Below are 49528 nucleotides of genomic sequence, written 5' to 3'. Positions count from 1 at the left end.
GAACTCGCGGCTGAATGTCCGTCTTCTCTCCATAAACCACCTCCGGTTTCATCTTCCACCTTAACAAGGTGTCTTTGAAACCGGCAGCAGCCCACGCCGTCGCATCAAGCCCGATGAGATGCCGCGTTGCTGGCGCAACGCAAAGAGACGGCCATCGACTCTCGCTCATGGCGGCCGATGTGCTGGAACTCACCGGGGCGGCGGGTCCGACACTCTCGACACTGGTTGTGAATGGGGGCGCGACAGACACGGTCGACGCCATGGGCTTTGGCTCACCAGCGGGTGCGGGTGTGGCGGTGTCCGTCGACATGAACGGCGACGGTTCGCTCAGCGCGGCCGAGCAGTTCACCACCGACGCCAGCGGCCAGATCACCGGCGACCTGGGTTCAGGCATGCAGACGTACCTCGTTTACAGCCACGCCTCCTTCGGCGTCCTGCTGGTCGACGCGGACATCCAGCACGCGATCGTCTGACCTTCGTTCAATGAAAGTCCCGGCTCACCGTCGACAAGCCATTGAGCAGCGGTGTGAGGTCCACCAGATGGCCGGCGATGAGGTTCCTGGCTTCGCCATCGCGCTGCCAGGTGCCGTACACGGCGAGCAGGCGCGAGCTGGTGAGCACGGCGCGCTGGCGTTCGCGGATGCGTTTCCACACGATGACCTGCACCACGCCTGTTTCGTCTTCCAGGCTCACGAACACCACGCCCGATGAGGTGCCGGGCTGCTGGCGCAGGGTGACGATGCCGCAGTGGCGCACGAGGCGGCCATCAGGCACGTCCTTGAGTTGTTCGGCGGTCATGAGCCTGCGCTTGCTGAGCTCTTCGCGCAGCAGGGCCAGCGGGTGGCGGCGCAGGGTGAGGCCGGTGCTGGCGTAGTCCCACACGATGGCTTCGCCTTCGGGTGCGGCGGGCAAGGCGAGCGGGGCTTCTTCCACCGGCGCGCCTTTGAGCAGGGCGGGTGCGGTGCGCAGCGCGGCGGCGTCCCACACCTGCTGGCGTCGGTGGCCACTCAGGCCCATGAGGGCGTCGGCGGCGGCGAGGGCTTTCATCTGGGGCTGGTCCAGCCCGGCGCGGCGGGCCAGGTCTTGCGCGCTGCGCAGCGCTTGTTGTTCGCGCGCGGCCACGATGCGTTGGGCGCTGTCCTTGCGGATGCCGTTGACGAGGTGCAGGCCGAGGCGCACGGCGCCATCGGGTTCGAGCGTGGTGTCGTGGTGGCTGTGCAGCACGTCGATGGGGCGCACGACAACGTGGTGGCGTTTCGCGTCCTGCACGAGCTGGCTGGGCGTGTAGAAGCCCATGGGCTGGCTGTTGAGCAGCGCGGTGAGGAATTCGGCCGGGTAGTGGCATTTGATCCAGCTGCTGACGTAGACCAGCAGCGCGAAGCTGGCGGCATGGCTTTCGGGGAAGCCGTAGCTGGAGAAGCCTTTGATCTGTTCGAAGATGCTCTGGGCGAATTCGAGTTCGTAGCCGCGATCGGTCATGCCTCTCACCAACCGCTCTTCGTACTTCTGCACGTTGCCATGCCGTTTCCAGGCGGCCATGGCGCGGCGCAGCTGGTCCGACTCATCGGGTGTGAAGCCGGCGGCCAGCACGGCGATCTGCATGCACTGTTCCTGGAAGATGGGCACGCCCATGGTGCGGCCGAGGGCTTGCCTCAGGGCCTTGCCATCTTCCGGGCCGGGAAAGGTCACCGGCACCTTGCCCTGCCGGCGGTTGAGGTAGGGGTGCACAGCGCCGCCCTGGATGGGGCCGGGCCGCACCAGCGCCACTTCGATCACGAGGTCGTAGTAGTTGCGCGGTCGCAGGCGCGGCAACATGCTCATCTGCGCGCGGCTTTCGATCTGGAACACACCCACGGTGTCGGCGGCGCAGATCATGTCGTAGGTAGCCTGGTCGTTCTGGGTCGCACTTTCCATGGTGAAGATGCGACCTTCTTTCTGGCTGATGAGCGCCATGGCCTTGCGCAAGGCGGTGAGCATGCCCAGCGCCAGCACGTCCACCTTGAGCAGGCCCAGCGCGTCGAGATCGTCCTTGTCCCATTCGATGACGGTGCGATCTTCCATGGTGGCGTTCTCGATGGGCACCAGACGCGAGAGCGGCAGCTGCGTGAGCACGAAACCGCCGGTGTGCTGCGAGAGGTGGCGCGGAAAGCCCATGAGCGCGGACGTGTATTCCAGCAGCTGCTGCACTTTCAGCTGCGAAGGATCGAGCCCCGCCTCTACCAGACGTTCGGTTGCGATGCCGTGGCCATCCCACCAGCGCGACTGTTTGGCCAGCACGCTGAGCGAACCTTCCTCGAAGCCCAGCGCCTTGCCCACGTCGCGCAGGGCGCTGCGCGGGCGGTAGCTGATGACGGTGGCGGTGAGTGCGGCGCGTTCGCGGCCGTATTTTTCGTAGAGGTACTGGATGACCTCTTCGCGCCGTTCGTGCTCGAAGTCGACGTCGATGTCGGGCGGTTCGTCACGTTCGCGCGAGATGAAACGTTCGAACAGCAGGCCGGTGAGGTCCGGGTTCACCGCCGTGATGCCCAGGCAGTAGCAGACCACGCTGTTGGCGGCCGAACCGCGGCCCTGGCACAGGATGTTCTGCGAGCGGGCGAAGGCGACGATGTCGTACACCGTCAGGAAGTAGTGTTCGTATCGCTTGAAGGCGATGAGTTCGAGTTCGTGCTCGATCTGCTTCGCGTTCTTGCCGCTGATGCCGTCTGGCCATTTCTGGCGGGCACCCTCTTCCGTGAGCCGGCGCAGGTAGCTCTGCGGCGTTTCGCCCTCGGGGATCACCTCGCCCGGGTACTGGTAGCGCAACTCGTCGAGCGAGAACTGGCAGCGCGCGGCCACCACCAGCGTTTCCGCGAGCAGTTCGGCGGGGTAGAGACTGGCCAGCGTGGACCGCAGGCGCAGGCGCTGCTCGGCATTGGGCGCCAGCGCGAAACCGCATCCGGTGAGCGGCTTGCCGATGCGGATGGCGGTGAGCACGTCGTGCAGGGGTTTGCGTGATCGCACATGCATCTGCACGTCGCCCACGGCCACCAGGGGCACGGCGGTGAGTTCGCTGCTCTGGCGCAGGCGGTGCAGGCGCATCTCGTCATCGAACTGGCACAGCTGTTCCACGCCCAGCCAGCAACGGCCACGAAAGTGCCACAGCAGCCAGCGGGCCACGGCATCGGCCTGCGCTTGTTCGATGGCCCGCTCGGGCACCGCGATCACCACGCAGTCGGCCAGGGCCTCGGCGTCGATGCCGTTCAGGTCGAGGCGGTAGGTGCCTTTCGTGGAGGAGGCGCGGCGCAGGCGCGTGATGAACTCGCAGAGGTTGCCGTAGCCGTTGAGGTTGCAGGCCAGCACCACCAGGGTGAAAGGCGAATCGCAGCGCACGCGGAACTGGCTGCCGATGAGCAGGGGAAACCGGTGTTTCTTCGCGGCCACGTGCGCGCGCACCACGCCGGCCAGCGAGCATTCGTCCACCAGGGCCAGGGCGCGGTAGCCCAGCTCCACCGCGCGCTCCACCAGTTCTTCCGGGTGGCTGGCACCTTGCAGGAAGCTGAAGTTGGAGAGGCACCGCAACTCGGCGTAGTCGGGCAGCGTGGCTGGCGTGCTGGGCGTGTTCATGCGGCACCTTCAGGCAAAGTGCCCGTGCAGATACCAGGCGGGCGCACCGTCCAGCCGGGTCTGGAACACCCACACCACGCCGGCTTCGGCAGACAGGGCCACCCAGTAATCGCGCACCACGTTGCGGTCTTCGTCGCCCGCGCGGTCCCACCAGCCGCCTTCCACGCGCTGCGGGCCGAGCAGCAACATCAACCGGCCGTGGTAGACGGGGTGGTCGCCCTGCACCAGCAGGCGCAGCGGCGCGGGCAGCAGAAAGCCGGGCTGGGGCAGATCGGTGCCGGGCGCGCCCTTGCGCGGCAGCGGCAGCGCGGCCGGCTGCCAGCGGCACATCCATTCGGGGCGATGGTCCTCGCACAGCACGGGGCGCAGCACGCGCTGCGGCCCCAGGCGCGCGGCCAGGCGCTCCAGCACCAGACCGAGTTGTTCGCCCTGGCGCACGGTGTCGGGCAGCAGCGAGGCGCTCACGTCGTGCAGCGGCCGCACCTCGGTGGCCACCAGCCGCAGGTCGCCCACGGGGGCTTTCAATTCCACCCGCGCCAGGTGTTCGCCCAGCAGGCGGCAGAGGTGTTCGATGTCGCGCGTGGGTTCGGCCGTGCGGATGGTGATCTCACCGCCCTCGCCTGCCGCGCGCGAGCGCATCGCGTCGTGCGCCCAGTGCAGTGTGAACGCGGTGACGCCCGCGCGCCGCGCCGCCAGCCAGCCGCTGAGCACGCGCAGCAGGCGCCGAGCGCCGAACAGCAAGGCCGGCGCCTGCTCCACGCGCGCCATGAGTTCGAGGCGTTCCTCGAAATGCTCGGGCAGCGCCACCCAGTCGTGCGCTTCGGGCACGAGGCCGTAGACTTGGTCCAGTGCATTCAGCAGGTGCTGATCGAAGCGGCGCGCCAGGCCATCGCGGGGCAGCGCGCGCACATCGCCCAGCGTGCGGCAGCCGATGTGTTCGAGCGTGAGGCGGTGCGGGTGCACGGCGCTCAGCGTGTCCATGGGCAAGGTGTCGAGCAGCGCCTCCAGCGGGTGGCGCAAGCCGTTCTCGATGCCGGCGCGCACCAGCGCGAGCGCGGCCAGGCCGTTGGGCGCCCAGGCCAGCCGCGCCACACCCAGTTCCCGGCCTTCGTTCCACACGCGGTCGCGCAGCGCACGCCGGCCACCGAACAGGCGCACGCTGGCCTCCACCTCCATCAGCACGGCTTCGTCGGCCAGCGCCACCCGGGGCGTGAACTGCAGCGCCCAGGTGGCCAGCGCGCGCTGCGCGGCGTCAGTGCACGCGGCTGTGCCGCTGCACGGGCTGGGCAGAAGGGCTGTCCACAACATGGATCGTCTCTTCGTGAGGCATCCACCGGCCGGGCTGGCGCAACCGGGGCGGGAGGATGGCGGCCAGGCTGCCCGGCACCGAGGCCAGGCGCAGGGTGTCGTCCAGCGGTGGGCCCTTGCGTTTGGCAATGCGCACGTGCAGCTCCCAGTCCACACCCACCGTGGCCTGCACGCGCAGGGGTGCGGCCGACGACTCGCGCAGCGCCCGGCTGGGCCGGCACACGAACACCGGCGCGTCGAACCCCGCCGCGAGCACCTGCAACCGGCGGATCTGTTCGGCGCGTGCGCGCGGCAGCCAGGCCACGAGCGCGCCACAGGCCTGGGCCTTGATCAGTTGCTCGGCCGACCACAGGCGCTCGGCCGGGGTGTCGGCCCGCACCCAGACCAGCCGGCGCTCGTCGATGCCCTCGAAACGCAGGCCCGGCAGGTGCGGCGGCAACGGCGGGCCGACCACCACCACCGGCTGCCCGGCCGCGCAGATGGATCGCAACGCCGGCCCTAGCAGGCGCCATTCCAGCGAGCCACTGAGCGGCGAAAGGATTTCCGTCAATCCATGGCCGGGCCAGCCACCGCCGGGGAGTTGCGCGTCCAGCGCGTCGAAACCGGTGGGCCAGACAGCCGAGACCGGCGCGCCGATCTGGTCACCCCGCCAGAGCGCGGCAACCACGGCCGCAGGCATGGCCACCGCAGGGGGTGTGGTCGAGCGGAGGGATGAAAGGGACGGAGACGGGTCGTCCTCCGGCCAGGAAAAGGCGGGCTGCATGGTGCGCTCAATATACTGTATTTAAATACAGTATTAAAGTGCAAATCCAGCCCTACAGCCTTTACTCATAAATGTTGTGGGGGTCTACTATTTTGTAGAATGCGGCCATGATTTCGACTCAGACTTCCCGCCACGCCCCTGCACATTCAGGTGGCCTGGGTGCGTCTGTCTCACTGTTGTCCCCTGCCGAGTACGCACGCCTGCATGGCATCAGCGCGGAACGGGTGCGGCAGCTGTGCCGCACCGGCCGCATTCCCCGTGCCACCCTGCGAACCCTGGGACCCATGACGATGTGGCTCATTCCTTCGGATGTGGCCGATCCCAGACTGCCCAGAGGAAGGCCCTGCAAACCGCGGGTGACCGAGCCCAGTGCGCCCTCGCAGCCGCAGGCAAAGCCTCGAATCTCGCTTTATCAGCCAGATCCGGAAACGCAGCGCCTGGCCAAGGCCCGCCTGCACCTGGGGAGGCAGGAAGCGCAAACGATCATCAAGGCCATGAAAAAGAAGGGCGTGAAGATCGCACTTTTTGGTTCGATGAAGACAGGCAGGACCACGCCCTTTTCCGACATCGACCTGCTGATCACGGACCCGGGGCCGATGGGGGCTTTGCGTGCCATTTCCGAAACGCTGGCCGAACGCCTCACGATTCCTGTGGATGTGGTCGCCGCAGAAACCATCGGGACCGACGCCTTCGCTCGCATCAAGGAAAGCCTGAATGCATAGGAAAGAGTTCGAGGCCGAGATGGCCAAGCTCGAGAAAGAACTCGAGGCATTCGGGCATTGGGAGGCGCAGAACCCAGCCGCCGGTGAATGGGAGTACGGCAAGCTGGCAGGGTCGACGGTCAACAGCGTCTACACAGGCATGGAGACGATTCTGGAGGCCGTTCTCAAGCAGACCGACCCGCCCATGGAGCAGGACTCGGGTTACCACGCGCGGTTGATCAAGATCGCTGCAATCGCCACCGAAACACGCGACCCCTTGATCAGCGAGGCGCTGCGCGGGCTGCTGGATGACTTGCGCGGTTTTCGCCACGTAGGCCGCAAGCGCTATGGCAGCGAGATCGATACGCAACGCGCCAGGCTTGTGCTGCACAACGCCGCAAAGGCCGCGCCGGTCTTTCGCAAGGAAATGTCCGTGATCATCGCGGCGCTCGAGGAAGCGCTGACCATCGAACAAGCGGAACAACTGGAACGCCGCAAGGCGGAGAACCACACGAAGAAGCGCTCGGGCTGACCCGAGCGGCACCCTCAGCGGCTCACACCGCCTGGCCAAGCCGCCCCACGCCCTCCTCGATCTTCTCCAGCCCCACGGTCGCGAAGCTCAGGCGCAGGGTGGCGTGGTCGGGGTTGCGGGCGTAGAACGGCGCGCCGGGCACGAAGGCCACGCCCTTTTCAATGGCGCGTTTGGCGAGTTCACCGCCGTCGGCCACCTTGCCGCCCGCACCGGTGAGGCGGGCCCAGACGAACAGGCCGCCCTGGGGCTGCACGAATTCGATCGCATCGCCCAGTTCGCGCCGCAGGGCGTTGCCCATGGTGGTGGCGCGCTCGGCGTAGACCTTGCGCACCTTGTCCAGCGTGGCGGGCATGCGGCCGGCCTTGAGGTATTGCGCGGCGGTGGCCTGGGCAAAGGTGCTGGTGTGTGCGTCGCTGAACTGCTTGCACATGGTCGCCTTGGCCAGCAGATCGGCCGGACCCACCATCCAGCCCACGCGCAGGCCGGGGCTGAGCACCTTGCTCAGGCTGCCGCAATGCACCAGGCGCTCGCGGCTGCCGGGCACGGTGGCGCTGAGCGCGAGCAGGCTGGGCGGCGGGGGGGCGCCGAAGTAGAGGTCGCCATACGGGTCGTCTTCCACGATCAGCGTGTCGTGTTTCACCGCCATCTCCAGCACCTTCTTGCGGCGCTCCAGGCTGAGCATGGCGCCGCTGGGGTTGCCGAAGGTGGGAATGAGGTAGACGAACTTGGGCTTGTGTTCGGCGATGAGCTTTTCCAGTTCGTCGGTCTTCACGCCGTCGCCGTCCACCGGTGCGCTGATGAGTTCGGCGCCGTAGAGGCGGAAGCACTGGATGGTGGCGAGGAAGGTCGGGCCTTCGACGATGACCTTGTCGCCGGGCGAGACCAGCGTCTTGCCCAGCAGGTCCAGCCCCTGCTGGCTGCCGGTGGTGACGATCAGGTCGTTCGCGGCCACGTCTTTCGCGCCCTTGCTGGTCATGAAGGCGGCGAGCTGCTCGCGCAGCGGCTGGTAACCCTCGGTGGCGCCGTACTGCAGGGCGCCGCCGGCCTCTTCGGTGAGCGCCGCGTTCACCGCCTCGCGGATGCCATCCACATCGAACATCGCGCTGTCGGGAAAGCCGCCGGCGAAGCTGATGATGCCGGGCTTGCCCAGCAGCTTGAAGAGCTCGCGGATGGCGGAGGTTTCGACGTTGTTGAGGCGGTCGGCGAAAGGAATGGCAAAGGTCATGGCGGCGGTTTCCGTGAAGTCGTGAACAACGACCGCCATTCTCGCGCACCGGCGTGGGGCGCCTCCGGGCTCAGGCCAGGGCCGTGCCCGCCGGGGCGTGCAAGCGGGCGCCGCGCAGCCGCTTCGCCAGCCCGCGCCAGCCTGGCTCGGGGGTGCGCCGGGTGCAGGCGGAGGCATGCGGCTCCAGCCGCAGCACGGCGGGTTGCAGGGCGTAGGCGATCACGCGATGCTGTGGCTGGGTGACGAAGCTGTCGCCCTCGTTGAGGACCACGTCGCGCTCGTCGTGGTCGAGCGTGAGCCAGACGCTGCCTTCGCGGCACACGAGGCGCAGCGCGCCAGAGGGGATGGACTGCAGCGCCTTGTGGGGCATGTTCAGGTCCACGGTCAAGGTGTCGGTTTTCATGAAACACTCCTTCGCATCAGGGATGTGCATGAATGTAGGGAGCCAACCTATACTGCGCAAACGCTCATTTCGAATGCTTCGCATGCCATTCAGGAATGTGAAGGAAGAATGTGAAAGCCACCCCTGACACCCTCCCCCGCTCGCAGATGCTCCGGCTGGACCTGCTGCCCTGCTTCGACGCGGCGGCGCGCACGCTGAGCTTCACCCTGGCCGCGCAGGAACTGCACCTCACCCAGTCGGCCGTGAGCCGGCAGATCCAGCTGCTGGAAGAAAGCCTGGGGGTGCCGCTGTTCGAACGGCGCCACCGTGCCCTGGCGCTGACCGAGGCCGGCGAGGTCATGCAGCGTGCCACACGCGATGCGCTGGAGCGGCTGCGCGACGCCTCGGCGCGTGTGCGCCCCGGCCCGCGCCTGCGGCAGGTGGCCATGACGTGCACGCAGGGCTTCGCCTCGCTCTGGCTCATCCCGCGGCTGGCCCGTTTCACGGCGAACCACCCGGAGGTCGACGTGCGCATCTCCGCCTCCATGGCCATCATGGATCTGGAACGGCACCGGCTCGACATGGCGGTGCGCTTCGTGCCCTCCAGCATCGGACCGGGCAAGGCACTGTTCGAGGAAACCCTGCAGCCGCTGTGCGCCCCATCGCTGCTGCGCCAGAAGACCGCGCCGCTGCGCCAGCCGGCCGACCTCGCCCGCCACACTTTGCTGACGGTGGAGAAGCACGCGGGCACGGCCCTCACCTCCGACTGGGACCCCTGGTTCCAGGTGATGGGCCTGCAGGACATGCGCATGAAAAACACCGTGCAGTTCACCCAGTACGCCGACGCGGTGGCGGCTGCGGTGGCCGGCCAGGGGGTGGTGATCGGCCGGCTGCCGCTGCTGCAGTCGCTGGTGGACGCGAAGCAGCTGGTGGCGCCGTTCCGCAGCGGTGGCGCAGCCACGCGCCGGGGCTACTACGTGGAGATGGCGGCCCACGCGCACGACAACGCCGACGCGCTGGACTTCGCGAACTGGCTGCGCGCCGAGGCCGAACGGGGCTGAGCCCCGCGCGTGGCGCGTGGGACAATCCGCGCCCATGACGCCACCCCAGATCGAAGCCTTTTTCGCCACGCTCCAGGCCGCCAACCCCAGCCCGCAGACCGAGCTCGAATACACCAGCGTGTTCGAGCTGCTCACCGCCGTGCTGCTCTCGGCACAGGCCACGGACGTGGGCGTCAACAAGGCCACGCGCAAGCTGTTCCCGGTGGCGAACACGCCACAGGCCATCCTCGACCTGGGCCAGGAAGGGCTGGAGAGCTACATCAAGACCATCGGCCTGTACCGCAGCAAGGCGAAGCACCTGATGCAGACCTGCCGCATGCTGGTGGAGCAGCACGGCGGCCAGGTGCCCGGCACGCGCGAGGCGCTCGAGGCCTTGCCCGGTGTGGGCCGCAAGACGGCGAACGTCGTGCTCAACGTGGCGTTCGGCGAACCCACCATGGCGGTGGACACGCACATCTTCCGCGTCGGCAACCGCACCGGCCTGGCACCGGGCAAGACGCCGCTGGCGGTGGAGCTGCAACTCATGAAGCGAGTGCCACCCGCCTACGCGGTGGACTCGCACCACTGGCTCATCCTGCACGGGCGCTATGTCTGCCAGGCGCGCAAGCCGCTGTGTCCGCGTTGCGCCGTCATCGCGTACTGCGACTACAAGGACAAGACGACCGCCCCCTGAGCGATGCCGCCCAGGCGTGAGAAAGCCTGCGTTCATCCCCTCACCCGATCCGCACCTGTTTGGTGCGCCTACGATGGCATTTTTCCATCCGGGGGAGACGATCAGAATGACAAAGACACTTTTCGCGCGCGCCGCGCTGGCCCTGCTGCTGTGTGCCGGGCCGACCCACGCAAGGGACCTCATCCTCGCCATCAGCGAAGGCACCTCGGGCGGCACCGACCACGCCCGGGTGATCGCCAAATACCAGGGCCTGGCCGACGTGCTGGGCAAGAGCCTCAGCCAGAAAGTGAACGTGGTGTTCATCCGCGAGTTTTCCGCGCTGGAGGACGGCATGAAGGAACGGCGCTTCGCGCTGGCGATGGCCCGCCCGAGCGACTTTCCCGCGCGCGGCATGCGCGACTACGGCTACCGCTACGTGGCCTCGGCGAAGCCCGACGGCCAGTGCCTGATCGTGGTGCCGAAGGAGGCGCCCTACAAGACACTCGCCGACATCAAGGGCAAGCGCCTCGTGCTGCCCGAACCGGCGGCCTACATGGCGAAGTTCTGCGCGGCGGCCCTGCGCGACGAAGGGGTCGACATCGGCAAGGAAAACGTGCAGCGCGTGCGCGAACAGGGCGCCGTGCCGTTCTACCTGAGCAACAAGTTCGCCGACGTGGGCGGCGTGGCGTCGTACTCCGGCGTGGCGAAATCGCTCGAAAAGAGCGGCCACCGCGTGCTGCACACCAGCGTGTCGCAGCCCTACTTCCCGCTGATCGCGGACCGCGAATTCACGCCGACCCAGATCGAGGCGATGCAGAAAGCGCTGCGTGCCCTGCCCGACTCGGAAGCCGGACAGGATGTGCTCAAGAGCGTGGGCGTGCAGGGATTCGACACCGGTACCGAAAAGCGCCTGCGCGACCTGCTGGCCTGGCTTGGCCTGTAGGCGGGCTCAGACTTCGACGGTGATCCACCCGCCCTGCTCGGGCGCGTCCTTCGGCCATTCGCTGGCTTCGCGGATGTGCACGCCACCGCTGTTCAGGATGTACGTCACGGCGCGGATCACGCCCGCGTGGGTGATCCACAGCACATCGGTGCTGGTGGCCGGCCGCAGGTCGGCCAGCGCGGCGGCCACGCGGTAGAGCAGCATCTGCGTGCTTTCGGTGCCACCGAACCGGTGGTGGGCGAAATCGGCCATCCACTCGTTGAAAGCCGAATGGGGCACGCTGTCCCAGCGCTGCAATTCCCAGGTGCCGAAGTCCATCTCGTTGAGGCGGGTGTCGATGCGCGCGGCACCCAGGTCGGAACGCTCGGCCTGGATCGCCCCCGCGAGCTGCTGCGCGCGCAGCAGGCCCGACATCCACACCGGCGTACCCGGTGGCAGCAGCGGCGCGATGTTCAGCGCGGCCTCGCGCGTGAGTTCGCCATGGGCGGGCACATCGCTCGAGCCATAGCACAGACCGGGGCCCAGCATCACGGGCGCATGGCGAAGCAACCAGAGTTTCATGAGAGCACGGGCAACGACAAGGCAATGCCCAGGTAGAACAGCACCTCGCTCACCTGCTGCGTGGCGCCGAGGCCATCGCCGGTGAAGCCTTGCAGGCGGCGGCGCAGCAGCCGCCACACCCACGCCAGACCGAGCAGCGCGCCCAGCACGGCCTGTGCCCACGGCGCGCCGGGCAGCCACCACCACGCGAGCACCATGGCCAGCAACCACCAGAGCAATCCCGCGAACAGGCTCCGATCAGACAACCGATCGGCCAGCGGCTTGCTTTTGGATTGCGCGGTATCGCCCACGTGCGGCAGTGTACGGATGACGAACAGGGGCATCGTGCGCGAGGTGACGTGCGCAGCGAACAGGGCGACGACCGCAAGCCGCCCGCCCCCCTGCGCCAGCAGGACGAGCAGACCGATCTTCGCCAGCAGCACCAGCACCAGCGCGATGGCGCCGTAGCTGCCGATGCGCGAGTCCTTCATGATCTCCAGCGCTCGCTCGCGCTGCGCGCTGCCGCCCAGGCCGTCGGCGAGGTCGGCCAGGCCATCTTCATGAAAGGCGCCGGTGAGCATCACGCTGAACACGGTGCTGAGCACCACCGCCACCCACAGGCCCGCGAGCCCGGGTGGCAGCAACGCGAGCAAGGCCCAGAGCACGAGTGCCGAGAGCCCGCCCACCACCCAGCCCACACCCGGGAAGTGCGCCGCACTTGCGCGCAGCATGGTCGGGCTGTAACCCACCCACCCGGCCAGCCGCCCCGTCACAGGAATGCGGGTGAAGAACTGGAGGGCGAGCAGAAAGTGGCGGAAAAAAATGCTCATGTCATCGGTGCGCCGTGGGGTTCTGCTCCAGCTCCTCGCTGCGCGACACGCCGGCCGATTCGAAGCTCGCCATCTCGCGAAGCAGCGCGCACGCACTCACCAGCAGCGGCCAGGCCAGCGCGGCACCCGAGCCTTCGCCCAGGCGCAGGCCGAGATCCAGCAAAGGTTCGACCTTGAGGTGCGCGAGCATGAGCGCGTGGCCGCGTTCGCCCGAGCAATGTGCGAACACGCAGCGCTGCAGCACGTTCGGTTCGAGGTGTGCAGCCACCAGCACCGCAGCGCTCGCGATGAAGCCATCCACCACGATCACCCGGCGTTCCTCGGCGGCCTGCAGCACCGCACCGGTGAGCGTGGCGATCTCGAAACCACCGAACGCAGCGAGGGCATCGAGCGGCGCCTGCGCATCGCCGTGGCGCGCCAGCACCTCGCGCAGGATGCCGATCTTGCGCTGCACCGCCGCCGCGTCCAGCCCGGTGCCGGCGCCGGTGACGTCGGCCACATCGAGCCCCGCCAGGCGCGCGAGCAGCAGGGAAGCGGCCGAGGTGTTGCCGATGCCCATCTCGCCCAGCAGCAGCGCATTGCCCGGCAGGCCGCGCAGCACCTCGCGGCCGTTGGCGATGGCCTGCGCGCATTGCGCTGCGCTCATGGCGGGGCCGCTCGATGCATCGGCCGTGCCAGGCGCCACCTTGCGCACGAACAGACCGGGGCGGGGGGCGAAGTCGTGGCGCACGCCGCAGTCCACCACGTTGAGTCCGATGCCATGCTGGCGCGCCAGCACGCTCACGGCCGCGCCACCGGCGAGGAAGTTCTCCACCATCTGCCAGGTCACGTCGCTCGGGTAGGCCGAGACGCCGCGCGCCGCCAGGCCGTGGTCGGCCGCGCACACCAGCATCTGCGGTGCGCGCAGCGTGGGCTGTGGCGTGCCGAGGATGAGGCCGATGCGCTGCGCCAGCGCTTCGAGCCGGCCCAGCGAGCCCAGCGGCTTGGTCTTGTTGTCCAGCGCGCGCTGCAGCGCCTGCGCAAGTTCGGGTTGGCTGATGTCGGCGATGGTGTTCATGTTCAGGGTGCGATGAGTTGGTCGAGCAGGCCGGGTTCGACATGCTGGGCAAGAAAGTCCGCCAGGCCGTCGAACACGGTATCGAGGGTGGGGGCCGTCGCGCCGAACAGCGCGTGCAGCACGCGGGGGTCTTCGAACAGGCCGTGCAGGTAGACGCCGAGTACGTTGCCCTGCGCGTTGCACCAGCCCAGCCCATCGGGCAGCGCCCCCTGCGCCACGTCGCCAGCGGCGGCCATGGCGGCGTGTGGCAGTGTCTGCCCGTGGTGGATCTCGTAGCCGGTGGCTTCCACGCGCGAGAGCGCGGCCCAGGCGCCAGCCAGGTCGCCAAAACGCGACTGCGTGCGGCGCACGGTTTTCTGCGGGTCGAACTGCGTCACCAGCGGCAGCAGGCCGAGGCCGGGGGCGTTGCCGTCGATGCCGTGCGTGTCGATCAGCGCCTCGCCCAGCATCTGCAGGCCGCCGCACACGCCGAGCACCGGGGCGCCACGCGCGGCGTGCGCGGCGATGGCGCGGTCCAGCCCTTGTGACCGCAGCCAGGCGAGGTCGGCGGCGGTGGCCTTGCTGCCGGGCAGCACGATCCAGTCGGCACCGGCGCAGTCGGCCGGCGTGCGCGCCCACAGCAGGCGCACGCCGGGCACGTTCTTCAGCGGCTGGAACTCGTCGAGGTTGCTGATGCGCGGGTAGGCGATCACGGCGATGGTGGTGTGCACGGAGCCGGAGGCACGGGTCCTGTCGTCGAACACACCGTCCTCCTCCGGCAGGCCGTGCTGCCACCACATGGGCAGCACCGCCACCGTGGGCACGCCGGTGAGTTCCCGCAGTTGTTGCGGCGCGGGGACGAGCAGGCTGGCATCGCCGCGGAACTTGTTGAGCACGAAGCCATGGATGAGCGCGCGCTCTTCGGGTGGCAGCAAGGCCCAGGTGCCGTACAGGTGGGCGAAAGCGCCGCCGCGGTCGATGTCGGTCACGAGCAGGCAGCGCGCCTGCGCGTGCAGGGCCACGCGCATGTTGACGATGTCGCTGGCGTGCAGGTTGATCTCGGCGGGCGAGCCCGCGCCCTCGATCACCACCACGTCGTTCTCTTCGCGCAATGCGTCCAGCGCGGCCGCCACCTGCGGCCACACGCGCAGACTGCGCCCGCGCCACGGCATGCGCGACAGTGCCTCGTCCACCTGCCCCATCAGCACCACCTGGCTGCGCGTGTCCGCCTCGGGCTTGAGCAGCAGCGGGTTCATGCGGACATCGGGTTCGGCGCGTGCGGCCAGGGCCTGGAAATACTGGGCGGAACCGATCTCTCCGCCGGCCCAATGACTTTCCGCCGGGCCACCCCCAGGAAAATCAGCCGCCTCGGGCGGCTGCGACCCGCGTGAGCGGTGGAGCGAGGGGGCGACCACCCGGGCGTTGTTGCTCATGTTCTGCGCCTTGAACGGCGCCACCTTCAGGCCCATGCGGGCGTAGTGGCGGCACAGCGCGGTGGTGAGCCAGCTCTTGCCCGCACCGCTGGTGGTGCCGAGCACCATGACGCAGCGAGCGCTCATGTCGCGCGCTCCCGCTGATCCAGAAGCGCCTCATGCAATGCGGCCTGCGCCTGGGGCGATTGAGCGCTCACGCGCCATTGGCCAGGCAGGCCGAACGAGGTGGCATCGCGCAGTTTGATGCCACGCGCGCGCAGGGCCACGGCATCCAGCGCGTGTGGCGGCGTGGCGCAGAAGAAGGGTGCGTCACCGGGCGGCACGGCCCAGCCAAGATCGGTGAGGAGGCTGCGCTGCGCGGCAGTCCACCCCCGCAGCGTGTCCAGGCTGTGTGCCAGCCAGTCCTGCGACGCGGGCTGCACCCAGGCAGCGAGCAGGGCCACGGCATGCGCACCCAGCGGCCAGGAAGGCGCGAGCTCGTCGAGCGCGCGCGCCATGGGCACCGCGCCCACCGGGGCGATGGCGTAGCTGCCACGCACGCCGGTGAGGCCGAGCGCCTTGTTGGGTGACCAGAGTTGCCAGACCCGGCCGAGTGCAGCGGCATCCAGGCTGCTGCGTCCCCCGAGCCGCAAAGGCTCGTAGGCCCGGTCGAGCACCACGCGGGGGGCCGTGGCCGCCACCACCATGGCCATGGGTTCGGCGCGACCGAGCGGGCTGGCGGGCTCGCACAGCCAGGCCAGGTCGGACAACGCCGGGTAGGCCGTGCGCTCCAGGCGCCACGCCTCGGCCGCGCGCGTGTAGTCGCCATAGGCGCGCGCCGGCAACCAGACGCGCTGCCCGCCTTCGCGCGCCACCCAGGCGGTGATGCGGCCGATGAATTCGCTCGCGCTGCCGGCGATGACGATGCGTTCCGCGTCCACCGCGTGGAAGGCGGCCAGCGCTGCGCGCAAGGCGGTGTACGACGGGTCGGGGTAGTGCCGGGCGTCGGCGTGCTGCACGGCGGCCAGCGCCGTGGGGCACGGCCCACAGGCATTGGCGTTGGTGGAAAAGTCCCACCGGGGAATGCCGTGGGCATCGGGCCCACCGTGCAGGGTCGTCGTCATGCCGGCATTCTCCAGGCCAGTGCGGCCCAGGCGAGCGCGCCCACTGTCAAACCCTGCACCACCCGGCCAGCCAGGCGCAGCGCTCGCGCCGTGTCGGCCGGCTGTGCGAGACGGCCGTCACCGTGCAGGGTGTACACGCCCGGCTTGCACAGCCGCACGTCGAGCACCAGCGCCATGGCGGCCATGGGCCAGCCGCTGTTGGGCGACGGGGTGCGCCGCGCCTGCGCCTGCAGCGTGCGCCAGTGCCCCACCCCGCCCTGCACCGTGAGCAGGGCCGCGGTGATGCGCGCCGGCAGCCAGGACAGCACGTCGTCCGCCCGCGCCGCCCATTTGCCGGCCCAGGTCCAGTCGCGGCCATTGCGCTCGCCCCGGTAGCCCCACATCGCGTCGGCGGTGTTGGCGAAGCGGTACAGCGCAGCCCCGGGCAGGCCGGCAACGGCAAACCAGAACAGCGGCGCCACCACGGAGTCGTTGAGGTTTTCCGCCAGCGATTCGATGGCGCTCTCGCGCACCTGCGAGGCGTCGAGCGCGCTCACGTCGCGGCTCACCAGCCAGGCCAGCCGGGCGCGGCCCGCCGCGAGCGATTCGCCCAGCGCGTGTTCCACCGCGCTTACCTCGTCGCGCAGCATGCGCCACGAGAGCATGGGTTTGAGTAGCAGGCCCGTGACCAGCAGCTGCAGCCACATCGGCCAGTTGCCCATGAGCCTGAGCGCCGCAAGGGCGACCGCCACCACGAGCAGCGCCCCGGCGATCCAGACCAGCGCCCCCAGCACGAATGGACGGGCCATACCCGCGACGGGCGCACCCCAGGCCGGCGCGATGCGAGGGCCCAGCGCGCCGAGGTAACGCCCCATCCCCACCACCGGGTGCCACCGCGCGGGCGGCTCACCCCAACAGCGATCCACCAGCAGAGCGACCAGAATGGCCGCAGGTGCCAGCAAAGGATGGAGGTCCATCGGGACGTTCATGCAGGCATCGCCGTCGTGGCTGCGGCGGCGATCCGCAGAGCGCGCAGCAGCGCGTCAATGTCCGCTGGCCGGTGCGCAGCCGAAAGTGCGATGCGCAGCCGTGCGGTACCGGCGGGCACGGTAGGTGGGCGGATCGCCGGCACCCACACCCCCTGCTCGCGCAGCACGGCCATCACAGCAAGCGCGGCATCGTTGTCACCGATCACCAGGGGTTGGATCGCGGTGGCCGAGGGCATCAGCGCCCAGCCGGCGGCATCAAGCGCGGGATCGCTGCCGGGTGCGAGCCCTTCGCGCAGCTGCGCGATGTGCGCCTGCAACTGTTGCCGGCGGCATTCGCCATCGGGCCCGAGCACGCAGCGCAGGCCCGCCCGCACCGCCTCGGCCAGCAGCGCGGGCGCTGCCGTGGCGTAGGTGTAGCTGCGGGTCTTCTGCAGCAGCCACTCCACCAGACTGTCCGGGCCGGCGACGAAGGCACCGGCCACGCCCAGGGCCTTGCCCAGTGTCGCCATGTAGATCACGCGCCGCGAGGCCTGGGCACCGGTCAGGCCGGCAGCGGCCAGGGTGCCACGCCCCTGCGGCCCCAGCACGCCGAAACCGTGCGCGTCGTCCAACAGCAGCAAGGCGTCGTGACGTTCGCACAGCGCGTGCAGCGCCGCGACGTCGGCGACGTCACCATCCATGCTGAACACCGCGTCACTGATCACGAGCTTGCGCCTCGCCTGGCTGGCCGCCAGCAGCGCCTCCAGGCGCGCCAGGTCGGCGTGGGGGTAGCGGTGCACCGTGGCACGCGACAGGCGCGCGCCGTCGATCAGGCAGGCGTGGTTCAGTGCGTCCGAGAACAGCGCATCGCCCTCGCCCACCAAGGCCGGCACGATGCTCGCGTTGGTGGCGTAGCCTGCATAGAAATAGAGCGCGCGCGGCAGGCCCACGGCCTGGGCAAGTTCGCGCTCGAGTGCCGCATTGGCCGCGCTGTGGCCGCTGACCATGGGTGAGGCGCCGGACCCCACGCCGTAGCGGTCCACGGCGGCGTGCACGGCCTCGCGCAGCAGCGGGTCCTGCGACAGGCCGAGGTAGTCGTTGCTGCAGAAGGCAAGCAGCGACGCACCATCGACGCACAGCCGCGCGCCCTGCTCTGGCACCACCTCACGCCGGCGGCGGCGCAGCGACTGCGTGTCCAGCGTCGCCAGCTTCTCATCGAATTCGTCCAACCAGCTCATCATGTCTCTTTCATTGCCAAGCCGTGGGCAGGTCCACCGTGATTTCGTCCGCCTTCGGCGCGGTGGTCTGCCACGCTATCCGGCCCAGCAGTGGCGCCGACAGCCAGCGGCACAACGTGTGGATGTTCTCTTCGCGGCAGGGCATGTCGGGATCAATGGCGTTGGCCACCCAGCCCGCCAGAGGCAGGCCATCGGCGCGGATCGCATCGGCCGTGAGCAGCGCGTGGTTGAGGCAGCCCAGGCGCAGACCGACCACCAGCACCACAGGCGCACCGATGGCGCACGCAAGATCGGCCAGGGTTTCATCGCAGTTGACCGGCACGCGCCAGCCGCCTGCACCTTCGACCACCACCACGTCGGCGTGGCCACGCAGCGCGCGGTGCGCGGCCAGCAGGTCGGCCACGGTCACGGTGCGGCCCACGCGCGCAGCCGCCAGGTGGGGTGCCATGGCGTCGGGCAGGGCCACCGGGTTGTCGAGCGCGGCAGGCACGCGCACCGTGGAAGCCGTGCGCAAGGCAAGCACGTCCTCGCTGAGCGCTTGCCCCTGATGATCGACCAGCCCCGCCGCCACCGGCTTCATTCCGACCACACGCCGGTGGTGCCGCGCGAGCGTGTGCAGCAGGGCCGCGCTGACCAGCGTCTTGCCCACACCGGTGTCGGTGCCAGTGACGAAGCATCCGTCAAACGCCATCGCGCACCTCCACCCCGCCTACGAGCCCCGCACCGGCGTCCTCTTCCGCCAACGTGGCCTCCAACGCGGCCCGCGCCCCTTGCGCCAGCCACGCGCCCTCCTCCTCGTCGATCACGTAGGGCGGCATGGCATACAACGTGTGGCCGATGGGCCGCAGCACCAGCCCCTGTTCCAGCGCGTGGCGTGCGTAACGGCGACCAAAGTCGAGCAGGCTGCTGGCCACATCCCACGCGAACACCATGCCTTGCTGTCGCGCATGGCGCACGCGAGGGTGCGCCGAGAGCGGAGCGAACTGCGCAGCCAGCCGTGCGGCCGTGGCCTCGTTGCGCCGCAGCGCGTCGGTCTGCTCGAACAGGTCCAGCGTGGCCAGTGCGGCGCGGCAGGCCAGCGGGTTGCCGGTGTAGCTGTGCGAGTGCAGGAAACCTCGTGCGACCTCGTCGTCGTAGAACGCGGCGTAGACCTCATCGGTGGCAAGGACCACCGAGAGTGGCAGCGTGCCGCCGGTCAGGCCTTTGGAGAGACACAGGAAGTCGGCCCGTATGCCGGCCTGCTGGTGCGCGAACAGCGTGCCGGTGCGTCCAAAGCCCACGGCGATCTCGTCCAGCACCAGGTGCACTTCGTAACGGTCGCACAGCTCGCGCGCGCGCCGCAGGTAGTGGGGATCGTGCATCGCCATGCCGGCGGCGCACTGGATCAGGGGTTCGACGATCAGCGCCGCCGTCCGTTCATGGTGCTCCTCCAGCCAACCGGCCAGTGCGCGGGCGGCGCGCTCGGCGACGTCGGCGCCGGGTTCGCCCGGCAGCGCGGCACGCACATCGGGACTCGGCACGGTGGCGGCCAATCGCACCAGTGGCGCGTAGGCCTCGCGGAAGAGCGTGATGTCGGTCACGGCCAGTGCGCCCACGGTCTCGCCGTGGTACCCGCCCGCCAGCCCGACGAAGCGGTTTTTGTGGGGCCGCCCTGCGTTGCGCCAGTGGTGCGCGCTCATCTTGAGGGCGATCTCGGTGGCGCTGGCACCGTCGCTGCCGTAGAAGGCATGGCCCAGCCCAGTGGCCGCGGCCAGGCGCTCGGACAGTTCCACCACCGGGGTGTGGGTGAAGCCAGCCAGCATGACGTGGTCCAACCGGTTCAGCTGATCCGTGAGGGCTTCTCGGATGGCCGGGTGGTTGTGCCCGAACAGATTGACCCACCACGAGCTGATCGCATCGAGGTAGCGTCGGCCTTCGTGGTCATACAGCCAGACACCGTCAGCCCGCGCCACCGGCACCAGCGGCAAGGCCGCGCCGCCCGGTGCATGCAGCTTCATCTGCGTGCAGGGGTGCCACACCGCCGCGAGGCTGCGCTGGCGCCAGGTCTCATTGAGCGAGGACATGCGTGACCCTGCTTCAGTCGGCCGACACGTGGCGTGGCCTCAAACCCAGCTTGGCCAGCAGACACATGTCGGCCGCCACGTCGGGGTTGCCAGTGGTGAGCAACTTCTCGCCGTAGAAGATCGAATTGGCGCCGGCCAGGAAGCACAGGGCCTGCACCGCCTCGCTCATCTGCTGCCGCCCGGCCGACAGGCGCACCCGCGCGCGCGGCATGGTGATCCGAGCCACCGCGATGGTGCGCACGAATTCGAGCGGATCGAGGTCGGGCTGATCGGCCAGCGGCGTGCCCTGCACTTTCACCAGGTGGTTGATGGGCACCGACTCCGGGTAGTCGGGCTCGAGGTTGGCCAGCTCGGCCACCAGCGCGGCGCGCTGCAGACGCGTCTCGCCCATGCCCACGATGCCGCCGCAGCACACCTTCACGCCCGCGTTGCGCACACGCGCGAGCGTATCCAGGCGGTCCTGGTAGTCGCGCGTGGTGATGATTTCGCCGTAGAAGTCGGGCGCGCTGTCGAGGTTGTGGTTGTAGTAGTCCAGGCCCGCATCTCGCAGGATCTCGGCATGTCCGTCGGACAGCATGCCCAGCGTGGCGCAGGCCTCCAGGCCCTCGGCCTTGACGGCGCGCACGAGCTCGGCCACGGCATCGACGTCGCGGTCTTTCGGCGCGCGCCAGGCAGCGCCCATGCAGAAGCGCGTGGCGCCGGCCTGCCGTGCGCGCTGCGCCGCCTCGCGCACGGCGTCCACGCCCATGAGTTTGCCGGCGGTGAGGCCGGTGTCGAAATGCACCGACTGCGGGCAATAGCCGCAGTCCTCCGGGCAGCCGCCGGTCTTCACCGACAGCAGCGTCGCGAGCTCGATCTCGGTGGGATCGAAATGTTGGCGATGCACCGTCTGGGCGCGGTGCAGCAACTCGGGGAACGGCAGGTCGAACAGCCCCAGCACATCGTCGACGCGCCAGGCGTGCGTGCCGGCCTCGGCTGCGGGCTGGGGCGTGGGGCTCGCATGGAAATGCAGGGGCTGCACAGCGAGGGAAGTCTGCGGCAGAGCGATATCGGGCGTGGTGGTCATGTCGTAGTTCTTTCGACTTATGGAGGCGGTATTCTGCCTGTGCTTGCGGACGGGCAGGCCGCCCCCTTCTCCCCGGTCAGGCCATCTGCGACAGCTTGCCGGCTTCGCCGAAAGTGGCGCGCAACGCGGGCTGCAGCCAGCGCTGGAACGCCAGGCCGGTGGCCATGCCCATCAAGGCCCAGAACGAGACCGAGACCCAGCGCGTGGCCCAGACGAACTGCGTGCCCAGGTCGCGCAACGTGGTCTGTGCCTCACCCTGGAACCCGGCCAGGGGGTCGCCGGTGATGTGCGGCGCCCCCACCACGTAGGGCAGCGCCAGCAGCGCGGCGGCGATCAGCCAGCGGAAATGGCTGCGCATGCCGGCGGCCACGGCACAGGCGCCGGCGGCGCTCGCGGCCGCGAGCGTCCACCAGCCCTGGCGCGAACCGAGGCGCGCGGCGTCCATGCCCGGGATTTCGGCGTGCAGGCCGATCGACGGCCAGAGGTAGAAGGACAGCCAGCCAGCGGCGGCGATCACCAGCGCCAGCGGCAGCGCGCGCAACGAGGTGCCGCGCCAGGTGGCCACGCCCATCACCGCGAACACCAGCAGCGCCATGCTGAAGGCGTGCAACACGTTGGCGACGAGGGTCCAGCCGGTGCGCTCGAAGCCATCGGCGGGTGCCCATTCCTCGGCCTCTTCGTCCATGGCGTGGCCTTCGTGGCCCGCGTGCGCAGGTTGCGCAGCGGGGGCCTCCACCTTCTGGTCTTCGAACTGCTCGGCCGCCAGGATGATCGGCACGGCCTGCAGCTGTTGTACACCGGTCTGCACCAGACCCACGAACAGGGCCACCACGAGGCTGACCCAGATCAATCGTTGAAAAATCATGTTCAAACTCCAAAAAACAGACGAACCAAAGCGACCTCTTCCAGAGGTGCCGCGGAACCGGTTTTGCCAGGCTGCAGGCACCGCCCCCTCGAGGGGGTCGCGCGAAGCGCGGCGGGGGTGGTTCTCAATGGCATGGCTTGACGGTCACGTGGCGCACGTCGTGCGCCGCGTTGTGAGCGACCGGGCTCTCTGCAAAGGCCACGCCGTACAAAACGACGAGTCCCAGCGCGGCGCCGGCCGCGAGTTGCAGCAGCAGGCTGCGCGCAGCGGATGCGGTGCCCAAAGGCGTGGTGGTGCTGGTTCCATTCATGTGGTGCTCCATTTCAAGAAAAGTCGGGGCAAGAGAACAAGGAAGCCACGGTGCCGCGCCCTCTGGCGCCGTGGCGGGAACAGGAAAGGCATGTCATGCGTCCGGCACCTCCAGCGCGGGTGGCAGGCGCGCGAGGATGCCGCTGCGCAGGCGGGCGGGTCGCTCGTTGCGCAGGAGGTTGCCGTCGCTCGCGGTGGCGTGCTGGCCCGCGCAGGCCAGCACGTGCTCGGCCGTCTCGGCATCGGGCACAAGATCGCCGAACAGGTAGGTGTATTTGCCGGGCGCCTGGAAGGCCACGGAGCAGGCGCGCGAGCAGCTGCTGAGGCAGGCCATGCCACGCACCCGCACGGCGTTGTTGATGGGGCCGTGTTGCCGCGCGGCCTGCACGGCCTCGAACAACGCGGCGCCGGCGGCGGGCAGATCGCGCGAGGCACCCGGCGGACGGCAGGTGGTGCAGACGATCACCTCGGTGACCGGCAATGGCGGAACAGGTGCGGACATGTCGTTCGTTCAGAGGTGCTCAGACGGGCAGCCGGTGCTCGGCGTGCCAGCGTTCGGCCCAGGCCGCGCAGCGGCCCACGGGCTTGAGGGGGTCGTCGAAATCCACGACGACGATGTGCCCCGCTGCCGCCGGTGCCATGGGCTGTTCGAGCGTGCGGCCATCGGTGAGCAGCCACAGGCAGTTCTCACCACGCGCGTGCCGGGCCTTGCGCAGCAGGCGCTCGGCCTCGCGCAGGCAGGCCACCAGCGGCGTGCCACCGCCGCCACCCACCGGTCGCACGCGCGCGCTGCCGGCCACCCGGGCCGGGCCTGGCGGCAACAGGAGTTGCACGCCCTGGCCACCGAAGCACAGCAGCGCCACGTGGTCGCCCGCGCGCGCGGCCTGTTCGATCAGGCGCGCGGCGTAGCCCTTGGCCCAGGCCAGCCGGCCGCCGCGCTGCATGGAGCCCGAGGTATCGAGCGCGATCAGGTGCAGGCCGGGTGGGCGGGCGTTCACGGGCTGGTGGCGCAGGTGCGCCGCCGCCAGCCGCTGTGACCCCTTGGCCTGCAGCGTGCGCAACCAGTGGATGCCGGTGCCCTTCGCTTCGGCAGGACGCGCCGCGTGCCGGGCCAGGGTGGGCCGCTCGAGGGCTTGGGGTGCCTGCCACCGCCGGCCGCCGGGCGCCTGCGGCGCGTGCGGGCCGGGGTGGCTCATGCTTTTTTTGGGGGCCAGCCCCCCGTGGATGGGACACGCACCATGGCTTCGGGTTGTGGCGGCAGCGCGCCCCAGTCGCCCTCGGGTGCGGCTTCCTGCGAAACGGCGTCGCCCTGCCCGGCAGCGGGCGAAGGGTGCGGCCGAGAGGCGCCGCCAGCCGGTGGCGGTGCCACGTGCGGCGAACGGCGGTGTGCCAGCGCGAGTTCGGCCACGGCGTTCACGTCGTCCACGCACACGGTGTCGCGCTGTTCGAGCGCGGCCAGTGCGCGCGCGGCGCGCAGCATCACGAGGTCGGCCCGGATGCCGTCCACGCCGGCGGCCAGCGCCAGGTTGGCCGCGTGCTGCACCACCGCGTCGGGCCATGCCAGCGCGGCCAGTGCCTCGCGCGCGGCGGCCACGCGGGCCGCGAGTTCCGCCTGCGCAGCGGTGTGCGTGGCCAGCAGCGCCTGCGGGTCGGCGTCGAACGCCAGGCGGGCGCGCACGATGGCCTGGCGCTGCGCGGCGTCGGCCGGGTTGTCGAGCGCCACCGAGAGGCCGAAGCGGTCCAGCAGCTGCGGGCGCAATTCGCCCTCTTCCGGGTTCATGGTGCCCACCAGCACGAAGCGCGCGGCGTGCTGGCGCGACACGCCGTCGCGCTCCACCGTGTTCACACCGCTGGCGGCCACGTCGAGCAGCGCGTCCACCAGCGCGTCGGGCAACAGATTCACTTCATCCACATACAGCACGCCACCGTGGGCGCGCGCGACCAGCCCCGGCGACAGACGCACCGAGCCATCGCGCAACACGTCCTCCAGGCTGAGGGTGCCGACCAGTTGCTCCAGGCCCGCGGCCAGCGGCAGCGTGACGAACGGCGCCTGCGGCAGCAAGGTCGCCAGCGCCCGCGCCGCCGTGGACTTGGCGGTGCCGCGCGGGCCGCTGATAAGGACGCCGCCCATGCCCGGGTCGATGGCGGCGAGCAGCAGCGCGCGCTGCAATCTCTCGTGGCCGACCAGCGCGGAGAAGGGGAAGCTGGCCGGCGAGGCGGTCTGCAGTTCGGGCGTGATGTTCATGGGGGCAATCCTTGGTCTTCGAGCGTGTGCTCCAGCGCCAGCAGGTGGTGTTCGATGCGTTCGCGGTGGTCGCCGGGCTCGGCCCACAGGCCACGCCGCATGGCTTCGAGCAGGCGTTCGCCGATGCTGCGCAGCGCCTGGGGGTTGTGCTGTTGCAGGAAGTCGCGCGTGGCGCCGTCGTGCAGGTAGGCGTCGGCCACGAGCGCGTACTGGTGGTCGCCTACCACGCCGGTGGTGGCGTCGAAGGCGAACAGGTAGTCCACCGTGGCGGCGATCTCGAAGGCGCCCTTGTAGCCATGGCGCTTGACGCCGTCGATCCACTTGGGGTTGACGGCGCGCGCACGCACCACGCGCGCCACCTCTTCGCCCAGCGGCCGCACGCGCGGCGCGCCGGGCGTGCTGAAGTCGCCGTGGTACAGCGCGGCGCTCTCGCCGGTGAGGTGCTGCACGGCGGAGGCCATGCCGCCCTGGAACTGGTAGTAGTCGTCGGAGTCGAGGATGTCGTGCTCGCGGTTGTCCTGGTTGTGCAGCACCGCGTCCACGCGCGCCAGGCGCTGTTCGAAGGCCGCGCGCGCCGCCTCGCCGTGCTGGCCCTGCGCGTAGGCGAACGCGCCAGCACGCAGGTAGGCCTGTGCGAGCTCCGCGCGGTCGTTCCAGCGCCCGCTGGCGATCAGCTCCTGCAGGCCGGCCCCATAGCCACCCGGGCGCGGGCCGAACACGCGCCAGGTCGCCTGACGCTGCGCGTCGTCGAGCCGGGCGCCGGCGGCCACCGCCTCGGCGGCTTCGCGCCGCACGCGCACACGGATCGGGTTCACGTCGTCCGGCTCGTCGGCTTCGGGTATGGCGGCCACGGCGCGCACCGCCGTGTCGAACAGGTCGATCACGTTCGGGAACGCATCGCGGAAGAAACCGGAGACGCGCAAGGTCACGTCCACGCGCGGCCGGTTGCGGATGGCCATGGGCAGCACCTCGATGTCCACCACGCGGTTGCTGCCGGGCGCCCACTTCGGCCGCACGCCCAGCAGCGCGAAGGCCTGGCCGATGTCTTCTCCTCCGGTGCGCATGGTCGCCGTGCCCCACACCGAGAGGCCGACCGCGCCGGGAAAGCTGCCGTGGTCCTGCACGTGGCGCTCGACCACGCGTTCGGCCGCGAGCGCGCCCATGGCGTAGGCGGTGGGCGTGGGCACGGCGCGCGTGTCCACCGAATAGAAATTGCGGCCGGTGGGCAGCACGTCGGGCCGGCCGCGCGAGGGCGCGCCGCTGGGGCCGGCGGGCACGAAGCGGCCCGAGAGGCCGCGCATGAGCTGGCCGATCTCGTTGGGGCCGCAAGCGTCGAGCCGGGGCGCCAGGGTCTGGCGCATGCGCTCGATGACCGGCGCCGTGTGCGGCGACGCCTCGGCGTCCATCGCCATGGCGTGCTCGCCCAGGTGCCGCTCGACCAGCGCGCTCGCCAGCAACTCCAGCCGCTCGCGCGTGTGCCCGGCGTGGCGCCAGGGCTCGTCGCTCAGGGCCTGCAATACAGCCGGGCGTGGCCCGGTCCAGGTCTCGGCCCATTCCGGGCTGAGCGGGTCGAAGTTCTGCAGGCCGAGGTCTTGTGCCAGCGCCACCAGCAGGCTGCCCTGCCCCGCCACCTGGCCGCCGGGAAAACGCGCCAGCGCCACCAGCGTGTCGGTGCGCTGACGGCCCTGGGGCGACTCGCCGAGGATGTGCAGCCCATCGCGGATCTGCGATTCCTTGATCTCGCACAGGTAGGCGTCGAGCCGCGCCAGCAGCTGCTCGCGCTGCGCCTCGTCGGCCGGTGGCTGGAAGCCCAGTTCCTGGTGCAGCCGGTGTTTGAGCACCTGCGCCAGGATGCCTTCGCGCAACCGCTTCGCGCGGCGCGGGTCGAGCGAGAGCGCCTCGTAGTACTCGTCCATCTGGCGCTCGAGCTCCTGCAGCGGGCCGTAGGTTTCGGCGCGCGTGAGGGCGGGCATGAGGTGGTCGATGATCACCGCCTGCGTGCGGCGCTTGGCCTGACTGCCCTCGCCCGGGTCGTTCACGATGAAGGGGTACAGGTGCGGGAGGGGCCCGAGGATGGCGTCGGGCCAGCAGGCCGCACCGAGCGCCACGCTCTTGCCCGGCAGCCATTCGAGGTTGCCGTGTTTGCCCACGTGCACCACCGCATCCACCGCGAAGCGGCGCCGCAACCAGAAATAGAAAGCCAGATAGGCGTGCGTGGGAACGAGGTCGGCATCGTGGTACGTGGCCACCAGATCGAGGTCGCGCCCGCGCGCCGGCTGGATACCCACGAACACCTGGCCCAGGCGCAGGCCCGGCACCATGAAGCGGCCGCTGCGCAGCATCGGGTCCTGTTCCGGTGCGCCCCACAAGGTGTTCACCGCGTCCTGGTTCTCCTGTGGCAAGGCGTGGAAGTCGGCCAGGTAGTCGGCCATGGCCAGGCTCTGTCCGACCGGCCGGTGGTCGTTCGCGTCGGTGTCGTTGGTGACGCCCAGCACCAGCCGCGCCATCAGCGCGTCGCCGTCTGCGGGCAGTTCGCCAGTGGAGTACCCCGCTTCGCGCAAGCTGCGCAGGATCGTCACGGTGGACGCGGGCGTGTCCAGCCCGACGCCGTTGGCCAGGCGTGCGTCGTCGTTCGGGTAGTTGGCCAGGATCAGCGCGAGGCGCTTGTCCGCGTTCGGCTTGTCGCGCAGCGTGCACCAGCGGCGCGCGAGTTCGGCCACGAAGCGGATGCGCTCGGGTTTTGGCTGGTAGCGCACCACGTCCACCTCGGTGCGTTCGCAGCGCCAGGCCAGCCCTTTGAAGCTGATGGCGCGCGTGCCGATGCGGCCGTCCACCTCCGGCAGCACCACCTGCATGGCGAGGTCGCGGGGGGCCAGGCCGTGCGGGTCGGCCTGCCATTGTTCCTGCGAGCAACCGGCGGTGATGAGCTGCAGCACCGGCGCATCACCGGCCAGCGTGACCTCGTCCGCACCGTCGCCGTCGAGCGAGGCCACGGCAAAGCTGGTGGCGTTGAGCACCACGGCCACGCCGCGCCCGGCGGCCATGCCTTGCAGCGTGGCGAGGCTGCCGGGGTTCTTGAGCGAATCGATGGCCACGGCGATGGCGTTGAGGCCCTCGTCGGCCAGCGCGGCCAGCATGGCGTCGAACACGGCCGTGTTGCCCGATTGCAGGTGTGCCCGGTAGAACACCAGCAGGGCCACGGGTGCACCGGCACGCCAGGGCGCCACGGCCTGCGGCGTGTACAGCATCACTGGCGGCAACGGGACCGGCAACGGTGGCCTTGGACCGAGACCGAATGCCGCGTGGCCGATGAGGGAGAAGAAGGCCTGTGCGTTGTCGCGTCCGCCTTCGCGCAGGCAGCGCCAGAGCTGGTCGCAATCCTCGGGCGATGCGGTGCTGCGCATCAGCAACTGCGGGTCCTGCGCGTTGTCGCCAGAGAACAGCGCCAGCCACTGACCGTGTTTCGCCGCCAGCGCCACCGCCTGCTCCACCACGTAGGCCCAGTCGCTCGGTGCGCCCAGGTGGTCGATCACCACCACACGGGCATGGCGCAGCACGTCGTCCACGTACATGTCGGTGGAGGCGGGCTGGCGCAGCCACATGAGGTTCACCAGCCGCACGGTGGGAAAGCCATCGCCCAGGCTGTTGGCGGCATCGGCCAGCAACGAGAGTGTGGTGTCCGCTGCGCTGAGCACCACGATGTCACCCGGGGTCTGCTCCACGCGCACGATGCCCTGCCCGCCGTCCTCGACGTGGCCGCCCGGGCGCGTGGACAGCAGGTGCATGTCAGGCCGCGCTGGCGCCGGCGCTCAGGGTCGACTGCAGTTCGCTCTGCAACGCGTCGCGGTCGAGGTGATCGCCGATGAACACCAGGCGCGTGGCCCGCACTTCGTCTGCGCGCCACGCGCGGTCGAAGTGGCTGTCGAAGCGCTGGCCCACGCCCTGCACCACCAGGCGCATGGCGGCGCCGGGCAGGGCCACGAAGCCTTTCACGCGGTAGATCTCATGGCGCTGCACGAGCGCGACGAGCGCGTCCAGCAGGCGCTGGCGGTCCGGCGTGTCCAGCGTGAGCGAGACCGAATCGAACTCGTCGTGGTCGTGGTCCTCCTCCTCGTCGTGGTGCGTCTTGCGCTGGTCGATCACGTCTTCCACCGCGCGCTCCAGGCCGAGCAGCACGCCCAGGTCCAGCCGGCCGTGCTGCGCGTGCACCAGTTTCACGCCGGCCGGCGTCTCGGCGCGGATCGTGGTCTCCACGCCCACCAGAGCGGCCGCGTCCAGGCCGTCGGTCTTGTTCACCACCACCAGGTCGGCGGTGGCGAGCTGGTCTTCGAACAGTTCGGCCAGCGGCGAGTCGTGGTCCAGGTTCTCGTCGGCTCGGCGCTGGGCGTCCACCGCCGCCGGGTCTTCGGCGAACAGGCCCGCGGCCACGGCGGGTGCGTCCACCACGGTCACCACGGCATCGACCGTGAAGGCGTTGCGCAGCGCTGGCCACTGAAAGGCCTGCACCAGCGGCTTGGGCAGGGCCAGGCCCGAGGTCTCGATGACGAGGTGGTCGATCTGGTCGCGCCGCGCGGCAAGCTGCTCCATCACGGGCGCGAACTCTTCCTGCACGGTGCAGCACAGGCAACCGTTGGCGAGCTCGAACAGCTGGCCGTTCTCTTCACCGTTCTCGTCGCAACCGATGCCGCAGCCTTTCAGCAGTTCGCCGTCGATACCCAGTTCGCCGAACTCGTTGACGATGACAGCGATGCGGCGGCCCTGCGCGTTCGTGAGCAGGTGGCGCAGCAGCGTGGTCTTGCCGGCGCCGAGGAAGCCGGTGACGATGGTGGCGGGAATCTTTCGGGTCTGCATGGGGTCTCCGGTTCAGGGGCGTGTGGGCAGGGCGAGCAGGCAGTCGGCCAGCATGTGGGCGGCCTCGCCGAGGCGGGGGCCGGGGCGCGAGAGCAGGTCAATGCGCTCGGCGTCGAGCTGGCAGACCTGCTGCCGGCGCAGCGCGGGCAAGGCGGCCCAGCCCGGGCGGTCGGCCATCGCCGACAAGGTGGCGGCGGGGCCGATGATCAGATCGGGCGAGCGGCGCACCACCATCTCGGGGTTGACGCGCGGGAACAGGCCCGCATCGCCACTGACGATGTTGACCAGGCCCAGCCGCGCCACGGTTTCACCGATGAAGCTTTTCGCGCTCGCCGCCGTGGGGCCGACGCCGACCTCCACGTACACCGTACGGCCGCGCAGCGCCGCCGGCACGCGGCGTGCGGCGGCGTCCAGCTCTTGTTCGATGCGCTGCACCAGTTCCTGGGCGCGCGCGGTCTCGCCGAGCGACTGGCCCAGCGCGAGCAGCATGCGCTTGAGGTCGGCATGGGTGCGCGCGTCGAAGGTCTGCACCGGCACGCCGAGTTCGCTCAGGCGCTCGCCGGCGCGGCTTCGCGGCCCGAGCAACACCATGTCTGGGCGCAGCGCGACGATGTGTTCGATCTGCGCGTCCTGCAGGCCACCGACTTTCGGCAGCTTCGCCACCGGTCCCGGCCCGCTCGAATAGCGGTCCACACCGACCAGCTGCGCGCAGTGGCCGAGCGCGCACACGGCTTCGGTGAGCGAGGGTGAGAGGGTGACGATGCGGTGCTGCGCGAGTGCGGGGGTAACGCCGAAACCGCCGAGCAGCCCGAACGCCAAAGGCCCCAGCAAGGGATACCGCAGAACCGGCTTGGCCGGGCGGCAGGTATCGCCCCCTTGAGGGGGGACGCGCGGAGCGCGGCGGGGGTGTTTCAGATCCATCAGTCTTCAATGCCTCTTTGCGCGGGCACGCCAGCTTTGAAGTGGTGCTTGATCAGCGTCATCTCCGTCACCGTGTCGGCCAGCTCGATCAGTTCCGCCGGCGCGCCGCGCCCGGTGAGCACCACGTGCACCTGCGGCGGCCGCTCGCGCAGGCAGGTGAGCACCGCGTCCAGCGGCACCCAGCCGTAGCGCAGCGGGTACATGATTTCATCCAGCACCACCATGAAGTGCCCGCCGGCGCGGATGGTGGCCTCGGCCTTCGCCCAGCCGTCGCGCGCGAGTTCGGCGGAGTGGTCCAGATCGCGGCTCTTCCAGCTGAAGCCGTCCCCCAGCCCTTCGATGGGAATGCCGAGCTGCTCGAACAGGCGGTGTTCGCCGAACCGCGCCGACGGCACCTTCATGAACTGGTAGACCTTCACGGTCTTGCCACGGCCGTGGGCACGCAGCGCAAGACCGAACGCAGCGGTGCTCTTGCCCTTGCCGGTGCCGGTGTGCACCAGCACCAGGCCGCGCCGTTCGCCCTGGGGTTTGGGGGTGTCCCGCAACACGGGTGGAGTTTCGATCTGCATATCAGTTTTTCACCGCACCGGCATGCGGCCCACAACGAGAGAAGGAGAGACAACCTCCATCAGAGGCATCAAGGGTCCGGCTCCGCCGGCCCGAGATGCCGTCCCCCGCCCAGCGCCGAAGGCGCGCCAGAGAGGAGGGAAGCCGCAAAGCGGCGCAGGGGGGGTGTGTCATGTTCAGCGGGGCAGCGCGACCCACTGGTCGCCGAGGGGGTGGATCGCGATGCGATGGTCAAAGACCTGTTCGAGGGCGCGGTGGGTCGCGTGGTCGTCGCAGGTGCCCTGGTGGCGCACACGGCCGGCGGCCATCACCACCATCTGGTCGGCGTGCAGCGCCATGCCGATCTCGTGCAGCACGCTCACCACGGTCTTGCCATGGGCAACGAGTTCGCGCACCAGGAGCAGCCAGTCGGCCTGGTGCGGTGGGTCGAGGTTGGCCAGCGGCTCATCCATCAGCATCACGTCGGCCTGCACGGCGAGCAGGCGCGCGAGCAGCACGCGCTGGCGCTCGCCGCCCGACAGCGCGCCCAGCGGACGCTCCCGCCAGTCCCAGGCCTGCGTGGCGCGCAGAGCCTGTTCCACCGCCGCGCGATCGGCGTCGGACGGCGCGGCCAGCCAGGCCTGGTGGGGCAGGCGGCCCAGCATGGCCACATCCCACACGCTGAGGTCATCAGCGCCCTGCTCGCCCTGCCCCAGCCACGCCAGGTGCCGCGCGCGTTCGCGGCCACGCCACTGGGCCAGCGGGCGGTCCAGCAGCCGCACCTGCCCGCTGTGCGGCAGCAGCCCGGCCAGCGCCTTGAGCAGGGTCGACTTGCCCGCGCCGTTGGGGCCGACCACGCTGGTCCAGCGACTGGCGTGCAAGGCGATGTCGATGCCATGCAGCACGGGAGCGTCACCGAGCACCACGCCGATACCTTGCGCTTGCAGCGCCATGGGCTGGACGGCGCTCACAGTCCACCTCCCGGCCGGCGGCGCCGGTGCATCAGCCAGAGCAGGTAGCTGCCACCCAGCACGGCAGTGAGCACACCGACCGGCAATTCCTGCGGGGCGATGACCCAGCGCGCCAGCACGTCGGCCGACATCAGCAGCAGCCCGCCCATCAGTGCGCTGAGGACGATCAACCGGCCGTGCGTGGTCTTGACGATGGAGCGCACGAGGTGAGGCGAAGCCAGTCCCACGAAGGCGATCAGGCCGGTCTGTGCCACGGACGCACCGGTGGCCAGGGCCAGCACCGCCACGAGCACGACACGCACGACGGACAACGGCAGGCCCAGGCTGACGGCCGTGGCCTCGCCCAGTGCCAGGCCATCGAGCACGCGCCCCAGCGAAGCCCCCACCAGCAGCGCGGCCAGCAGCATGGCCGCCATCACGCCGCAGGCCGCCCAGCCCACAAAACCGGTGCTGCCCAGCATGAAGCCCTGCATGGCCTGCAGCACGTCGGGCGAGGCGATGGTGACCAGATCGCGCGCAGCACCGAGCACCACGCCCACGATCACGCCCGCCAGCAGCAGGCGCAGCGTGTGCTGCACGCCCTTGGCCAGCGCCAGCGTGAGCACCACGCCGATCACCGCGCCCGCGAAGGCCGCGCCCGTCAGGCCCAGCCGCACCAGCCATTGCGTGGCGAACGGCGTGGCACCGAACAGCGCCAGGGCCAGCGCCACGCCGAGCGCGGCACCCGAGGCGCTGCCCAGCAGGTACGGGTCGGCCAGTGGGTTGCGGAAAAGCCCTTGCGCCACCGCGCCCGCCAGGCCAAGCAGCGCGCCGGCCACCCACGCCCCCAGCGTGCGCGGCAGGCGGATGTCCCACAGGATCTGCCAGGCCACCGGGTCGTGCCGCGCGCGCAGCACGCTGTCGAAGCCGGTGCTGCCCACGCCCGCACCGAGCACCAGCACGGCCACGGCGGCCACCAGCAGGGCACTGGCGAGCCAGAGGCTGTGGCGTGCACCACTCATCGCGCGCCCTTTTCGGTGATGCAGCGTGCCATCAGCCGCGCGGCCTCGGCCATGCGGGGGCCGGGACGCACCAGCACATCGGACTCGTCGGCGGTGAACACGCAGACCCGCTGCTCTCGCAAGGCACGGATGCTGCGCCAGCCCGGCCGGGACTCCAGGCCCTGCACATTGCGCGCGCCGATCATGATCAGGTCCGGGTTGGTGCGCACCACGTACTCGGGATTGACACGCGGGAAGGGCCCCATGGCGGGCGTCACGACGTTCTGAAGACCGAGCCGGGCCATCATCTCGCCGATGAAGGACTTCGTGCCGGCCGCATAGCCGCCCGCGCTCACCTCGTAGTACACGCGCAGGCCTTTTGCGCCCGGCGGCAGCGACTGCGCCGCCGCCGACACGCCGGCATCGATGGCGCGCCAGATGCGCTCGGCATCCGGCACCTCGAGCAGTTGACCGAGCTTGCCCATGACGCGTTGCGCGTCTGCCGAGCTTTTTGGCTCCATGGCCAGCACCTTCACACCGAGCGACTCGAGCCGCTGCACGCCTCGCGACGAGGTGGCCATGAGCACCACGTCGGGCTTGAGGGCCACGATGGCTTCGATGTTCGGGTCGATGCCACCACCGACCTGCGGCAGCGCGCGCACCGGGGCCGGGTGGTTGGAATAACGGTCCACGCCCACCAGTCGGTGGCACTGGCCGAGTTCGCACACCGTCTCGGTAAGCGACGGCAGCACGGACACGATGCGCTGCGGCGGTTGCGGCAGCGCCACGGTCACACCGCGGTCGTCCGTCACCTGCACACCGGCTGCGTGCAGCACACCAGCGGACGACAGCGTGAGCGCAACGGCCCAGCGGAAGAAGAAGACACGCGACATCACGCAGGCGCTTTCAAGGTGAGAGGCAGACCCGCGGCCATGAGCGTCACGCGCTCGCAGGCAACCGCCACGGCCTGGTTCAGGGCGCCCAGCGCGTCCACGAAGGCGCGGGTTTCGCGCCCCAGGGGAATCACGCCCAGGCCGATTTCATTGCCGACAAGCACCACCGGACCGGGCGCGGCAGCGATCGCGTCGCACAGCGCGGCGGTGGGTCGCGTCGCATCGACGCCCGCGCCTTCGGCGGGCATGAGCAGGTTGGTGAGCCACAGGGTGAGGCAGTCCACCACCACGAGCGTGTCCGGCGCGCTGTGCTGCGCCAGCGCCTCCGCCAGCGCCAGTGGCTCTTCCACCGTGTCCATGCCGGGCACGCGTTCGGCGCGGTCGCGCTGGTGGCGCGCGATGCGCTCGCGCATCTCGTCGTCCCAGGGCTGGCCGGTGGCGATCAGCACCGCGCGGTGAAGTGCTGCATCCGCCAGCCACTGGCGGGCCAGCGATTCCGCGCGGCGCGACTTGCCGCTGCGCTGCCCACCGAGAACGAATTCGCTGCGCGCGATGGGGTCAGCCATGGCGCTGCATCCAGTCGATGACGATGCGGTGCATCTGCGCCACACCGTCGGTGAGCGCGGCCGGTCCGGGCTGCAGGATGTCGGCCGACTTGATCTCGAACAGCTGGCCGTTCCTCACCGCATTCACGGCTTCCCAGCCAGTGCGCGCGGCCACCTTCTCGGCGCGGAACTTCTTGCCGCACCAGGAGCCGATCACGATGTCGGGGTTGCGCCGCACGATCTCGGCGCCGTCCGCGATGATGCGGTCCTTGCCCAGCGGCATCGCAGCCAGTTCGGGGAACACGTCGTCACCGCCTGCGATGCCCAGCAGCTCCGACACCCAGCGGATGCCGCTGATGTGGGGCTCGTCCCACTCCTCGAAGAACACGCGCGGGCGTCGCCGCCCCTGGGCCTGCAGCGCCTGCACGGCGGCACGGATGCCGTCGAGCTGCCGGCGCGTGGCGTCGATCCAGGCCAGCCCTTCGCCGGTACACCCCACGACCGCAGCCACCTGGTACAGCATGGAACAGATCTCCTCCACACTGCGCTGGTTGAAAACCGTCACCTGCACGCCCGCGCGGATGAGCTCGGCGGCGATGTCGGCCTGCAGGTCGGAGAACCCGAAGACGCTGTCCGGCTGCAAGGCGAGGATCCGGTCGATCTTCGCGTTCAGGAAGGCACTGACCTTGGGCTTTTCCTCACGCGCGCGGCGCGGCCGCACGGTGTAGCCGGAAATGCCGACGATGCGATGCTCCTGCCCCAGCAGGTACAGCCACTCGGTGGTCTCCTCGGTGAGGCAGACGATACGCTGGGGGCCTGGTGTGAGGCTCACGTGATCTCTCCCGAAAGTTTCCACCCGGCCCTTTCCGGCAATCGCCACCCAGGGCCGGGATCGAACATCACGGCTTGGGCGCCCAGTTGAGCGTGACGTAGGTGGCACGCCCCGGCTGGTTGTAGCCGTAGGCCGTTTCATAGGCCTTGTCACCCACATTGTTCAGACGCAACGCCAGCGACCAGTCCTTGCCCAGAGCGTAGCGTGCGTACAGGTCCAGGGTACCGAAGCCCGGCAGGCGTTGCGTGTTGGTGGCGTTCTCGTAACGGTCCGACACGAGCTGCAGCGAGGCACCCCAGTTCCAGGCGCCCAGCTTGTGGTCCAGGCCCGCAGTCAGCACCTCGTCGGCCCGGCGTTGCAGTTTGCGGCCCGTGATCTCGTTGCGGGCATCCAGCAACTCCAGGTTGGTGAACCAGCTCCAGGCGCCCGCCGAGCCGGTGTAGGCCAGCGTCCAGCCCTCCATGCGCGCACGCGGCACGTTGGCCACCACCGGCTGCAGGGTGATGAAGCCACGCACGCGGTTGTCGAACCGCGTGAGCTTCACTTCGTGCAGCCCCTGTGTGTAGGTCAGTCCCACTTCACTGCTCTTGCCCCGCTCCGGCTGGGTGGTGGGGTTGCCGTTGAAGAAGGGCGACACGTAGTAAAGCGTGTTGAACGACGGCATCTTGAACGACGTGCCGTAGGCAACGTGGGGGCGCCAGTTCGGCGTGAGCTGGTAGCCGTAGCTCGCAAAGCCTGTGGTGGCCCCGCCGAACTGCGAGTTGTCGTCCCGCCGCATGTTGGCCTGCCAGAGGTGGTTGCCCGCCTGCCCCGTGATACCGATGAAGGCCGCATCCGTGGTGCGCGAGCGCACCGCGTACGCCTGCGTTCCCGTCACCTCTTCCTTGATCGACTCCACACCCACGAGCAGGTTGCCCAGAGCGGTGTTCCAGTCGTGCTGCAGTGTGATCTGCGTCTGGGCGGTGTTGAACACATCCGCCGGTGCGGGCGAGCTGATGCTGTCGGACTTGTCGTTGCTGCGCGAGAGGCGGAGTTGCGTGCGCGAATCGGCCGACCACTTGCGCTCCAGGCCCCAGCCCGCCGCCCGGGTGGTGGTTTCAGAACGCACGTCGAACGTGCCCGGCCCCTGGTCGAACCGGCTTGTTCCGTCGGCCTGGGTGAAATGCACGTCGGTGCTCCAGCCGGGAGCGAACGCCCAGCGCAGCGAGCCGGACACGCTGTCCTGCTCGAAGCCGTCCTTGTCCGGGTTGTAGTTGCCGAAAGCCACCCGGCTGTTGGTCGCTGAGAAACCATCTTCGCGCAACCTGCCCACGTTCAGGCTGTAGGTCAGCTCATCGGTACCGCCGCTGAAGCCGGCGGTGGCCTCACGGTGACCATAGCTGCCCACCGTGACGCTGGCCTGCGGATGGAACCCCTTCGCCCCGCGTCGGGTGAACACCTGCACCACGCCGCCCACGGCATCGCTGCCATACTGACCCGATGCAGGGCCCTTGAGCACCTCGATGCGATCGATCGCACTCAGCGGAATGTTGTCCAGCACGGCAGAGCCCGAGGTGCTGGAGCCGTAGCGCACCCCGTCGATCAGCAGCAGCATGTGGCGTGCCTCGGTACCACGGATGAAAAGGCCGGACTGTTTTCCCAGTCCACCGTTGGCGGTCATCTGGATGCCCGCCTGGCGCGACAGGATCTCCGACAGGGAGCGACCGGCCGACTGCCGGATCGTCTCGGCCTCGATGACGACGACATCACTGAGAACGGCGTCGGTACGGGTTTCAACCCGCGTGGCCGTGACCACGGTTTCCTTCAGGGTGGTGGGAGCGGAGGCTTGTTGTGCGTGGGAGGCGGACGAACCGAAGCCAGCCAGCAACGCCAGCGGCAGCACGGCCAGGGTGCAATTTTTCATGATGATGAAACAGAACGGACAAGGCCCTCACCGTCTTCCCCGACGGTGCCTGGGCATCACGGTGGTGCCTCTGTCGCCAGACGCACCACCACCTTGTTGGCCGGTATCCGGGCTGACAGACCGACCTCCATCGCCTTCCCAGGTGACACGGCGTGTCGCCCAGTGGCTGCTTGACGAAGGTTGAGACAGCCGTTCGCGCATGCGCTCACGACCACTCGTCTGCTTACCGTTGCGGGGGCAGCGCAGGTTAGGCTCATCCTTGGGGATTCACCCTCCTGCTTCCCGTTGAACTGCGGCATGAGAACCACACCGCGAGCACCAACACCGCGCATTCTAAGTCGAGGGCGCGCAGGGCAACCCTACAATGCAAAAACACCGAGTCCCCCAACATGGCCGATCCCAAGCACATTGACCAGATCACCGAACGTGTCGAGCGGCTTCTGCTTCGCCACGAGGAACTGCAGCGCACCAACAGCCTGCTGGTTGAACAGGTGCATGCGCTGCAGGCCGAGCGCGACTCGCTCAAGTCCCGTCTGATGGCCGCCCGTGCCCGCATCGATGCGCTGCTTGATCGCCTGCCACCCGGCGTGACCGACGCCCCCCCAGACAACCGCAAGGAACGTTCATGAGCAAGCCCGGCAGCAAACAGATCGAAGTGCAGATCATGGGCCAGAGCTACCTGCTCTCCTGCCCACCTGGCGGCGAAGCCTCACTGCTCGACGCGGTGGAACGCGTGGACACGGCCATGTGCCGCATCCGCGATGCCGGCAAAGTGAAGGCACGCGACCGCATCGCGGTGCTGGCCTCACTCAACCTCGCGTTCGAGCTCTCGCAGAAGGAGGCCGAAAGCTTCCAGGCATCGTCGTTCGGGCAGCCCGAGCACAGCGCATTCGCGGAGGCCGGTGGCGGCTTCGACAACGAACCCCTCGACCCGCACACGCAGGCGCGCGTGGAAGAACTCATGCGCCGACTCGACCAGACGCTCGACAAGGATGGCCGGCTGCTCTGACACACCGCCTGTCACCCGCTCAGGTATATCGACCGATGGTCTGCTCCCGTCTCGCGCAACCTCTACAATTTGAACTGTCTGCAGTGCGCGCCGGGCTTTATATTTCCTTGAACCAATGCTCATAGAGCCCGGGCTTGGTACATTGCGTGGCTGGTGCGAGCGTCTCGCGTCAGACGAACCCGAAGCCACGCTGCCCTCGCCCACCTGAACCCCGGTTCAGGATGCCGGTCCGGCGGCACTTGCAGACACCTTTCATGCCTCTAGATCCGATCCTGATTGTCGAACTGGCCGCACTCGGCCTCGGTACCGGCTTCCTCGCCGGCCTGCTGGGTATTGGTGGAGGCATGCTGATGGTGCCCTTCATCACCTTCATCCTTGGAGCGCGCGGCGTCGAAGCCGAACTCGCGGTCAAGATGGCCATCGCCACCTCCATGGCCACCATCATCTTCACGTCCATCTCCAGTGTGCGCGCGCACCACAAACGCGGCGCTGTTCGCTGGGACATCGTCAAGGGCCTGGCGCCGGGCATCGTGATCGGCTCGGCCATCGCCAGCCTGGGCATCTTTGCGTTGCTCAAGGGTTCGTGGCTGGCCTTGTTCTTCGCGGCCTTCGTCGGCTTTTCGGCAACGCAGATGCTGCTTGACAAGAAGCCCAAGCCCACTCGCACACTGCCTGGCACACCGGGTCTGGTCGGTGCTGGCAGCGTCATCGGCATGCTCTCGGGTCTTGTCGGTGCGGGCGGTGGTTTTGTCAGCGTGCCTTTCATGACCTGGTGCAACGTCACCATCCACAACGCCGTGGCCACCAGTGCCGCGCTGGGCTTCCCCATCGCGCTGGCCAACGCGGTCGGCTACGTGATCGCGGGCCAGGGTCTCAAGGATTTGCCGCCCGGCTCATTCGGCTACATCTACCTGCCCGCGCTGCTGGTGATTGCGGTCTTCAGCGTGTTGATGGCGCCCGTCGGCGTGAAGGCCGCGCACGCTCTGCCGGTGAAGTCGCTCAAGCGCGTGTTCGCGGTCCTGCTGTATCTGCTCGCCAGCTACATGCTCTACAAGGGCATCACGGCTTGAAAGAGCCCCCACGCTCCGCCGCTTCGCGGGTCGCTGCCCCCCAAGGGGACTGATCCAGCGTGGGGCGGCCCGGCGCTGGATCTCCGCCCCTCACGCTCCGCGTTGCTGCCGCATCACAAGGCGCGGTCGGCTACGACGATGCCGTCCTCGTCGGCATACAGCCAGTCGCCCGGACGCACCCACACCCCCTGAATCTGGACCGCGAGGTCCCGCTGGCCTTCATTGCGCTTCTCGGTGGGCAGCGGCATGGACGCCAGTGCCCGGATGCCCACGTCGCATTGCGCGAGTTCGGCCACATCGCGCACGCAACCGTCGACCACCACGCCTGCCCACCCATTGCGCGCGGCCGCCGCGCCCAGATTGCCGCCCACCAGCGCGCGCCGCAAGGACGCACCGCCGTCGACCACCAGCACGCGCCCCTCGCCCGCACTGTCCACCGCGGCTTTCACGAGAGAGTTGTCCTCGAAGCATTTCACGGTCACCACCGGTCCGGCGAATCGGGTCCGCGCACCGAAACTGCGGAACACCGGCGGCAGCACACGGAAGGCGCCGGAGCCATCGTTTTTGTGGACATCGCACAGATCGCAGGTCGCGAAAACAGGTGGGTTGGACATGGTGAAACTCGCTCGAAAGAGATGAGGAAATCAGCGCCGGATTTGAGCAGAAACACCCCGGGGGGCACACCGCGAGGGGCACACCGGCGAAGAAGTGTTGTTTTCCTCGCCAAAAACCGGCATCTACCCTGCGCAAAGCTTGAAAAAAGGGCGCTCTCCACCTTGGATTGATGGTGCAACTCCATTAGCATCCGAGACACCAGTGAGAAAGCGCGTTTTCCACTGGCGACTCGTCAACTTCTAGAAGGAAATTCAACCATGGCAACTGCGAAGAAAGCTCCCGCTAAAAAGGCGGCTCCGGCCAAGAAGGCCGCTCCTGCGAAGAAGGCCGCTCCGGCCAAGAAGGCGGCTCCCGCGAAGAAGGCCGCTCCGGCCAAGAAGGCGGCTCCTGCCAAGAAGGCCGCTCCGGCCAAGAAGGCTCCTGCGAAGAAGGCTCCCGCCAAGAAGCGCACCCCCAACGCTGCGTTCATGAAAGCGCTGACCCCCAGCGCCGCCCTGGCCGCCATCGTGGGCAGCGCTCCACTGCCACGCACCGAAGTCACCAAGAAGATCTGGGACTACATCAAGAAGAACAAGCTGCAGGATTCGGTCAACCGTCGCATGATCAACGCCGACGCCAAGCTGAAGGAAATCTTCAAGAAGGCCCAGGCTTCGATGTTTGAAATGACCAAGCTGGTCAACGACCACCTGAAGTAATCCTTCCGTTTGCACCTCTCACGGTGCATTCAGTTTCAGCAAAGCCGACGCAAGTCGGCTTTGCTGTTTTTGCGCGCCTGCTCTTCAGCTTTCCGCAAGACATGTGAGAAACTGCAACAGGAATTTCGATAACCAACAGGCATGACCGCACGCCATCCCGTGACCGATTCGACCCTTCAAGCGGACCAGGACAAACCTTCCATCCCCCCTTTGCCGCAGCAGCGACACAAGGTGGTGCTGGTGATTGACCTGGTGGAGTCGGTGCGCCTCATGGCGGCCAACGAAGCTGCGGTGGTGAACCAATGGCGCGGCTTCATGCACCACGCCACCACCCAGGTGCTGCCAGCGTGTCATGGGCGCCTGGTAAAAAGCCTGGGCGATGGCATGCTGGTCGAGTTCGACCAGCCCACCGACGGTGTGCGAGCCGCACTGGCGCTGCACAAGTACTTTGCGCCCTTGAACGAAACCCTGCCGCCGGCACAGCAGCTGCATCTGCGCGCCGGGCTCAACGCCACCCACCTGTACGTGGACGAGAACGACGTGTATGGCCACGGCGTAAATCTCGCCGCCAGGGTGGCCGATCTCGCCTCACCGGGTGAGACCCTGGTCACCACGAGCGTGTTCGACGGCATCGTCGTCGGTGTGGACGCCGAGGTGGAAGACCGCGGCGAGAGCTATCTCAAGCACTGGCCAGAGCCCGTTCGCACCTGGCACCTGTACCCCGTGTCCCGGACGTCGGCATCCGTGCGCCCGCGCGTGCCCGAAGCCAGCGCCACCGACTTCCGCCCCTCCATCGCCGTGGTGCCCTTCGAGACGCGAAGCCATGCGCCGGAACAGTTCGTCATCGGCGAACTGATTGCCGACGGTGTCATCTCGCAACTGGCCCGCAGCCAGAACCTGCGTGTGATCTCGCGCATGTCCACCACGGCGTTCCGGGGACGGCAGACCAACGCGGGCGAGATCGGTCAGCACCTGGATGCCAATTTCGTGCTGGGCGGCAGCTATGTGACGTACGGCGACAAGGTCGTGATCATGGCCGAGCTCTCGGACCGCAAGCGCGGCGAGGTGATCTGGGCGGAACGCCTCAGCGGCGACACACGCGATCTGCTCGAAACCCAGAGCCAACTGCTCGACACACTGTGCGCCGCCTGCGCCAGGGCCCTGTTGAACGACGTGGTGCAGCGCACCCTGGTGCTGCCGGTGCCGCAGCTCGACAGCAACGCATTGATGCTCGGTGGCATCACGCTCATGCACCGCTCCACGCCGCGCGACCTGCAGCGCAGCCAGCAACTGCTGGAGGCCGTGGTGGAACGCCACAAGCGCGTGGCCACGCCCTGGGCCTGGATGGCCAAGTGGCACATCATGCAGGTGGTGCAAGGCCTCTCCGGCGAACCCGCACGTGACTTTAAACGAGCGATCGATACCGCCGACCGGGCACTCGACCTCGAACCAAACAGTTCGCTCGCGATGGCCATCAAGGGACACGCGCTCTGCCATCTGGGAGAAGATGTGGACGCCTCACATCGCCTGTTGCAGGAAGCCACGCAAAGCAACCCGAACGACCCGATGGCCTGGCTGTACAACAGCGTGTGGTCGACCATGTGGGGCACGCCTGAGGACTCCATGATGGAGGCCGAGAAAGCGCTGCACCTGTCCCCGCTGGATCCCCAGAAATACTATTTCGAGATGATGCTGGCCAACAGCTACCTGGCCATGGAACGCCTCGAAGAAGCTGTTGCACTGTGCCGTTCGTCGCTGGCCAAGAACCGGTACCACCTGCCGACCTTGCGCGCGATGCTGATTTCCCAGTATGAACTCGGGCACAGGCAGGATGCACGGGAAACGTTTGAATTGATCCTCGCGCTGCAGCCCGATCTCACCCTGTCCAAGTACACAGCCGCTGGCAGCCACAGCCGCCTGCGGCAGCGCGGCGCCAAGGTTTTCGCGGAGCTGGGTTTACGCCAGCATTGAACATCCATCATCCATCAACAGGAGAATCGACATGAGCGGAGGAGCCAGTGGGGGCGCGAGTGGAGGAGCGAGTGGGGGCGCCAGCGGAGGGGCGAGCGGAGGAGCCAGCGGCGGCGCGTCGGCCAATGCGGTGGTCTCGGCGGATGCGCTGATACTCAGCCGGGCTGCCATCGTCGGCCCCTTCAATGGCGCGGTGCTGCACGTCACCGAACCCCCTTTCGATAACTCGGCCAACCTGGCCCTCTGGGCCGAAGGCCCACGCCACGAAGCCTGCTTCTCCCAGTTGGTCGAAGGCCTCCTCTTCAAGACCCGTAGCGGCCCGAAGGACGCCACACTCGAGTTCGCCAATCTCCAGGCCAGCACCATCCAGCGCAAGCCGCTGGTGCGCATGCGCGCGCCCTCCAAGGCGCAATTCAAGAAGCAGCTCGACCTGGTCGCTTCCTACGCAGACCTGCGCGCCGACCGTGCGATCGAGATCGTCGACCAGAAAATCCCGCCGATCGCGTTCTGGTCGTCCCTGCTCGGGCTCACGGCTCACCGCCACAAGAAGACCCTGCAACTGATCGATCTGGTGTTTTCCTTGAGCGTGCTGGTGGAAATGCGCTTCAAGCAGATCTTCGCCAGCATCCGCCCGGTGGCGTTCTCGCCGCAGATCCAGCCCATGATCGAGACCCCGGGGCATGGCAGCTGGCCCAGTGGCCACGCCACGGAGGCCTTCGCGGTGGCCACGCTTCTTGAGGCCTTGCTGGATGCTGTACCGGGTACAGGTTCTCCACCCAATGGCACGCTGGCCCGTGAACAACTGCAGCGGCTGGCCGCGCGCATCGCCACCAACCGCGTGGTCGCCGGCGTGCACTACCCGGTGGACAGCGCTGCCGGCCGTTTGCTCGGCACGGCGCTGGCTGAATTCCTGGTGGCACGCGCCACCGGCACACGTGTTCACGAACGCGGCTTCGACGGCCGTCTGTTCGAAGGCCCCAACGGCGAACCGCTGGACTTCAGCCTGAACCAGTCGATGGACCACACCAGCGGCAACGCCTACACGCGCTCGGCCACGTCCACGGCGGTGGGCAATGCGCCGCTGCTGAACTGGCTTTGGGAGGAAGCGCTCAAGGAGTGGCAATGAGCGCGGCCTGGCAACCATTGCCCACCGGTGAGTTCACCGGCATCGACTGGAATGCCCCAGGCGCCATCGACAACGAAGACCCCTACCTGATCTGGGCGGAGGCCGATCGCTTCGCGGGCTACCACTTCGGCCGCGGCAAGAGGCCGCCCAAGTGGCTGCCGATCGTGATCGAGCTCACCGCCGAGGCCGATGTGCCGACCCTGGTGGCCGCCTCCTCCACCGCGTGGCTGCAGATTCCTCGCGTGTACCTGGACGTGCCCGGTCTGCGCTTCTGCACCGCGCGGGTGAAGAAGCGGTTCTTCGACCAGTGGCGCAACAACCCCCACCTGCGCAGCCTGATCCTCCGGTTCGAACTCGGCTTGCCGGTGGGCCACCACGCTCACGCGCTGGTCGATCCGTGTACGCCCGACAGCGTGCCCACCCCTGCGCCCGGCCTGCTCGACGGCAAGGTGCTGGGCCTGATCGATGGCGGCCTGGCTTTCGCAAATGATCAGTTCCTCGACGCACATGGCCACACCCGTGTGAAGCACTTCTGGCGCCAGGACGACACCGTCAATGGCAACTGGCCCGGCAACCAGCCGCACCACTGCGTGCCGCTGGACCCCGCCCGCGCCGGCCCGACGCCACACGACATGGGCTACGGCCACGAGCTCTCGGGTGCGGACATCGACGCAGCGATGGCCACCTACACGCGCCACGGCCAGGTAGACGAAGACGCGCTCTACGAACACCTGCAGTTCTGGGATCTGACCCGCCCCGTCAACCACGGCACGCACGTGATGAGCCTGGCCTGCGGCAAGGGCAACCTGCTGCACCCCATGGACGACGAGGCCAGCCGCTGCGACCTGGTGGCCGTGCAGCTCGACTGGTCGAACGTGCTCGACACCTCGGGCGGCGCGATGAACGTGAGCGTGCTCGACGGGCTGATGTACATCCTGGCGCGCTGCGCGCCGAGCGCGCAGGTCGTGGTGAACATCAGCTGGGGCACGCTGGCCGGCCCGCACGACGGCACCTCGGTGCTGGAAGCGGCGATGGACCAGCTCATCGCCCTGCTCGGCGGCCGCCTGCAGATCGCCGTGCCCGCCGGCAATGCCTACCAGAGCCGCACACACGCCAACGCCACATTGCCTCCCAGCGGTTCGGTGACCCTGCACTGGCGCGTACAACCCGACGACCGCACCGAGAGCTACCTCGAACTCTGGTTGCCCGCAGGCGCGCAGGGCGTGCAGATCAGCGTGGCACCGCCCGGCCACGCACAGCCGCTGCCTCCCATGTCCATGGGCCAGGGCGGCGTCTGGGTCGACGCGGAAGGCTCACCCCTGTGTGGTCTGATCTACCCCAGCACGACCGCGCTGGGCAGCAATGGCACCTGTGCCCTGCTGGCGCTGGCCCCGACCTTCAGCCGCCGGAAGTCGGTGACGACTGGCCCGTTCGGCACCTGGAAGGTCGTCCTGCACAACACGGGCGCGACACCGACGCTGTTCGACGCCTACATCGAGCGCGACGACGTCGCCATCGGCCAGAACACCGGCGCGCGGCAGTCCTACCTGGAAGACGTGCTCTACGACACCAGCGGCAACCTGGGCTCCTTCGTGGACCACGCCAGCAACCCCACGCCCATCCGGCGCAGTGGAACGTTCAACAGCCTTTCCACGGGCCGCAACACGGTGAGCGTGGGAGGCTTGCGCGCGCATCCGTCGGCGGGTGGGCACTTTGCGCTCTACTCACCCCGCAAGCCAGACCCCGATGCGAGCCGGCCCCAGCGGCCAGGCGTGAAAAAGGTGCCTGAAACCCTGGAGCCTTGCGATGACAACCCCGCACTGTGGGGTGTGCTCGGCGCGGGCAGCCGCAGCGGCAGTGTGGTGCGCCTGGCCGGCACCAGCTCGGCGGCGCCGCTTCAGGCGCGGGCCATGGTCAACGACCTCTGACCGTGCTCACCAGCGGGCTGGCAACGGCTTGCGCAGCACGATCCAGCGGTCGCGCACGTCGATGTAGCCGCCGGTCTCCAGGTCTTTCAGCAGGCGGCTGACCATCTCGCGCGAACAGGCGAGGTGCTGCGACATCTGCTGGTGGGTGAGGCGCTCCTTCAGCGGGCGCTCGCCGTTCTCGTCCGGCTGCCGCGCCAGCTCGTTGAGCAGGCGCACGAGACGCCCATACACGTCGATCAGCGCCACGCTGCGCGCGCTGTCGGTGGCCAGGCGGGCCCGGCGGATGAGCCGCGACATGAGTTCCAGGGCAAATTCGGGGTGGGCAGCGATGTAGTCCAGCAGCGTGGCGCGCGACACCACCGAGCACGTGCTTCCCTCGGCGGCCTCCACATTGGCTGAACGCGGCCCACCGTCGAGCGACATCTCGCCCACGTACTCGAGGGGGCCATACATGCCCAGCGTGAGCTCACGGCCGTGGTTGTCAGCAACAAACGCGCGCAGGCGACCCTGCAGCACGATGTAAAGCGTGTCGCCGGTTTCGCCTTCCTGGATCAGCAGGGCCCCCCGGCGGTACTTGCGCGGTACGCCAAGGGCCGCGAGCGCTTCGACGTGGTGGGTGTTGGGGGGTGAAACGAAAGAAACGGTAGGGGCAGGCATCCAGGCTCACGTCACGGGTGGGAAAACTCCGTGGCATTGTGAGGCATGGGCGTGATGATGCGCAAGGCAGGGACCACCGGCGGCAGGCTGTTGATCCTGTGCAGCAAGCGGCGGATGCTGGGTGCCCCGGCCTTCTCGCGCAGGGTCTTGATCTGGCTGCGCACGGTGGATTCCGCCACCCCGTGCTGTTCGGCGATGTCCGCGATCTGGAGCCCCCGGCACAGCCCCATGAGGACAGACTCTTCGCTCGGGCTCAGGTTCAGCGAGCGGGCGAACATGCGCACGGCCAGGTTGTCGCTCGTGCTCTGGCGCGACATCAGCACCAGCACCGAAGGCGCATCCGTTTCGAGCGGGTGGCTCAGAGGCGTGAAGGCCAGCGACAACTCCTTCTCGCCCTCGACCAGCATCAGCAGCCGGCGCTGTCCGCGGAAGGACGACTCCATGGCCTGCTGGATCTGCGAGGTGAAGCCGGCGTTGCTGCCGAGCAGGTTGTTGCCGTACGACATGATGACGCGGCCGTTGGCCAGCTCATGGCGCGCCAGGTGGTTGGCGTGCAGGATGTGGCCCTGCGCATCGATGATGAGCATGCCGTAGTCGATCTCGTCGAACACCCGCAGGAGGTGTTGCGAGTCCATGTCAGGCGGGCGCATGCCCAGAGCCCCCGCCCTGTCGATGCCGCCGTTCCAAACCGAGTCCGTTGCCTGCCACATGACATACCCCTGTGATGGATAGGTCCAGTCTAGGCAGGGGCCCCGCCGTCAGGGTGTGTGCAGGTGCCGCCGCTTTTGTGATGTATTCACGCCGTCTTGCGCTGGGCGTTCTGGCGAATGGCGCTCAGCGTGCCGCGGGTGGTGATCACATCCACATCGAGCATCACCTCGATCACGGTGCCCACCGGTGCGGCCAGCGCGCGCCGCAGCGCCGGTTCGAACTCGGCCGTGTGGGTGATGCGCTCGGCCGCGTAGCCATAGGCGCGGGCCAGCGCACAGAAGTCGGGGTTGGCGAGCGCCGAGCCGCTGACGTTGGCCGGGTACTCGCGCTCCTGGTGCATGCGGATGGTGCCGAAGCTGCCGTTATTGAGCAGCAGCACGATGCTCCTGGCGCCATGCTGCGCGGCGGTGGCCAGCTCCTGGCCGTTCATGAGGAAATCGCCATCGCCCGCGATGGTGAAGGCGGTGCGCCCGGTGAGGATGGCCGCTCCGATGCCCGCCGGCACGCCGTAACCCATGGCGCCGTTGGTGGGTGCGAGCTGGGTCTTGTGGCCCTTCGTCAGGCCGTGGTACCGGAAGAAGCGGTGCAGCCAGCTCGCGAAATTGCCCGCACCGTTAGTCAGCACGGCATCGGCGGGCAGGTGCTGCTGCAGCGTGTGAATGATCGCCGGCATGTCGATGGTGCCGGGCAGTGTGATGCCGCCGTTGGCGGCGTCGAGGTTTTCCGTGTAGTCGGCGTGACACGCGAGTGCCCAGTCGCTCCACGGCACGGAGGGCGGTGCGGTCAGCACCTCCAGGCTGCGCGCGGCGGCGTTCATGGTGGCGTGAATCGCCAGCGTGGGCTGGTACACGCGGCCCAGTTCCTCGGCGCTGGCGTGGATGTGCACCAGCTTCTGCGCCGGCACCGGCGCTTGCACCAGCGTGTAGCCACCCGTGGTGGCCTCGCCCAGGCGCGGGCCGATGGCGATCAGCAGGTCGCTCTCGCGTATGCGGCGCGCCAGTGCGGGGTTGATGCCCAGGCCCACGTCGCCCGCGTACAGGGCGTGGTGGTTGTCGAAGGTGTCCTGGAAGCGGAACGCGTTCGCCACGGGCAGTTGCCAGTTCTCGGCAAAGCGCTGCAAGGCCGAGGCGGACTGCGGCGTCCAGCCACCACCACCGGCGATCACCAGCGGGCGCTGGCTGGCCAGCAGCAGCGTCCGCAGTTCACGCAACGCACCCGGGTCGCTCCAGGCCTGAACGGGCTCCACACGCGGCAGCGGCTCGGCCTCCACCGTCTGCGTGAGCATGTCTTCGGGCAACACCAGCACCACCGGACCGGGACGTCCGTTCATGGCCGTGGCAAAGGCACGCGCCACGTACTCGGGAATGCGGCGCGCATCGTCGATGCGTTCCACGCGCTTGGCCATGCCCTTGGTGGAGGGGCCGAAGAACGCCGCGTAGTCGACCTCCTGGAAGGCCTCGCGGTCGCGCGCATCGCTGGCGACGTCACCCACGAACAGCACCATGGGTGTGGAATCCTGGAAGGCGGTGTGCAGGCCGATGGAGGCGTTGGTGGCACCGGGTCCACGCGTCACGAAACACACGCCAGGCCGGCCCGTGAGCTTGCCCTGGGCTTCCGCCATGAAGGCCGCGCCGCCCTCCTGCCGGTTGGTGATGAAACGGATGCGGTCGGCGTGCGCGTGAAAGCCGTCGAGCACCGCGAGATAACTTTCGCCCGGCACACCGAAGGCATGGGTCACACCCTGGACAATGAGGCATTCGACAAGCAGGTGGCCAGCGATCCGGGTCATTTGACTTTATTAACCAATTGGAGAATTATCTCGGCATGAGCACCCCACCCACACCGGCAGCAGAAGAGCGCCTGAGAGACGCCGACCGCTCGCAGAATACCATTCTGATCGCGGCCCGGGACGAGTTCTCCGAGCACGGCCTGGGCGGCGCTCGCATGGACCGCATCGCCGAGCGCGCGGGCCTCAACAAGCGCCTCATCTACTACTACTTCGAGGACAAGGAACGCCTGTTCCAGGCCGTGCTGGAACAGGCCTACCGCGACATCCGCGCCGAAGAACAGCAGCTCAACCTGCTGCACCTCAAGCCCGAGACCGCGCTGCGCCGCCTGGTCGAGTTCACCTGGAACTACTACCTGGAGCATCCCGAATTCCTCACCCTGCTCAACAGCGCCAACCTGCACCGCGCGCGGCACCTGGCCCAGTCCGAGCGGGCACGCCAGCTCAACTCCCCGCTCATCGCCACGCTCGCCGAGATCATCGAGCGCGGCCGGGCCGAAGGCACCTTCCGGGGCGGCATCGACCCGCTGCAGCTCTACGTGTCGATCGCCGGGCTGTCCTACTTCTACCTGTCGAACAACCACACGCTGTCGGCGATCTTCGAGCGCGACCTCATGACGCCCAAGGCCCACAACGAGCGGCTCTCGCACATGTGCGACGTGATCCTAGGGTA

Annotated in this window: 48 protein-coding genes, 1 other RNA gene and 1 riboswitch (1 of these 50 running past the window's edge); of the genes, 15 read left to right on the top strand and 34 right to left on the bottom strand. The window is 68.7% G+C overall.

Going from position 1 to position 49528, the window contains the following annotated elements:
- The first annotated feature begins 167 nt into the window (after nt 1–167).
- Nucleotides 168–473: a hypothetical protein gene (locus J2X09_RS10195; RefSeq protein WP_204733001.1), complete on the top strand. Its 306-nt coding sequence runs from the start codon at nt 168–170 to the stop codon at nt 471–473.
- Nucleotides 474–480: 7 nt separating this feature from the next.
- On the opposite strand, the gene J2X09_RS10190 is transcribed toward J2X09_RS10195, so the two are convergent.
- The 3 genes from J2X09_RS10190 to imuA are packed head-to-tail and all read right to left on the bottom strand — an operon-like array spanning nt 481 to nt 5674.
- Nucleotides 481–3603: an error-prone DNA polymerase gene (locus J2X09_RS10190; protein WP_204733002.1), complete on the bottom strand. Its 3123-nt coding sequence runs from the start codon at nt 3601–3603 to the stop codon at nt 481–483.
- 9 nt (nt 3604–3612) lie between these two features.
- Nucleotides 3613–4911: a Y-family DNA polymerase gene (locus J2X09_RS10185; RefSeq protein WP_204733003.1), complete on the bottom strand. Its 1299-nt coding sequence runs from the start codon at nt 4909–4911 to the stop codon at nt 3613–3615.
- Nucleotides 4856–5674, bottom strand: a complete 819-nt coding sequence (gene imuA / locus J2X09_RS10180; protein ID WP_204733004.1) for a translesion DNA synthesis-associated protein ImuA — start codon at nt 5672–5674, stop codon at nt 4856–4858. Before imuA ends, J2X09_RS10185 begins: the two co-directional genes overlap by 56 nt.
- 284 nt (nt 5675–5958) lie before the next feature.
- Between imuA and J2X09_RS10175 the strand changes: the two genes are divergently transcribed.
- Both J2X09_RS10175 and J2X09_RS10170 read left to right on the top strand, forming a co-directional pair.
- On the top strand, nt 5959–6396 hold the full coding sequence (locus J2X09_RS10175) for a nucleotidyltransferase domain-containing protein (protein WP_204733005.1): 438 nt from the start codon (nt 5959–5961) through the stop codon (nt 6394–6396).
- Nucleotides 6389–6907 (top strand): ribonuclease toxin HepT-like protein, encoded by a 519-nt coding sequence (locus J2X09_RS10170; RefSeq protein ID WP_204733006.1) that lies wholly within the window; start codon nt 6389–6391, stop codon nt 6905–6907. The genes J2X09_RS10175 and J2X09_RS10170 overlap by 8 nt, the downstream gene beginning before the upstream one ends.
- A gap of 22 nt (nt 6908–6929) precedes the next feature.
- Here the strand turns inward: J2X09_RS10170 and J2X09_RS10165 are convergent, their stop codons facing one another.
- On the bottom strand, nt 6930–8120 hold the full coding sequence (locus tag J2X09_RS10165; RefSeq protein WP_204733296.1) for an aminotransferase-like domain-containing protein: 1191 nt from the start codon (nt 8118–8120) through the stop codon (nt 6930–6932).
- An 82-nt stretch (nt 8121–8202) separates the two neighbouring features.
- Entirely contained in the window at nt 8203–8535 is a 333-nt protein-coding gene (locus tag J2X09_RS10160; protein WP_204733007.1) for a DUF2917 domain-containing protein, read from the bottom strand.
- 110 nt (nt 8536–8645) lie between these two features.
- Here J2X09_RS10160 and J2X09_RS10155 point away from each other — a divergent pair, with 110 nt between their 5' ends.
- The 3 genes from J2X09_RS10155 to J2X09_RS10145 all read left to right on the top strand — a co-directional run bounded on the left by J2X09_RS10155 (nt 8646) and on the right by J2X09_RS10145 (nt 11170).
- Nucleotides 8646–9575: a LysR substrate-binding domain-containing protein gene (locus tag J2X09_RS10155; protein ID WP_310308146.1), complete on the top strand. Its 930-nt coding sequence runs from the start codon at nt 8646–8648 to the stop codon at nt 9573–9575.
- Between the two features lie 34 nt (nt 9576–9609).
- Nucleotides 9610–10248, top strand: coding sequence for an endonuclease III (nth, locus tag J2X09_RS10150; RefSeq protein WP_204733008.1), 639 nt, complete (start codon nt 9610–9612; stop codon nt 10246–10248).
- 106 nt (nt 10249–10354) lie between these two features.
- Nucleotides 10355–11170 carry a phosphate/phosphite/phosphonate ABC transporter substrate-binding protein gene (locus tag J2X09_RS10145; RefSeq protein ID WP_204733009.1) on the top strand — a complete coding sequence of 272 codons (816 nt, stop codon included), beginning with the start codon at nt 10355–10357 and terminating at the stop codon, nt 11168–11170.
- Between the two features lie 6 nt (nt 11171–11176).
- Here the strand turns inward: J2X09_RS10145 and J2X09_RS10140 are convergent, their stop codons facing one another.
- The 25 genes from J2X09_RS10140 to J2X09_RS10020 form a co-directional block, all read right to left on the bottom strand.
- A complete protein-coding gene (locus J2X09_RS10140; RefSeq protein ID WP_204733010.1) occupies nt 11177–11731 on the bottom strand; it encodes a histidine phosphatase family protein in 555 nt (184 codons plus the stop codon).
- Nucleotides 11728–12540: an adenosylcobinamide-GDP ribazoletransferase gene (locus tag J2X09_RS10135; protein WP_204733011.1), complete on the bottom strand. Its 813-nt coding sequence runs from the start codon at nt 12538–12540 to the stop codon at nt 11728–11730. The genes J2X09_RS10140 and J2X09_RS10135 overlap by 4 nt, the downstream gene beginning before the upstream one ends.
- 1 nt (nt 12541) lies before the next feature.
- Nucleotides 12542–13597 (bottom strand): nicotinate-nucleotide--dimethylbenzimidazole phosphoribosyltransferase, encoded by a 1056-nt coding sequence (cobT, locus tag J2X09_RS10130; RefSeq protein ID WP_204733012.1) that lies wholly within the window; start codon nt 13595–13597, stop codon nt 12542–12544.
- 2 nt (nt 13598–13599) lie between these two features.
- Nucleotides 13600–15135, bottom strand: a complete 1536-nt coding sequence (locus J2X09_RS10125; protein WP_204733013.1) for a cobyric acid synthase — start codon at nt 15133–15135, stop codon at nt 13600–13602.
- Nucleotides 15132–16112: an aminotransferase class I/II-fold pyridoxal phosphate-dependent enzyme gene (locus tag J2X09_RS10120; protein WP_204733014.1), complete on the bottom strand. Its 981-nt coding sequence runs from the start codon at nt 16110–16112 to the stop codon at nt 15132–15134. Before J2X09_RS10120 ends, J2X09_RS10125 begins: the two co-directional genes overlap by 4 nt.
- Complete coding sequence (gene cbiB, locus J2X09_RS10115) at nt 16109–17080, bottom strand: adenosylcobinamide-phosphate synthase CbiB (protein ID WP_204733015.1); 972 nt, start codon at nt 17078–17080, stop codon at nt 16109–16111. Before cbiB ends, J2X09_RS10120 begins: the two co-directional genes overlap by 4 nt.
- Nucleotides 17077–18300, bottom strand: coding sequence for an 8-amino-7-oxononanoate synthase (gene bioF / locus J2X09_RS10110; RefSeq protein ID WP_204733016.1), 1224 nt, complete (start codon nt 18298–18300; stop codon nt 17077–17079). Before bioF ends, cbiB begins: the two co-directional genes overlap by 4 nt.
- Before the next feature lie 7 nt (nt 18301–18307).
- Nucleotides 18308–18988: a dethiobiotin synthase gene (gene bioD, locus J2X09_RS10105; RefSeq protein WP_204733017.1), complete on the bottom strand. Its 681-nt coding sequence runs from the start codon at nt 18986–18988 to the stop codon at nt 18308–18310.
- The gene (locus J2X09_RS10100; RefSeq protein WP_204733018.1) at nt 18978–20360 is read right to left on the bottom strand and encodes an adenosylmethionine--8-amino-7-oxononanoate transaminase; all 1383 of its coding nucleotides are present in this window, start codon (nt 20358–20360) and stop codon (nt 18978–18980) included. The genes bioD and J2X09_RS10100 overlap by 11 nt, the downstream gene beginning before the upstream one ends.
- Nucleotides 20361–20373: 13 nt before the next feature.
- Entirely contained in the window at nt 20374–21426 is a 1053-nt protein-coding gene (bioB, locus tag J2X09_RS10095) for a biotin synthase BioB (RefSeq protein WP_204733019.1), read from the bottom strand.
- A gap of 76 nt (nt 21427–21502) precedes the next feature.
- Nucleotides 21503–22291, bottom strand: coding sequence for a CbtA family protein (locus J2X09_RS10090; RefSeq protein ID WP_204733020.1), 789 nt, complete (start codon nt 22289–22291; stop codon nt 21503–21505).
- A 124-nt stretch (nt 22292–22415) separates the two neighbouring features.
- Nucleotides 22416–22601: a CbtB domain-containing protein gene (locus J2X09_RS10085; RefSeq protein ID WP_204733021.1), complete on the bottom strand. Its 186-nt coding sequence runs from the start codon at nt 22599–22601 to the stop codon at nt 22416–22418.
- A 93-nt stretch (nt 22602–22694) separates the two neighbouring features.
- Entirely contained in the window at nt 22695–23102 is a 408-nt protein-coding gene (locus J2X09_RS10080; protein ID WP_204733022.1) for a DUF1636 family protein, read from the bottom strand.
- A 19-nt stretch (nt 23103–23121) separates the two neighbouring features.
- Nucleotides 23122–23796, bottom strand: a complete 675-nt coding sequence (locus J2X09_RS10075) for a vWA domain-containing protein (protein ID WP_310308140.1) — start codon at nt 23794–23796, stop codon at nt 23122–23124.
- The gene (locus J2X09_RS10070) at nt 23793–24845 is read right to left on the bottom strand and encodes a magnesium chelatase ATPase subunit I (protein ID WP_204733023.1); all 1053 of its coding nucleotides are present in this window, start codon (nt 24843–24845) and stop codon (nt 23793–23795) included. Before J2X09_RS10070 ends, J2X09_RS10075 begins: the two co-directional genes overlap by 4 nt.
- Nucleotides 24842–28630: a cobaltochelatase subunit CobN gene (cobN, locus tag J2X09_RS10065; RefSeq protein ID WP_204733024.1), complete on the bottom strand. Its 3789-nt coding sequence runs from the start codon at nt 28628–28630 to the stop codon at nt 24842–24844. The genes J2X09_RS10070 and cobN overlap by 4 nt, the downstream gene beginning before the upstream one ends.
- Nucleotide 28631: 1 nt before the next feature.
- Nucleotides 28632–29696 carry a cobalamin biosynthesis protein CobW gene (gene cobW / locus J2X09_RS10060; RefSeq protein ID WP_204733025.1) on the bottom strand — a complete coding sequence of 355 codons (1065 nt, stop codon included), beginning with the start codon at nt 29694–29696 and terminating at the stop codon, nt 28632–28634.
- Between the two features lie 12 nt (nt 29697–29708).
- A complete protein-coding gene (locus J2X09_RS10055; RefSeq protein WP_204733026.1) occupies nt 29709–30617 on the bottom strand; it encodes an ABC transporter substrate-binding protein in 909 nt (302 codons plus the stop codon).
- Nucleotides 30617–31186, bottom strand: coding sequence for a cob(I)yrinic acid a,c-diamide adenosyltransferase (gene cobO, locus J2X09_RS10050; RefSeq protein WP_204733027.1), 570 nt, complete (start codon nt 31184–31186; stop codon nt 30617–30619). The genes J2X09_RS10055 and cobO overlap by 1 nt, the downstream gene beginning before the upstream one ends.
- Nucleotides 31187–31360: 174 nt before the next feature.
- A complete protein-coding gene (locus J2X09_RS10045; protein ID WP_204733299.1) occupies nt 31361–32116 on the bottom strand; it encodes an ABC transporter ATP-binding protein in 756 nt (251 codons plus the stop codon).
- A gap of 14 nt (nt 32117–32130) precedes the next feature.
- The gene (locus tag J2X09_RS10040) at nt 32131–33135 is read right to left on the bottom strand and encodes a FecCD family ABC transporter permease (protein WP_204733028.1); all 1005 of its coding nucleotides are present in this window, start codon (nt 33133–33135) and stop codon (nt 32131–32133) included.
- The gene (locus tag J2X09_RS10035; protein ID WP_204733300.1) at nt 33132–34007 is read right to left on the bottom strand and encodes an ABC transporter substrate-binding protein; all 876 of its coding nucleotides are present in this window, start codon (nt 34005–34007) and stop codon (nt 33132–33134) included. Before J2X09_RS10035 ends, J2X09_RS10040 begins: the two co-directional genes overlap by 4 nt.
- Nucleotides 34007–34573 carry a bifunctional adenosylcobinamide kinase/adenosylcobinamide-phosphate guanylyltransferase gene (cobU, locus tag J2X09_RS10030; RefSeq protein WP_204733029.1) on the bottom strand — a complete coding sequence of 189 codons (567 nt, stop codon included), beginning with the start codon at nt 34571–34573 and terminating at the stop codon, nt 34007–34009. Before cobU ends, J2X09_RS10035 begins: the two co-directional genes overlap by 1 nt.
- Complete coding sequence (locus J2X09_RS10025; protein ID WP_310308136.1) at nt 34566–35384, bottom strand: ABC transporter substrate-binding protein; 819 nt, start codon at nt 35382–35384, stop codon at nt 34566–34568. The genes cobU and J2X09_RS10025 overlap by 8 nt, the downstream gene beginning before the upstream one ends.
- A gap of 67 nt (nt 35385–35451) precedes the next feature.
- Entirely contained in the window at nt 35452–37287 is a 1836-nt protein-coding gene (locus J2X09_RS10020) for a TonB-dependent receptor domain-containing protein (RefSeq protein ID WP_204733031.1), read from the bottom strand.
- A gap of 81 nt (nt 37288–37368) precedes the next feature.
- Nucleotides 37369–37625, bottom strand: a riboswitch (cobalamin riboswitch).
- A 51-nt stretch (nt 37626–37676) separates the two neighbouring features.
- Here J2X09_RS10020 and J2X09_RS10015 point away from each other — a divergent pair.
- The 4 genes from J2X09_RS10015 (at nt 37677) to J2X09_RS10000 (ending at nt 39366) form a co-directional block, all read left to right on the top strand.
- Entirely contained in the window at nt 37677–37916 is a 240-nt protein-coding gene (locus tag J2X09_RS10015) for a DUF904 domain-containing protein (protein ID WP_204733032.1), read from the top strand.
- Nucleotides 37913–38296: a cell division protein ZapA gene (locus J2X09_RS10010; protein WP_204733033.1), complete on the top strand. Its 384-nt coding sequence runs from the start codon at nt 37913–37915 to the stop codon at nt 38294–38296. Before J2X09_RS10015 ends, J2X09_RS10010 begins: the two co-directional genes overlap by 4 nt.
- A gap of 72 nt (nt 38297–38368) precedes the next feature.
- A non-coding RNA gene (gene ssrS / locus J2X09_RS10005) (6S RNA) lies at nt 38369–38548 on the top strand.
- A 2-nt stretch (nt 38549–38550) separates the two neighbouring features.
- Nucleotides 38551–39366, top strand: coding sequence for a sulfite exporter TauE/SafE family protein (locus J2X09_RS10000; RefSeq protein ID WP_204733034.1), 816 nt, complete (start codon nt 38551–38553; stop codon nt 39364–39366).
- A gap of 113 nt (nt 39367–39479) precedes the next feature.
- Here J2X09_RS10000 and rraA read toward each other — a convergent pair whose 3' ends face one another.
- Nucleotides 39480–39980, bottom strand: a complete 501-nt coding sequence (gene rraA, locus J2X09_RS09995) for a ribonuclease E activity regulator RraA (protein ID WP_204733035.1) — start codon at nt 39978–39980, stop codon at nt 39480–39482.
- A gap of 258 nt (nt 39981–40238) precedes the next feature.
- On the opposite strand from rraA, the gene J2X09_RS09990 reads away from it, so the two are divergent.
- The 4 genes from J2X09_RS09990 to J2X09_RS09975 all read left to right on the top strand — a co-directional run bounded on the left by J2X09_RS09990 (nt 40239) and on the right by J2X09_RS09975 (nt 45701).
- Nucleotides 40239–40676 carry an SWIB/MDM2 domain-containing protein gene (locus tag J2X09_RS09990; protein ID WP_204733036.1) on the top strand — a complete coding sequence of 146 codons (438 nt, stop codon included), beginning with the start codon at nt 40239–40241 and terminating at the stop codon, nt 40674–40676.
- A gap of 141 nt (nt 40677–40817) precedes the next feature.
- Entirely contained in the window at nt 40818–42647 is a 1830-nt protein-coding gene (locus tag J2X09_RS09985) for an adenylate/guanylate cyclase domain-containing protein (protein WP_204733037.1), read from the top strand.
- Nucleotides 42648–42678: 31 nt separating this feature from the next.
- On the top strand, nt 42679–43773 hold the full coding sequence (locus J2X09_RS09980) for a phosphatase PAP2 family protein (RefSeq protein WP_204733038.1): 1095 nt from the start codon (nt 42679–42681) through the stop codon (nt 43771–43773).
- Nucleotides 43770–45701 carry a S8/S53 family peptidase gene (locus J2X09_RS09975; protein ID WP_204733039.1) on the top strand — a complete coding sequence of 644 codons (1932 nt, stop codon included), beginning with the start codon at nt 43770–43772 and terminating at the stop codon, nt 45699–45701. Before J2X09_RS09980 ends, J2X09_RS09975 begins: the two co-directional genes overlap by 4 nt.
- A gap of 6 nt (nt 45702–45707) precedes the next feature.
- On the opposite strand, the gene J2X09_RS09970 is transcribed toward J2X09_RS09975, so the two are convergent.
- The 3 genes from J2X09_RS09970 to J2X09_RS09960 form a co-directional block, all read right to left on the bottom strand.
- On the bottom strand, nt 45708–46358 hold the full coding sequence (locus J2X09_RS09970; RefSeq protein WP_204733040.1) for a Crp/Fnr family transcriptional regulator: 651 nt from the start codon (nt 46356–46358) through the stop codon (nt 45708–45710).
- Between the two features lie 11 nt (nt 46359–46369).
- The gene (locus J2X09_RS09965) at nt 46370–46993 is read right to left on the bottom strand and encodes a helix-turn-helix transcriptional regulator (protein ID WP_204733041.1); all 624 of its coding nucleotides are present in this window, start codon (nt 46991–46993) and stop codon (nt 46370–46372) included.
- 161 nt (nt 46994–47154) lie between these two features.
- The gene (locus tag J2X09_RS09960; protein WP_204733042.1) at nt 47155–48858 is read right to left on the bottom strand and encodes a thiamine pyrophosphate-binding protein; all 1704 of its coding nucleotides are present in this window, start codon (nt 48856–48858) and stop codon (nt 47155–47157) included.
- A 35-nt stretch (nt 48859–48893) separates the two neighbouring features.
- On the opposite strand from J2X09_RS09960, the gene J2X09_RS09955 reads away from it, so the two are divergent.
- Nucleotides 48894–49528, top strand: partial view of a TetR/AcrR family transcriptional regulator gene (locus J2X09_RS09955; protein WP_204733043.1) — the 5' portion only. 16 nt of this gene lie beyond the right edge of the window; the window shows 635 of its 651 coding nt (coding positions 1–635); the start codon lies at nt 48894–48896; its stop codon lies beyond the right edge, outside the window.

The sequence above is a fragment of the Hydrogenophaga laconesensis genome, from assembly GCF_031457235.1.
GTDB lineage: Bacteria > Pseudomonadota > Gammaproteobacteria > Burkholderiales > Burkholderiaceae_C > Hydrogenophaga > Hydrogenophaga laconesensis.
This window is presented reverse-complemented; position numbering and strand designations above follow the sequence as displayed.

Bases quoted from the DNA above. Each gene is read 5' to 3' on its own strand.
- J2X09_RS10190 (WP_204733002.1), bottom strand. From the start codon at position 3,603: ATGAACACGCCCAGCACGCCAGCCACGCTGCCCGACTACGCCGAGTTG.
- J2X09_RS10170 (WP_204733006.1), top strand. From the start codon at position 6,389: ATGCATAGGAAAGAGTTCGAGGCCGAGATGGCCAAGCTCGAGAAAGAA.
- J2X09_RS10070 (WP_204733023.1), bottom strand. From the start codon at position 24,845: ATGAACATCACGCCCGAACTGCAGACCGCCTCGCCGGCCAGCTTCCCC.
- J2X09_RS10015 (WP_204733032.1), top strand. From the start codon at position 37,677: ATGGCCGATCCCAAGCACATTGACCAGATCACCGAACGTGTCGAGCGG.
- J2X09_RS10175 (WP_204733005.1), top strand. From the start codon at position 5,959: ATGACGATGTGGCTCATTCCTTCGGATGTGGCCGATCCCAGACTGCCC.
- cobN (WP_204733024.1), bottom strand. From the start codon at position 28,630: ATGCACCTGCTGTCCACGCGCCCGGGCGGCCACGTCGAGGACGGCGGG.
- J2X09_RS10100 (WP_204733018.1), bottom strand. From the start codon at position 20,360: ATGTCCTCGCTCAATGAGACCTGGCGCCAGCGCAGCCTCGCGGCGGTG.
- J2X09_RS09990 (WP_204733036.1), top strand. From the start codon at position 40,239: ATGGCAACTGCGAAGAAAGCTCCCGCTAAAAAGGCGGCTCCGGCCAAG.
- J2X09_RS09960 (WP_204733042.1), bottom strand. From the start codon at position 48,858: ATGACCCGGATCGCTGGCCACCTGCTTGTCGAATGCCTCATTGTCCAG.
- bioF (WP_204733016.1), bottom strand. From the start codon at position 18,300: ATGATGAGCTGGTTGGACGAATTCGATGAGAAGCTGGCGACGCTGGAC.
- J2X09_RS09965 (WP_204733041.1), bottom strand. From the start codon at position 46,993: ATGGACTCGCAACACCTCCTGCGGGTGTTCGACGAGATCGACTACGGC.
- J2X09_RS10045 (WP_204733299.1), bottom strand. From the start codon at position 32,116: ATGGCGCTGCAAGCGCAAGGTATCGGCGTGGTGCTCGGTGACGCTCCC.
- cobO (WP_204733027.1), bottom strand. From the start codon at position 31,186: ATGCAGATCGAAACTCCACCCGTGTTGCGGGACACCCCCAAACCCCAG.
- J2X09_RS10040 (WP_204733028.1), bottom strand. From the start codon at position 33,135: ATGAGTGGTGCACGCCACAGCCTCTGGCTCGCCAGTGCCCTGCTGGTG.
- J2X09_RS10160 (WP_204733007.1), bottom strand. From the start codon at position 8,535: ATGAAAACCGACACCTTGACCGTGGACCTGAACATGCCCCACAAGGCG.
- J2X09_RS10125 (WP_204733013.1), bottom strand. From the start codon at position 15,135: ATGAGCGCTCGCTGCGTCATGGTGCTCGGCACCACCAGCGGTGCGGGC.
- J2X09_RS10035 (WP_204733300.1), bottom strand. From the start codon at position 34,007: ATGTCGCGTGTCTTCTTCTTCCGCTGGGCCGTTGCGCTCACGCTGTCG.
- J2X09_RS10010 (WP_204733033.1), top strand. From the start codon at position 37,913: ATGAGCAAGCCCGGCAGCAAACAGATCGAAGTGCAGATCATGGGCCAG.
- J2X09_RS10090 (WP_204733020.1), bottom strand. From the start codon at position 22,291: ATGATTTTTCAACGATTGATCTGGGTCAGCCTCGTGGTGGCCCTGTTC.
- J2X09_RS09985 (WP_204733037.1), top strand. From the start codon at position 40,818: ATGACCGCACGCCATCCCGTGACCGATTCGACCCTTCAAGCGGACCAG.
- imuA (WP_204733004.1), bottom strand. From the start codon at position 5,674: ATGCAGCCCGCCTTTTCCTGGCCGGAGGACGACCCGTCTCCGTCCCTT.
- J2X09_RS10195 (WP_204733001.1), top strand. From the start codon at position 168: ATGGCGGCCGATGTGCTGGAACTCACCGGGGCGGCGGGTCCGACACTC.
- J2X09_RS10080 (WP_204733022.1), bottom strand. From the start codon at position 23,102: ATGTCCGCACCTGTTCCGCCATTGCCGGTCACCGAGGTGATCGTCTGC.
- J2X09_RS10140 (WP_204733010.1), bottom strand. From the start codon at position 11,731: ATGAAACTCTGGTTGCTTCGCCATGCGCCCGTGATGCTGGGCCCCGGT.
- J2X09_RS10135 (WP_204733011.1), bottom strand. From the start codon at position 12,540: ATGAGCATTTTTTTCCGCCACTTTCTGCTCGCCCTCCAGTTCTTCACC.
- J2X09_RS09980 (WP_204733038.1), top strand. From the start codon at position 42,679: ATGAGCGGAGGAGCCAGTGGGGGCGCGAGTGGAGGAGCGAGTGGGGGC.
- J2X09_RS10020 (WP_204733031.1), bottom strand. From the start codon at position 37,287: ATGAAAAATTGCACCCTGGCCGTGCTGCCGCTGGCGTTGCTGGCTGGC.
- J2X09_RS10000 (WP_204733034.1), top strand. From the start codon at position 38,551: ATGCCTCTAGATCCGATCCTGATTGTCGAACTGGCCGCACTCGGCCTC.
- J2X09_RS09975 (WP_204733039.1), top strand. From the start codon at position 43,770: ATGAGCGCGGCCTGGCAACCATTGCCCACCGGTGAGTTCACCGGCATC.
- cobU (WP_204733029.1), bottom strand. From the start codon at position 34,573: ATGGCTGACCCCATCGCGCGCAGCGAATTCGTTCTCGGTGGGCAGCGC.
- J2X09_RS10055 (WP_204733026.1), bottom strand. From the start codon at position 30,617: ATGGATCTGAAACACCCCCGCCGCGCTCCGCGCGTCCCCCCTCAAGGG.
- J2X09_RS10085 (WP_204733021.1), bottom strand. From the start codon at position 22,601: ATGAATGGAACCAGCACCACCACGCCTTTGGGCACCGCATCCGCTGCG.
- J2X09_RS10120 (WP_204733014.1), bottom strand. From the start codon at position 16,112: ATGACGACGACCCTGCACGGTGGGCCCGATGCCCACGGCATTCCCCGG.
- J2X09_RS10075 (WP_310308140.1), bottom strand. From the start codon at position 23,796: ATGAGCCACCCCGGCCCGCACGCGCCGCAGGCGCCCGGCGGCCGGCGG.
- cobW (WP_204733025.1), bottom strand. From the start codon at position 29,696: ATGCAGACCCGAAAGATTCCCGCCACCATCGTCACCGGCTTCCTCGGC.
- J2X09_RS10185 (WP_204733003.1), bottom strand. From the start codon at position 4,911: ATGTTGTGGACAGCCCTTCTGCCCAGCCCGTGCAGCGGCACAGCCGCG.
- nth (WP_204733008.1), top strand. From the start codon at position 9,610: ATGACGCCACCCCAGATCGAAGCCTTTTTCGCCACGCTCCAGGCCGCC.
- J2X09_RS10145 (WP_204733009.1), top strand. From the start codon at position 10,355: ATGACAAAGACACTTTTCGCGCGCGCCGCGCTGGCCCTGCTGCTGTGT.
- bioB (WP_204733019.1), bottom strand. From the start codon at position 21,426: ATGACCACCACGCCCGATATCGCTCTGCCGCAGACTTCCCTCGCTGTG.
- J2X09_RS09970 (WP_204733040.1), bottom strand. From the start codon at position 46,358: ATGCCTGCCCCTACCGTTTCTTTCGTTTCACCCCCCAACACCCACCAC.
- cbiB (WP_204733015.1), bottom strand. From the start codon at position 17,080: ATGAACGTCCCGATGGACCTCCATCCTTTGCTGGCACCTGCGGCCATT.
- bioD (WP_204733017.1), bottom strand. From the start codon at position 18,988: ATGGCGTTTGACGGATGCTTCGTCACTGGCACCGACACCGGTGTGGGC.
- cobT (WP_204733012.1), bottom strand. From the start codon at position 13,597: ATGAACACCATCGCCGACATCAGCCAACCCGAACTTGCGCAGGCGCTG.
- rraA (WP_204733035.1), bottom strand. From the start codon at position 39,980: ATGTCCAACCCACCTGTTTTCGCGACCTGCGATCTGTGCGATGTCCAC.